The following is a 55,911-nucleotide window of genomic DNA, read 5'->3' as shown; positions in this document are numbered from 1 at the left end:
CCGACATAGAAGGTGTCGCCGATCAGCGCCATGCCGAACGGCTGGCGCAATCCCTCCATGAAGGCCCCGCGGCTTTCGGCGACACCGTCGCCGTCGCGGTCGCGCAGCAGCGTGATGCGGTTGGCGCTGACGCCGAGCGCCGCGGCGCGCCGCATCGTCGCCTGCATCGCATAATGGAAGACGCTGCGCGGGGTGCCCGCGATCTGGGTTGCCTCCGCGATCAGCACGTCGCCATTGGGCAGCACGTTGATCCAGCGCGGGTGATCGAGCCCGGTGGCAAAGGCGTTGACCTTGAGCCCGGGCGCGGCAACCGGCAGCTGCCCCTTGTCCCAGCCGCGCGCGGTCGGCATCTTCAGGGTCGGGATCGCGCCTTGCGATTTCGCCGCCGGAATCTGCGGCGCACTGCCCCAGGCCGGCGCGGGCTGCGCGCCCTGCATCCGCCGCCACGCCACGGCGCCGGCCCCGATCGCCGCGACGACGCGGGCAAAAACTCCAGACGTGCTCATGAACTTCCCCTGTCTTGCGCCATGTGATGGCGCCTTGTCATTGCCTTGCAGGCCGGCCGCGACCTGCCGGGAGCATTGGCATAATGCCGGCCCTGATGACAGTAGTTATACGATCTTCGCAGCTGCCCTCGAATCGAGGAAACTCGCTTTCACGCTCCCTTGTCTGAGCGTTTTCCTCCCTGAGACCTTGCCCGCCCCGGTCGGCGGGCTTCCTTTTACAACACCCTCGGAGCTTTCGAAGCGCCGCAGGCTCGGCCGCGGCCGTCGTTATAGCCGAGAAGGCATAGCGGGCCGCGGGGAAGCATTCTACCGGGCATATCAGCGGCGCCGGCCTGCACGCGCGCAAGCCCTCCTCACCAATTCCTGATCCGACGCTCGCGCAGCTTTGCCTTCGCAGGCTGCATGGCAGGGCTGGAACGCTGGCCCATGCCAGCCGTTGGTCGTGACCCCAGCAAGGAGAGCGTGCAAGGAGAGCATGAATGCAACGGAAGACCAAGATATTGTCCCTGGCCGCGGCATCGCTGATCGCAACGACGGCGGGCGCGTTCGCGCAGGGCTATTATCCGTACGGGAACTCGCGTGCCTATTACGACGGCCCGCGCTATGTCACGGTTCAACCGCGCGTGATGTACCAACCGGCACAGCCGGGCTGGTATGGCGCGATGAACGGCAGCAACCATCCGACGCCGAGCTCGTCGCAGGGCGACGTCGGCCCTGAAGGCAACAACAACGGCACCCTGACCGGCGTCTACCGGCAGTGGTAGCCACGCAATTCAAGGGCCCATCGCTCGGTTCGCGCGATGGGCCCTTTTGCTTGCGCCGCTGCACTCCGCGTTGAACGCGACGGCTATTCTCCGCCCTCGTAAAACAGTTCGAGCGGCAGGCCGACCAGCGCCTTCCCGATCCAGTCGCGCGCGATGACATTGGACGGTCCCATCGCGATCGCCGCGCGCGCGTCGCGATAGGCGCGCTCGATCGGACCACGGTGATAGCCGTAGCCGCCGGTCACCGTCAGCGCCGTCGCCGCGACCTTGTTGGCGACCTCGGCGGCATGCACCTTGAACTCGGTCAGCGGAATCAGGATTTCGCTTTGCGGCTTGCCGGCACGCCAGAGCGCGTCGAGCTTGCCTGCCAGTTCGTTGCGCCACGGCCGCAGCGTCTCAACCAGCACCTTGGCGGCGCCCAATTCCTGGCGGATCGCCTGATAATCGGACAGGCTCTTGTTCCTGTCCTTGTGCACGAAGCTCGTGGTGTGGGCGATTGCGGCGTTCAGCGCACCGCGCGCGACGCCTTCCCAGACCGCACCGAGCCCGATCAGATAGACCGGCGAGACGCCGTCATAGATGATCTCCTTGCCCTGCCCTTCGGCACCGAGCCGGTCGCGCTGTGGAACGAGCACGTTGCTATAGCGGATCGGGCCGGAAGAGTTGGCGCGAACGCCGAGCGCATCCCAGGGCCTGGACTCGATACCCTCGGCGTTGCCGTCGACGATGAAGAAGATGATGTCGGCCTGGTCCTTGGCACCGGGCGTGCGGGTCTGCACCACGTAATAGTCGGCCTGCCCCGAACTCGTCGTGAATGACTTCTCGGCGTTGACGCGATAGTCGTCGCCGTCACGCGAGGCTTCGGACAGATTGTACCACCAGTGACCGCCGGTGGCGCGCTCGCTGGTCGAGTATGTCCCGAGCAGGCCGCCATTGCTGGCCTTCAGCCAGCGTTCCTTCTGATCGGCGTTGCCGAACAGGTTGATGGTCTGGGCAGCCCCGACATGCATGACATAGACGAGGCCGGTCGATGCATCGGCCTGCCCGATCCGGTAGGCCGCTTCGGCGAAGTCGACATGACTGAGGCCAAGCCCGCCGAACTGCGGCTCGTTGAGCACACCGGTCCAGCCGGCCTCCGCCAGCGCGCGAAGGTTCTCGCGCGGGAAACGGCTTTCGCGATCGTTGCGATCGGCATTGACCTTCACCGTCGTGTCGATGGCGGCATCGAGCCTGGCATAAACGTCGTCGTCGATCTTGCGTGCGAGATTGTCGTTGGCCATGGTCAGTTTCTCCGGGTTGCAATCATGCGACAGCCTGGCTCGGCTGCCTCCGGCTCAGATCGTCCTGCGACGACCCGCCGAGATAATGTGTCTTGATGTCCGCGCGCTGCCGCAGTTCGGCCGCCGCGCCCGACAGCACGCTGCGCCCGTTCTCGAGCACGACGGCGTGGTCGGAGAAGCGCAGCGCCACCGTCGAATTCTGCTCCGCGACCAGGATCGACAATCCTTGCTCGCTGTTGAGCTGCTTGAGCGCGCGAAAGATTGCCTCGACGACCAGCGGCGCGAGACCCATCGAGGGCTCATCGAGCACCAAGAGCCGCGGGCGCGACATCAAGGCGCGGCCGATCGCCGTCATCTGTTGCTCGCCGCCCGAGGTCAGGCCGGCCAGCGAGCGGCGATGCTGCTTGAGGCGCGGAAACAATGCGTAGATGCGGTCGAGGTCCACGGCGATCTCGGCCCGCCGCGCATCGCGCCCCATCGCGCCGGTGATCAGATTCTCCTCCACCGTCAACGAGGCAAAGCAGTGCCGTCCCTCGAGCACCGGCACCAGGCCGGCGCGCACCAGCTCCGCCGCCGGCTCGCCGGCGATGTCACGGCCATCGAACGCGATGCGGCCGGCAGTGACCTGGCCGCGGCGGGCGGACAGCAACGCCGAGACCGCCTGCAACGTGGTCGACTTGCCGGCGCCGTTGGCACCGAGCACGGCGACGATCTCGCCCCGCCGCACCGCGAGCGAGACGTCGCTGACCGCGGCGATCGCGTGGTTGTAGGTCGCGGCCAGGCCTTCGACCGAAAGCAGAACGTCGCTCATCGCGTGATCCATTCCGTTGGGGACGCGGGAGCCGGATGGCTCCCGCGATCTCTCGACACCTCAGTTGCTGACCGGGTCGTCACCCGAGGTGCGAACCTTGATGCCGTGCTCCTTGGCGTAGGCGGCCGCGGACTTCTCGATGATCGGGCGCAGGAAGGCCCAGTCCGGTGCGATCCAGCCGGAGACCACCTTCCATCTGCTGCCGTCCCATTGCTGGAAGGTGACGCGGCCGTCGCCTTCGTGATTGTCCCAGGTGACGTTGATCGAATGGAACAGATCCTTGGCGCCGAGCGCTTCGACCCGCGCCGGATCGAGTTGCAGATGCTCGAAGCCCCAACGCACTTCGTCGCCGGTCAAGGTGCGCTTGCCGAACTTCGCCTGTGCGATCCGGATCGCCTCGACATTGAGGATGCCGTTCACGATGCCGAGGTTGTGGTAGACGCTGCCGATCCGCTTCTTGTCGTCGAGATTGCCCTTGCCGGCGCCGTAGACGGTCTTGATCACCTCTTGCAGCACCGGATACTGCTCGCCCGAGGCCTGCGTGGTGATTGCGATATAGCCCTTGGCGGCGTCGCCGGCCGGGATCACGTCTTCCTCGGAGTTGGACCAGACGTTGCCGATGATGTGGTCGGCCGGAAACCCGACCTTCTGCGCGGTCTTCAGCGCCACCGGATTCATCACGCCCCAGCCGCGCAGCACCACGTAGTCAGGCTTGGCGCGCCGGATCGACAGCCACTGCGATTGCTGCTCGTTGCCGGGATGCGGCACCTCGATCTGCTCCAGGCTGAACTGATACTTGTCGGCCAAGAGCTTGTAGATCGGGATGGTCTCCTTGCCGTAGGGCGAGCCGTGATAGAGCACGACGAGTTTCTTGCCCTTCAGCTTGTCGATGCCGCCCTCGCGGCCCGCGATATAATTCACGATGCCGGAGGTCTCGCTGTAGGGATTGAGCAGCAGCGGGAAGACGTAGGGGAACACCCGGCCGTCGGTCGAATCGGTGCGGCCGTGATTGATGGTGATGAGCGGCACCTTGTCCTTGGTGATGCGGTCGATCATGGCGTAGGCGATGCCGACCGACAGCGGATTCCAGGCCGCGACGCCGGGCCGGCCCTTCAGCCGTTCATAGACCTCGACGCCGCGCTCGACCTCGTACTGGGTCTCACCCTCGTCCCAGGTCAGCTTGACGCCGTTGACGCCGCCATCGCGGATGTTGATCAAATTGAGATAGTCGATGAAGCCGCCGAAGAAGCCGGTGCCGCCGGCCGCATAGGGCCCGACCCGGTAGCTTTGCAGGGGAAAGAACTGCTCGTCGGCGCGTGCCGGTGCCCCGCCGAGCGAGACCACCGCCGCGGCGGCCAGAACGAATTTCAGAACTCGTGATCGTATCATCTTCAGCCTCTCCGTTTTCAAGGAAATCTCACGTCGCCGCCGCGCCGCGTTTGACGATTGCCGCCCACAGCCGGTCCCACAGCGCGATCAGCCCGCGCGGCTCGGCGATCAGGAAGGCGATGATCAGCGCGCCGATCACGATGCGCTGGCTCATCTCGAGCACGCCCGAATCGAACAGCCCGCCGAGCAGCGCCGCGCCGGCGCGCGACAGCAGCAGCGGGAACACCACGATGAAGGCGGCGCCGAGAAACGCGCCGCGCAGCGAGGCGAGCCCGCCGATGATGATGATGAACAGGATCTGGAACGAGCGATCGAGATTGAAGCCGGCCGGCTCGACCGTGCGCAGATAGGCGAATGCCCACAGCACGCCGGCGATGCCGATCAGGAACGACGAGACGCCGAACGCCAGCAGCTTGGTGCGCAGCAGCGGCACACCGATCACCTTGGCGGCGATCTCATGATCGCGCACCGCGATGAAGTTGCGGCCGCTCTGCGCGCGCAGCAGCCGCCAGGTCAGGAAGGTCGCTGTCGTCACGACGATCAGGGAGAACAGATAGCGTCCCGCCGGCGTCGTGAACGAGATGCCGGCGACACGCAGCGCGGGTGCATCGATCACGCCGGACGGATTGTCGTTGGAGAACCAGCCGAACTTGGTCAGCGCCCACTGTACGAAGAATTGCGCCGCGAGCGTCGAGACCGCGAGGTAGAAGCCGCGCAACCGCAGGCTCGGTAGCCCGAACAGGATGCCGATCGCGGCCGCGACCAGGCCGGCCAGCACCAGATCGACCAGCAGCGGCAGTTGCGGCAGCCGGAGGTGGAGATTGTAGGCAGCGTAGGCGCCGACCGCGAGGAACGCGGCGGAGCCAAGCGACACCTGCCCGGCATAGCCGGTGAGCAGATTGAGGCCGACCGCGGCGAGCGCAAGCGCCAGGAACGGCGTCAGCACCGCATCCATCAGATAGTCCGAGCCGAAAAACGGGATCGCGCCAAAGGCGATCACGGCGGCCGCGATGCCCGCGAATGTCGCGAGGCCAGACACGGCGCGTGTCGATGCTGCTGCGGACATCGCCTAGACTCTCTCCACCAGCTTCTGGCCGAACAGCCCCGACGGCCGCACCAGCAGCAGCACCAGCGCCACGACATAGGCGGCCCAGGCCTCGATGCCGCCGCCGAACAGCGGCCCGACATAGACCTCCGCGAGTTTCTCGATCGCGCCGATCAGAAGGCCGCCGATGATCGCGCCCGCGATCGAATCGAAGCCGCCGAGCACCAGCACCGGAAGCGCCTTCAGCACCACGAGCGAGAGCGAGAACTGCACGCCGAGCCGTGCGCCCCACAACAGCCCGGCGACCAGCGCGACGATGCCGGAGGCCGTCCACACGCTGGCCCAGACCCGCGGCAGCCGCAGCCCGACGGCCAGCGCCGCGAACGGATCGTCGGCGACGGCGCGGAACGAGAGCCCGGTCCGGGTGTAGCGGAAGAACAGTGCGAACAGCGCCACCAGGCTGCCCGCGACCGCCGCGGCGAACAGGTCGAAACGGCTGATGAAGACACCGGCGATGTCGAGCGGCACGTCGCTGATGCCGATGTCGAGGCCATGGACCTGGGTGCCCCACAACAGCTGCGCCGCGCCCTCGATCACATAGGACAGGCCGAGCGTCGCCATGAACAACGTGATCGGCGGCTGGTTGACCAGCGGCCGCAGCACCGTGCGCTCGACGGCCACCCCGAGCGCGACCATGATCACGAGCGTGATCAATAGTGCGAACGGGAACGCGATGCCTCGCTCGACCAGGCTGACGAAGGTCAGCGCCGCGAACAGCAGCATCGCGCCCTGCGCGAAGTTGAGCACGCCCGAGGTTTTGTAGATCAGCACGAAGCCGATCGCGACCAGCGAGTACATCACCCCCGACAGCAGGCCGCCGACCAGGACCTCGATGAAGAACTGATAGTCGAACATCAGACCGCGAGCTCCGTCACGTCGTCATGCGCGACGCCGAGATAGGCGTCGATCACGGCCTGGTCGGACCGCACCTCGCCGGGCGTGCCGTCGGCGATCTTTCGGCCGTCGTCGAGCACCGCGATGCGATCGGACAATCCCATCACCACGCCGATGTCGTGCTCGATCAGCACGATGCTGGCGCCATAGCTGTCGCGCGCATTGCGCACATGCTCGGACAGTTCGCGCTTCTCGCCCGCCGTGACGCCCGCGAACGGCTCGTCCAGCAGCAAAAGCCGCGGCCGCGCCACCAGCGCCCGCGCCAGCTCGACCCGCTTCTGCACGCCGTACGGCAACGTTCCCGCGGCGCGGTCGCGGACCTCGGCAAGATGCAGGAAGCCGATGACGTCCTCGGCGGCGGCGCGGTTCTCGGCTTCGATCCGGCGCGCCAGCGGCGAACCGATGATCTGGCGCAGGAAGCCGGTGCGGACGCGATGCGCTAGCCCCATCAGCACGTTGTCGAACACCGACAGGCCCTTGAAGATCGCGAGGTTCTGGAAGGTGCGCGCGACGCCGTGCGCGGCGAGATCCGCCGTCGGTACCTGCGCGAACCCATGCGCGCCGAACCAGACCCGGCCGCGATCGGGTCGGTAGAGCCCGCTGATGACGTTGAGCAGCGAGCTCTTGCCGGCGCCATTGGGGCCGATCACGGCGCGGATTTCCCTCGGCGCGACCTCGATATCGACGCCGCGCAGCGCCGCGACGCCACCGAATGTCAGCGCGATATCGGTGAGCGCCAGCACCGGCCGGTCCGCGCGATCCGTGGCCTTCGCGCGCACCCGATCGCCTGCACCGGCGATCGCCAGCGCGCGCGCCGCGGCCTCCGCCGGAGCGGCCTCGAGCGCAAGGATGCCGGCATTCGTCATCATCGCCGTCACGTCGCTGGGCTCCCCGTCACTCGGCGGCTTCGGCATGCGCGGCGGTCTTCGCCTCCAGCGCACGCACCAGCGGGATGACGCGGCGGCCGAAATATTCGACCTCTTCCTGGAAGTGCAGGAAGCCGAGCAGCACGAGATCGACGCCGACCTCCTTCAGCGCGACGATGCGCTCGGCGATCTGCTCCGGCGTGCCGATCAAATTGGTCTTGAAGCCGTCATTGTACTGGACGAGATCCTCGAAGCTCGATTGCGCCCAATTGCCCTGGCCTTCCGGCGAGGCCTTGCCGGCGTTCTTCACCTCGTGCCCGAAAGCATGGACCGCCTCCGGATCGGCCTTGACGATGATCTCGTCGAGCACGGCGCGCGCCTCGGCCTCGCTGTCGCGCGCGATCGCGAACGCATTGACGCCGATCTTGACCGCATGGTTGTTGGCGCGCGCCTTGGCCCTGATGTCGTCGACCTGCTTCTTGATCTCCGCGACCGAATTGCCGTTGGTGAAGTACCAATCCGACACGCGCGAGGCCATGTCGCGCGCGGCGCGCGAGCTGCCGCCCTGGAAGACCTCCGGCAGCGGCTGGGCCGGCTTCGGCTTCAGCGTGTAATCCGAGAAGCGGTAGAAATCGCCGCGGAAGGTGAAATTGTCCTGGGTCCAGATTCCGCGCAGCGCGCGGATGAATTCCTCCGAGCGGCGATAGCGTTCGTCGTGATCGAGCCAGGGCTCGCCGATCGCGGTGAACTCGCCGCGGAACCAGCCGCTGACGATGTTGACGGCGACACGGCCTTCGGTGAGCTGGCTGATGGTGGCGATCTGCTTGGCCGCCACCGCCGGATTCCACGGTCCGGGCAACAATGCCGCGATCACCTTCAGTTTCGTCGTCGCAGCCAGCAATGCGTGACTGAAGGCGACCGGCTCATGCTGGAATTCGGCGCCGTAGCCGGCGGTGAAGCGGATCTGGCTCAGCGCGTAGTCGAAGCCGGCCGCCTCCGCGATCTGCGCCAGGCGGCGGTTGTAGTCGATGTCCCAACCGGTTCGCTGCTCGATCTTGCTGATGACCAATCCGCCGGAGACGTTGGGCACCCAGTAGGCGAACTTGATCGGATCATGGCTGGTGGTCATCTGGATGTCCTCGTGTCCTCAAGGGTGAATCGGTTGGCAGGCGACGAAAGGCGTGACGGGAAGCAGGCAGCACGATGCGTTCACGCTGCGCGATGTCAGCGAGTCCGGACGCGGCTCTGTTGCCGTCGTCTGTTCGGGATTGTTCGAGAGTGGGGGCGGTCAGCCCTGCTGATCCGCAGGACGCCGCCGATGCGTCAACAGCAGCCGGCGCAACATCGCGCGCGAGGCGCAACGCGGCTTCGAGAGATATCCAGGAGGTCCGTGCAAGTCATCCGCATTCCCCTCGCAAGCGCCATCGGCGAGCAATCAATAGTCTCAGAGAAAATGCGGGCGAGCGAGTCCAAGCCAAACTCTTTTTGGCCGGATCTGGAATAGCGGTATTCTCTTGTTGGCGCGAAACGCGTCGATTGCTGCTGCGCAGCCGAAATATCGCCGGCGATGGAGCGCGCATGTGTCGAGACGTCGGCGACGATGCACAAACGAGCGCTTGCCAGAGAATCCGTTTCTCTGCGACGGCGCTCGCTCTGCGCGCAGGTTCGGCATGAACGCACGATCACGCGTCAGACGTTTCGCTGGATCGATCGATTTTGGATGAAATGCATTTTCGGTTGGGTGCACGGCTGGCTGTCGGGAACCCCGTCGTCCCGACAGCCCATGCGACGCGGCGTTACTTCACCATCGCGCCGTAGACGATGTCCTGTACGTTCTCGCGATAGTATTTGCGCAGCTCGCCCGGTGCCGCGGTTCCCACCACCACGACGAGGCGCTCCTTCGGATCGCAGAAGAACTGCGTGCCATAGGCGCCGTTCCAGGTGAACTCGCCGGGATTGCCCGGCACCGACGACAGGCCTTCGCTGGTCCGCACCGCGACCGCCAGCCCGAAGCCGAAGCCGGCGCGATGCGGCTCGACCGCGGCGACGTTGTTCTTGATCTCGGGCCCGAGATGGTTCGACGTCATGTGATGCACGGTCTTGGGACCGAGGATGCGCTTGCCGTCGAGCTCGCCGCCGTTGAGCAGCATCTGGCCGAAGCGGAGATAGTCGCCGACGGTAGCGAACGAGCAGGCGCCGCCGCAGTCGAACCTGGTCGGTGTATCGAGCAGCTTGATCGATTGCGGCTTGCCGGTGAGCGGGTCGTCGGCGAACGGGCGCGCCAGCCGCGGGCGCTGGGCATCGGTCGGATGGAAGGTCGCGTCCGTCATGCCGAGCGGCGTCCAGACATTGGCCTTGAGATAGTCGCCGAGCCGCTGGCCGGACACCTTCTCGACCACGGCGCCGAGCACGTCGATCGAGAAGCCATATTCGAACTCGGTGCCGGGCTGATGCACCAGGGGCAACTGGGTGATGCGATCGATGAAGGCCTGGGTATCACCCTCGATGGCCGGTGCCGTGCCGTCGGGATAGAGCCGCGCCAGCGCGCTCGAACTGTCGGGCCGGCCGCCATACATCAGGCCGGAGGTGTGGCGATAGAGATCGTGGATGAAGATCGGGCGCGCCTGCGGCTCCATCGTCAGCGAACCGTCGGCCTGCTGCACGCCGACCTTCATGTCGGCGAACGCCGGATAATATTCGGCGACCGGCGCCTGCAACGGCAACTTGCCCTGCTCCATCAGCGTGAGACCGGCGACCGCCGCCATCGGCTTGGTCATCGAGGCCAGCGCGAAGACCGCATCGATCGGCATCGGCGTGCCCTTGACCGGATCGAGCTGGCCATAGGCCTTGTAATGCACCAGCCTGCCGTCGCGGGCGATCGCCACCACCGCGCCGGGCACCCGCTTGGCCGCGATCTCGCGGGCAAAGAAGTCGTCGAGCCGCGCCAGCCCCTGGTCCGAGAAGCCGACCTGGTGCGCGGCGGCTTCCGGGAGCGGCGGCGCAGCGCGAGCGATGTTGAAGGCAAGGCTTGTGGCGGCCGCAGCCGCGACCATGACGATTTTTCTCATTGTTTCCCCACCAGACATCGCGGGCGATTTTTCTTCGGTTCGCGGCCCGCCGCTCACGGGATTAGACCACGCCGACAACAACGACGACAAGACGCGACCGCGCAAGCCATTCCGATGGCCTGCCGGCGGCCGCTGAGGTAGCGTGTCCCCGTCACGTCGGATCGGGTCCAGCATGAACCGCCGCGCCTTCGTCTCGGGACTGGCCATCGCCGCAGCGCTCACGAGCTTTGCCCCGGCGACGGCGGCGGCCGACGGCAAGCGGGTGGCGCTGGTGATCGGCAACGGCGCCTACAGGAGCGTGCCGGCGCTGACCAATCCGCCGAACGACGCCGGCGATGTCGCCGCCGCGCTGCAACGTCTCGGCTTCGCCGTCAGCCTGATCCGGAACGGCGGCTTCGACGACATGCGGCGCGGGCTGATCGCATTCGGCCGCGAGGCCGCGGGCGCTGACATGGCGGCGGTGTACTTCGCCGGCCACGGCATGGAGATCAACGGCGACAACTGGCTGATCCCGGTCGATGCCGAGCTGAAACGGGATACCGACGCCGCCAACGAGGCCATCAACCTGCAAAGCGTCATGCTGCAAGTCTCCAGCACCACGAGTCTCGGCCTCGTCATCCTCGATGCCTGTCGCAACAATCCGTTCGCCGCGAAGATGAACCGGTCGATCGCGATGCGCGCCGCCCCCAGCAACGGGCTCGGCCGGATCGAGCCGGTCGGCAACGTGCTGGTCGCCTATGCCGCGCGCGACGGCACCACCGCGCTCGACGGCGACGGCCGCAACAGCCCGTTCGCCACGGCGCTGTTGCACAACATCGAGGCGCCGGGCGTCGAGGTCACCTTCATGTTCCGCAACGTCCGCGACGACGTGATGGAGGCGACACGCAACGAGCAGCAGCCGTTCGTCTACGGCTCGCTGTCGCGCAAGGCGATCTATCTGGCTGGAGAGCCGGCGGTCGGCGCAACGGCCACGACGCAAGCGAACGCCGCACCGGCGGCGGCTGCTGTATTGCCGCCGCCCGCACCCCCGGCCGGCGCCATCGATCCCGCGCTGGTCGGCACCTGGGAGATCATGGTGGCGAGCGGCCGCGGCCAGTCGCGCTGGATCTGGCAGATCCTGGCCGACGGCACCTACAGATTCCACGCCGAGCCGTTCCGCTCGGCGCGATCGCATGAAGGCACGGTCACCTTCGCCAACGGCCGCTGGACCCTGCACGCGCTGAGGGGATTGCGCAATTACAGCGACGCCGGCTCCTACGAAGTCCATGACGCCACCGCCGTGATCACCGGCAAGCTCGGGACTGGGTATTGGAAGCGGAGCGTGGAGTGAGGCGCATGAGGCGATACAGCGGCGCGTTGAGGTCGAGAAGACCAGTCCGTGAGGCTTGCGAGCGCTGGCAAGATTTCGACAGATGAGAGGGCGATGATATGTACCGGTTACTGGCCATGATCTGCTTCAGCATCGTCACGCTGGCAATGGCGCGTCCCGCCTGCGCGGAAAAGATCTACTATCTTCACGATCCCGGCGGCAACACCGCTGCGCACATCTACACCTACACGCGGGTCAATGCGGAGTATGATCGCGTGGTGATCGATGGTCGCTGCAAATCGTCCTGCACGACGGTGCTCGGAACCGTCCCCCTCAACAAGATCTGCATTACCCCGAACGGCTACTTCATGTTTCACGCCGCGCATCACGGTGACCGCAGCATCAACCCCGGTGAGACTCAGCTGATGATGTCGTCCTATGCGCCCGCGGTGCGCGACTGGGTTCTGAAGCACCATGCGCTCGATCAGGTGGATCCTTACACATACCTGTACGCCAGGAACGTGACGTTCATCCGCCGCTGCAACAAGTAACCCTGCGGGCCACGAACGGGCCGACGCCGCGACCGAGTTCCTCCGTAGACCCGCCACCCGTTGCGGGATTCACCGATACTATACCAAATCTGCGGAAGAACCCCGGACTGTGACCTGGGTCGCTCCAAGGTTGCCGCGCGATATGCTATCGAATTTGCCGTATAATTTGTACGTTGGCTCATTTTTGGCTGGGGACCGATGGCCGCTCGTAGATTGCCGCAAGGGCAGGCCCCCACACGGGTAGCGCGTCGCCGCTGGAATGAGGAACGGTCACTGCGGTGTGCCATCAGGATGGCCCGCATGGGCTATTGGGAATCACACAGCGCGGCCGCGACCGACGTCTGGATATCACCCGAATTCGCCGCCTTCTACGAGTTCGAGACAGTCGACGGCTTCATCCCGATCGCCACGGTGCGCGGGCGTTATTTGCCTGAAAGCCAGAAAGTCCTGGAAACGCATTACGCCGCCTGCTGGGCGGACGGGCAGCCCTACGCCGTGCAAACCAGGCTCCGCAAGTCCGATGGCAGCGTGCTCGACTGCGTGGTCCATGGCGAGCCGGAATTCGACGCCCGCGGTCAGGTCCGGCGCGTCTCCGGTATCGTCCGCGACGTCACGGAGGAAACCTCCGCGCTGCGGCGCTTGGCCGAGAGCGAGCAACGGCTGGCCGATTTTGTCTCCACCGCCTCGGACTGGTGCTGGGAGAGCGCCCCCGACCATCGGCTGCTGCCCTATCCCAGATCGCTTCCCGGCAATGCCGCGTTCCAGACCGTGGCCTCCGGCGGGAAGGCGCGCTGGGAGCTGGCCTATGCGCCCGAAGACGCGGAGGGCATGGCGCAGCACCGGGCCGACATGGAGGCCCATCGCCCTTTTCGCGACTTCATCTATACGTTGATCGGCAAGGACGGGTCGCGCGTCAGCATCTGCACCAGCGGCAAGCCGATCTACGCCGACGATGGCAGCTTTCTCGGCTATCGCGGCACCGCCAGCGACATCACCCAGCTCAGGGCGGCCAAGGCGCTGCTCGACCAGCGCACGCGGGCACTGGAGGAAGCGCACCGGCTCGGCAAGATCGGCACCTGGAGCTACCGGCTCGACACCGGGCGCACGACCTGGGCGTCCGAACTCTACCAGCTGCTCGGCTTCGATCCCGACACGTTCGAGCCGACCGATGAGACCATCAGGCCCCGTTTCCTCGGCGCCGACGCCGACCGCTTCCGCGACGTGCAAAAGCGGGTTCTCCGCACCCGTGCGACCGAAGCCACCGATCTGCGCATCGTGCACGCGGACGGCACTCCCCGCGATCTGGCCGTGATCTGCAAGGCAGAGGTCGCCCACGACAAGGTCATCGGCATCATCGGCACCGTGCAGGACGTCACCGAGCGCAAGGAGGCCGAGCGCCAGCTCGAGCAGCTCGCCTACACCGATCCTTTGACCGGGCTTGCCAATCGCGCGCTGTTCACGCGCCAGCTCGCAACCCTGATCGAAGGTTGCGCCCAGCAAGGCCGCCGCGGCGCGCTGCTGCTGATCGACCTCGATCGCTTCAAGGAGGTCAATGATTCCCTCGGCCATGCCGCCGGCGACAAATTGCTGGTCCAGGTGGCGGCCGCGCTGCGCCAGGAATTGGGGCCGCGCGCCTTCATCGCCCGGCTCGGCGGCGACGAATTCGCCGTGCTGGCAGAGGGATACGGCATGTCCGACGTCGCGCTCACCGAACTCGCCAACCGGCTGATCGTCAAGCTGTCGGTCCCCGTCGATCTCACCGAGGGCGAGGCTTGTGTCGGCGCCACCATCGGCATCGCCCGCCTGCCGGAGCATGGGGCGACGGCGGAGACGGCCGCGCGCAACGCCGACCTCGCGCTCTACATGGCCAAGGAGGCCGGGCGCGGCCGGGCGCAACTGTTCGAGCCGGTCTATGCCCAGGCGGTCGATCAACGGCTCGATCTCGGCCGGCATCTGCGCCACGCCGTGGAAGCTGGCACGCTCGAGGCCCATTACCAGCCGCAGCTCGACCTGAGGACCGGTCGCGTCACCGGCTTCGAGGCGCTGCTGCGCTGGACCCATCCCGAGCGCGGGCCGATCTCGCCGGCGGAGTTCATCCCGATCGCCGAAAGCTCCGGGCTGATCGTCGACCTCGGCCTGTGGGTGCTGCGTGAGGCCTGCCGGCAGGGCCGCATCTGGCTGGATGCCGGATTGCCGCCGCGCGCCGTCTCGGTCAACGTCTCTCCGGCGCAGATCTGGAACGTGGATTTCGAGACCGCGGTCTCGGCCGTGCTGGCGGAGACCGGCTTTCCCGCCAAGCTGCTCTGCCTGGAGCTGACCGAAAACCTGTTCGTGGATCACACCGAGCAGCGGATCAGCCGCACGCTGACCGCGCTCTCCGATCTCGGCGTGCGCTTGGCGCTGGACGATTTCGGCTCGGGCTATTCCTCGCTCGGCTATCTGACGCGCCTGCCGTTCGATTGCCTCAAGGTGGACCGCGCCTTCGTGGATGGCATCTCCACCGCGCCGGAGAAGCGCAAGCTGCTCGGCGGCATCATCGCGCTATCGCACGGGCTCGGCATGACCGTGGTGGCGGAGGGCGCCGAATTGCCGGCTGAAGTGGACGTGCTCGGCGGGCTCGATTGCGACCAGGTGCAGGGCTTCGTGTTTTCCCCGCCCGTCGCAGCCGACAAGGCGACGCAGGTCGCCGCCCGCATCGAGCGCGAGGCATCCCGGATGCAGCCGAAGCAGAAGAGTCTTTGAGCCGTCACCATTCTTGGCAACTTCATTGCCCGCGGCTGAATAAAGTTACATTCGACCCGAGTTCCTGCCTGCGCAACAGGCCGGGGCGCATTTCGAAAATGGATTCAGATATTTAGAGCCTGAAATCCGATCGATTCCGGGCCGAATGACCGCCGCGCGTTCAAATCGCCGTGTGCGCCTTGCGCGCGTCAACCAGAGGGCGCATGTCCTGAGCATCCGATGCCAAGCTCCCTCCGCATCGATCCAGAACAGGCCCATCACGATTCAATCGAACCAGACCGGGCATGAAGCGACAAAACAGCCATCAACAATGAGCTTCCTGCCGGGCTGAAACTCTCAGCAATCATAAAACGATGCGTACACACTGTTGCGACTTCGTTTGGTTAAACGGGCTAATTGCACCTCCCTACGGTTGTGCGACTGAGGAGTCGCATCTAGCTTCCGCGCCGGCCGGAATTTTCATGTGAGTTGCCCAACGACGATTTCCCGCAACGCGGCCTGAACGTCTGCGCTGCACATGCGGCTCCGTTTCGGAGTCGCCCCACCTGGAGACGACTGCAATGTCCACCTCTGCATCCCCCAAACTCGCGGAATCGACCGCCGTCAACGAGGCCATCAAGGCGCGGATGGCGCCGAAGCAGGCGGCGCAGGCCGCGCCCGTCGACATCACCGCCAATCCCGTGGCCAAGATCGTCTTCAATCCCGAAGTCACGCCCGAGGAGCGCAGCCGCCAGATCGGCGCGCTGCTCTCGCCGGATCTTGCCGAGGACTGCAAGGCGTCGGTCAAGCAGCTCGAGGCCTACAAGGAATATCTGGCGCAGCAGCGCACGCTGATGCAGCGCAAGCTGATCGAGCTGTCGTCGACGACCGTCTTCGCCAAGATGAAGCAGACCTTTGCCGACATGAACAAGGGCGTGCTGGATTTCCGCGAGATGATCCACCCGCTGGTCGACAATCTCGATGCGCTCTACACGCTGCGCACCGCCGGCGACAATGTCGTGCTGGATACCTTCGCGGAGATCGAGGACGATCGCAAGCGCGAGGCCGATTGGGACCGCCGGACCTCGGAGGTCGAATCCCAGGCGCGGCAGGCGACCTCCGACAAGGACATGCTCGAGCGCGACATCGCCAAGCTGAAGACGCAGACCGGCCTGTTCGGCGGCATCAAGAAATCCGCGCAGGCCGAAATCGCCGCCAAGGAGCTCCTGATCGCCAAGCAGATCGAGGCGCTGAAGACCTGTCGCGACAAGGCGCAGGCGATCATCACGGAGAAGGCCGAGCACGACGCCAAGCAGGGCAAGTTCAAGGCCGAAAAGGACCAGGTCCGCAAGATGCTCGACATCTCCGGCCCCGAGCACGTCAAGCGCGTCGAGGGCATCATCAAGGCCGCGCTCGACTACATCGACAAGTCGCAGGTCACGGTCTCGGAGCTGCGCGACGAGCTCGGCGGAATCGAGGGCCAGGCCGACAAGCTGGTCAAGATCAACTCGCAGATGATCACGGTGGTCGCGATCCTCGACAAGGGCATCGACCTCGCCTCTACGGCAAACAAGGAGAAGGTGCAGGCGCTGTCGACGCCGAAGGAGGGCGAGGATACGCTTGGCCGCCTCGAGCGCGAGCGCAAGAAGAACGATTTCGAACGCCATGTCACGGCGCTGCTGGACAGCGGGCGCGGCACCAAGAAGACGGTAGCCGATCTCGAAAAGGACGCCGTCGACGCCAACACCTTCCACGACGCCCTCGGCAAGCAGAACGTCAATTTGCGCGAGCTCTCCAGCGACGGTATCGCCAGCGTCGCCACCAGCCTGAACACCACGATCCAGGCGCTCAACAACTCGGCGCTCAACGAGGCCTCGGAGAGCGTGCGGGATTCGATGCGGGCGATGAATGCGGTGACCGACGACGTCGCCAACAAGGAGGTGATCCGCCAGGCACTGCAAGTCGACGAGGCCTCGAAGCGGATCATGGAGAAGGTCGAGTCGATGTCGAACATCGCCGAATCGCTGCAAGCCGCCAACAAGCTGCGCGAAGACGGGCTCTCCAACATCCAGAGCCGGCTCGGCGAGCTCAGCGACGTCACCGCCACGGTGCGCGCGCGCTTGCAGGAGAGCATCGGCATGGATGCCAAGGAGCCCGGCGCTGCGGCCGCTGCGACGGCGCCGAAACCGGTCGACGACAAGGAGATCACGTTCGGGCAGATCTGAGCTTCGCTCCCGGACCGGCACGACCGGTCCGGGCTTCCCTCGCGTGCAGCCTGACCGATGGACATCCCGATGGCCGACAATTTTCTGATCACCGGCAGCGACATGCTCGCCAACCGGAAGAACTTCAAGCTGGTTGGCCGTACGGAGAAGTTCGAGGAACTGTGCACCATCCTGACGCGGATGGAAGCCAACAGCGTGATCGTCTCCGGTCCGAGCGGCGTCGGCATCACCACGCTGGCGCTGGCGCTGCAAGCCCGCAAGGCCGACGCCGACGCGCCGTTCGACATCGTCAACAAGCGGCTGTTCTGGCTCGACACCGATGGCCTGTTCGGCCTCGGCGACAACGATGCCATCGTCAAGCAGTTCAAGGCGATCTTCGCGATCCTGAACCGCACCCCCGACAGCGTCCTGATCGTCGAGGATACGCTCGATCTGATCGACGCGCTGCGCAACAGCGGACTGATGCACATCGTCAACGCGTTGACGGCGATGGTGAAGGCGAAGAAGACCCAGGTCTTCCTCGAGGTGCGCGAGGCCGACCTGACCCAGGTGCTCAAGTGCCATTCCGATTTCCGCGATCATTTCACGCTGATGGATCTGACCGAGCCGGCCGGCGCCGAGCTCGAGGAGATCGCGCTGCACGGCGCGAAAGATCTCGAGGAGAGTTACGAGGTCCGGATCGATCCGCCGGCGGTCAAGGCCGCCATCGACATGACGAGTAAGTATCGTTCGCTCGACACCGGGCTGACCGCGGCGCAGCCCGCACGCACCCGCACCCTGCTCGATCGCGGCATGGCGCGCTATCTGCTGCGGGCGCATTCGACGCCGCCGTTGCTCGCGCAGCTGGAAGCGGAGCTGGCGCGTCTCACCGCCAGCGGCGCCCCCGCCGGCAGCGAACAGAAGGCCGCCGCCGTGCGCGCCGCGATCGCGCGCCACAAGGCCGAGTTCGCCGAATACCAGGCCAGGATCAAGGGCTACTACGCGGCGCAGCGCGAGGGCGAGAAGTCGATCGCGCATATGGAGGCGCAACTGCGCACCCTCGAGGACGAGGAGAAGAAGCGGCACCTCGATGAACCTGCCGGCAAGGCCTCCGCCGGCGATGCCGACTTCGACCTGATCGCCAGGGCGTCCGGCTATGCCACGCCCGAGATTCTCCAGCTGCGCGGCGAGATCGCGCGGACTCAGGCGGCCGTCGACGAGAACCGGGTGAAGTACAAGGCCGTCACCAGGGAGATCAACGACCGCCTGCTGTTCACCGCCGACATGGTGATCGACGAGTTCTCGCTGATCTCCGGCATCGATGCCTCCAAGCTCAAGCAGAACGACGCCGTCAAGCTGCTCAACCTGCACGGATCACTGAAACGGCGGGTGTTCGGCCAGGACGACGTGCTCGATCACGTCGACCGCGCGATCAAGGTCTGGCGGCGCGGACGGCGCACCGACCGGCCGCTGCCGTTCCTGTTCTGCGGCGCCAGCGGCGTCGGCAAGACCGAGGTCGCCAAGGGGCTGGCGGAAGCGCTGTTCGACACCGACAAGGCGTTGAACCGCTACGACATGGGCGAGTTCATGGAGAAGAACGACGTCACCAAGCTGATCGGCGCGCCTCCGGGCTATGACGGCTTTGCGGCCGGCGGCGAGATGACCAACTCGGTGCGGGCCAATCCGTATCAGGTCATGCTGTGGGACGAGATCGAGAAGGCTCACCCCGACATCTTCAACATCTGCCTCAACATCCTCGACGACGGACGCTGCCGCGACAATCTCGGCCGCAAGGTCGAGTTCGGCGACGTGGTGATGCCGATGACCACCAACATCGGCGCGGATCATGCGCTGCGGGTCGGCACCGGTCCCGGCGACCTGAGCCAGGAAGAGGCCTATGAGCTCACCATCCGCGACCTGAAGAAGGCGTTCCGGACCGAATTCCTGAACCGCTTCGAGGGGCGCGAGAACATCATCCTGTTCCACAAGCTCAACATGGACACGATCGAGAAGATCGTGTTCCGCGAAATCTCGCGCATCAACGCCTTCTACCTGGCGCAATCGATCGAGGTGCGCTTCCCCGAAGCACAGCTGCGCGAGTTCTGCGACAAGACCTATTCGCCCGAGATCGGCGCCCGCGGCCTGCCGGGGCGGATCAAACGCATCGAGGCCATGATCGTCGACAAGACGATGGCGGACCCCGCCTTCAGCGGCACGCTCGACATCGGCTTCGATGCGACGAGCCGCAATTTCACGTCGAGCTGGATCCCCCATGACCGAAAAGCCGCATGACGACGCCAACGCGTTGCTGGACGGCATCGACAAGACGCTGTCCGACTTCAAGACCAAGGCCTATGAGGCCAAGAAGTCCTACGACCAGTCCGAGCTCGGGCGCGCCCATCGCGACCTGACCCTGCTCGGCCGGTTCTGGTCGCAATTCGTCCGCTCCTGCGGCTGGATCTACCTGACGCTGATCGCGCCCGTCACCTGGCGGCTCTACCGCTTCGTGCGCTGGCTCTTCGCCGGCTACCGCGCGCTCTGGGCGCGCTGCGTCTACGCCAAGGACGCCTATGGCGACCCGGAGTTCAGCAAGGCGCGCGGCGGCATCATGATCCTGGCGACGATCGCCGTCTGCTACCTCGTCTATGGCGCGATGACGGTCGCGGCGACCTTGCCCTGGTACCTGGCCACGGTGCGGCACGACGAGCAGCTCTATCTGTCGAACTCGCAGAACCTCTCCAGCTCGCAGACCGAAGGCCTCGAGGTCCACGAGGTCTATGGTTGCGAGACGCTGCCCTGCACCGAGCAGAATACCGTGACGTTCCGGGTGCGCTCGACCTGGTTCAACGAGCTCTGGAGCATCCTCCACCACGGCTCGCTGTTCTATCCCGGCTACGTCGCCGCCGCCGTCAGCCCGGTGCTGAACCGCTGCGTCATCACCTCCTACGGCGTCCGCAGAAAATTCCTGGTGCGATCCTGGGAGCTCTATCCCGATCTCGTCCAGGTCGAGTGCATGCCGACCGGCGGTGACAGCGGCAAGGACAGCAAGACGATCGACAACAAGGATTATCGGTAGGAGACGGCTGATGCGCGGCTCCGCCACTCGTAGCCCGCAAGGGTGAAGCGTGGTGCCCAGGGGCGGGATCGAACCATCCGGCTTCGCCCTTCGGGCTACGCCGGGACGAGTGTCCGCGTGGAGCGATTACGGGCTACGGCAGCATTGTGAGGGGGATGGTGCCCAGGGGCGGGATCGAACCACCGACACTGCGATTTTCAGTCGCATGCTCTACCAACTGAGCTACCTGGGCATACCCGCGGGGCCGAAAGGCCGGTGCGAGCGGGCGGTTTATAGAGAGGTCGGGGCGCTGTGTCCACCCGGCTTCGCGAAACGCTTCGCCGGGCGCGGCCCGTCCCGTCATCTTTCCCCAACTTGTTGGGAAAACTCGGCTATTCCGGGTCCTCCGCGTCGTCCTCGCGGCCGGGCACGACATAGGAGCCGGTCAGCCAGCGGTTGAGGTCGACGTCGCGGCAGCGCGGCGAGCAGAACGGACGGAAGGCCTGCGCGACCGGCTTGCCGCAGATCGGGCAGGCGCGTGGGGTGGCCGGAGGGGTTCGGGGTTGGTCGGTCATGGCTCGGACTTAGCCTATACCGTCTGGCAATCAAGCAGGCGGCATCATGTTCCATGTTGCGCAGGGACGGGCTTCCCTTCTCCCCCTGTGGGAGAAGGTGGCGCGGACATCGTCCGCGACGGATGAGGGGTCTCCGTCCGCGGAGACAGACCCCTCACCCAAATCGCATCTGCGATGCGATTTGACCTCTCCCATAAGGGGCCACAAGGGAGAGGTGTACCGGTGATGCCGATACTCCAGAACTGATCTCACACCGCCGCGGTGTTGAGCCAGCCGTAGCGGATCGGGAAGCCTTCGCCGCCGAGCAAGGTCACGGTCTCATAGAGCGGCAGGCCGACCACGTTGGTGTAGGAGCCGACCATCTTGACCACGAAGGAGCCGGCGATGCCCTGCACGGCGTAGCCGCCGGCTTTGCCGCGCCATTCGCCGGAGCCGATATAGGCCTGGATGTCGTCCTCGCTGAGCCGCTTGAAGCGCACGCGGGTCTCGACCAGGCGCTGGCGGAACGCTTCGCGCGGCGTCACCACGCAGATCGCGGTGTAGACCCGGTGATTGCGGCCCGACAGCAGCCGCAGGCATTGCGCGGCCTCGTCGACCAGGTTGGCCTTGGGCAGGATGCGGCGGCCAACCGCGACCACGGTGTCAGCGGCAATGATGAAGGAGCCGCGCAAGTCGTCGTCAAGCTGCACCGATTTCAGCGCGGCGTCGGCCTTGGCACGCGCCAGGCGGTTGGCGCAGGCGCGCGGCAACTCTCCGCGCCGCGGGGTCTCGTCGACATCGGCCGGACGCAGCGCATCGGGTTCGATGCCGGCCTGGTTGAGCAGCGCCAGCCGCCGCGGCGAACCGGAAGCAAGAACGAATTTGGGACGGCCTAGCATGCGGGCTTTGGGGCTGAATCGGGGGGACGGACGCGGGCGGAACCTATCGGATGGGGCATCGATGCACAACCTTGGAACCGGCTGCGAATCGCGCGCCCGCTGGGGGACAAGGCCCCATAAGCACAGCTGTTTGTCAGTCTGGCGACAACGGGCACTCCCACCGATCGGAACACGCGGAACGTCAGCCGCTCGCGGCGCCAGTCTTGGCGAAGCGGCGGCGGATCCGCATCAGGAGGCCGTCGCAGACTTCGCGATAGGCGGCGAGCTTCTGCTCGCGATTGCCGCTGGTGCCGGTCGGATCATGTGTCGGCCAGTATTCGACATCGGCGGCGAGCGTTCGGGTCAGGTCCAATGCCTTGTGATGCGCCTCCGGCGACAGCGTGATGATGAGGTCGAAGTTCAGTCCTTCCCAGTCCTCGAGCTCCTCGAAGGTCTGCGGCTTGTGGCCGGAAATGTCCTGGCCGAACTCGGCCATCACAGAGACCGCGAATGGATCGAGTTCGCCCTTCTTGACGCCGGCGGAGCGGACATAGAGGCCTTGCGGGAACATCTGCTGCAACAGGCTTTCGGCCATCGGCGAGCGCACGGCGTTGTGGCCGCATGCGAACAGCACGGCCTGCGGGTTGCGCGCGCGCGGCGCTTCCATCCGATCAGGCTTTTTTCGACCGGGGTACGCCCCCGTCAATCATCGCGTCGCTGATCATGCGCCTCTCGTTTTGGCGCATTGTCTGATCCGAAAACCGGTACCCACTTTTCGGGATCATGCGCCCTCACCCTTCCAGTGCAGCACAGTGATCAGCGTGAACAGCCGCCGCGCGGTCTCGAAATCGACCCGCACCTTGCCCTTGAGCCGCTCCTGCAACGTGCGCGAGCCCTCGTCATGGATGCCGCGGCGCCCCATGTCGATTGCCTCGATCTTGTCCGGCGTCGCGGTTCGGATGGCCTGATAGTAGCTGTCGCAGATCATGAAGTAGTCCTTCACGACGCGGCGGAACGGGGTCAGCGACAACAGATGCGCGACCACCGGCGCGCCATCTTCTCTCCGGATATCGAACATCAGCCGGTTGCCGGTGATCGCGATATGCAGGGTATAGGGACCCGGCCCGGCGGCGCCCTCGGGCGCGAACAGGTTCTGCTCGACCAGGTCGTAGATCGCGATCGCCCGCTCATGCTCGATGTCGGGCCCGGAACGGCCGATCGATTCCTCGTCGAGCGTCACCGCGACGATGCGATTGTCGGAATCGTCGGCTGGAGGCTGGGTCATGGGAGATTGAGGCGCAATCCGACGGAACGTGAATGGGCATCGAGACCCTCGGCCTGGCCGAGCGTCATCGCGGCGGGCCCGAGCGCACGGAGCTGATCCGGCCCACAGCGCAGGATCGAGGTTCGCTTCATGAAGTCAAGCACCCCGAGGCCGGAAGAGAACCGCGCCGAGCGCGCGGTCGGCAGCACGTGGTTGGAGCCGCCGACATAGTCGCCGATCGCCTCCGGGGTATGCGGCCCCAGGAAGATCGCCCCGGCATTGCGGACCTTGTTCGACAGAGCCTCGGCGTCGGCGGTCATGATCTCGAGATGCTCGGCCGCGATCGCGTTGGCAAGCTCGACCGCGTCGTCCAGCTTTGCCACCTTGATCACGGCGCCAAAATCATTCCACGAGGTGCGGGCGATCTCGGCGCGCGGCAGCGTCACAAGCTGCGCCTCGACCGCGCGCTCGACATCGGCGGCGAGCCGCGCGCTGTCGGTGATCAGGATCGACTGCGCGCTGACGTCATGCTCGGCCTGCGCCAGCAGATCGGCCGCGATCCAGTCGGCATTGCCGGTGTCGTCGGCGATGACCAGCACCTCGGAAGGGCCGGCGATCATGTCGATGCCGACCTTGCCGAACACCAGCCGCTTGGCGGCCGCGACATAGGCGTTGCCGGGACCGACGATCTTCGCCACCGGCGCGATCGTCGCGGTACCATAGGCGAGCGCGGCCACCGCCTGGGCACCACCGACGCGGTAGATCTCGGAAACGCCGCCGAGATGGGCGGCCGCGAGCACCAGCGGGTTGAGCTTGCCGTCCGGCGCCGGCACCACCATCACCACCCGCGGCACCCCGGCGACCCTGGCCGGCACCGCGTTCATCAGCACCGAGGACGGATAGGCCGCGGTGCCGCCGGGCACGTAGAGCCCGACCGCATCGACCGCGCTCCAGCGCCAGCCGAGCTCGACGCCGGCGGCATCGGTGAAGCGCTCGTCCTTCGGCAGCTGGCGGCGATGGAAGGTCTCGATCCGGTCGCGCGCGAAGCTCAGGGCCTCAACGGTCTTGGGGTCGCAGGCCGCGACCGCAGCGTCGATCTCGGCCGGCGTGATGCGCAGGCCGGCGGCGGCGATATCGAGCCGGTCGAACTTCCTGGTCGCCTCGAGCAGCGCCGCGTCGCCGCGGGCGGCCACGTCGTCGACGATGGCGCGGGTGGCACGCTCGACGTCGGCCGAGACCTCGCGCTTGGCCGCCAGGAAATCGCGGAAACGCTGCTCGAAATCGGCGCTCTGTCGGTCCAGGCGAACGGGCATGGCGGCTTTCTGAAGAGAACTCTGGGTCCCTGCTCAATGGCGCGGCGGATAATGGCCGTCAACCCTTGGGACGCGGCGGGCTGAGCGTTACGCCGGCGGCATCCCGAAATCGTCAGCCCCGAGATCGGTCAATTCGCACTCCAGGCACTCGACATCCAGCCGCAGCGCCCCGCCATGGCCGAACATCAGGAGCGCGCTGCCGCTGGGCGGGTTGGAGACATGGAATTCGATCCCGAGCAGTTCCAGGGGGGCGTCCGGGGCCGCCAGGTCGATCTTGCGCGACTTGCAGGCCAGCACCCGGTCGAACCGGAGCGCGGCGACCATCCGCCGCGAGCAGGTGCCGCCCGACAGGGTCTGCTCCCAGTCGAGCCGGTTCAGGCCGACCACCAGGCGCTTCTCGCCCTGGCGCCAGACGATATCGGAGGGCTGGACGCGGGCGTCCTGCACATGGGCGGAGATGACCGCGAGGTCATCGGCATCGAGGGCGATCAGCTTCAGGGGCGCGGGCGGGGACATAACGGTGGTTATAACGCGTTCGGCAGCCAGAGGTACCACGCGGCGCCGAGGAAATGCCGCTCGGGGGAACCGGCCGCGCACGAGCAAAATATCGAAAACAACCCCATGCAAAGGAGCTGACGGCGACGGCGCTCGACAAGGTAACCTGGCACGTCGGGCAAATTCGTCAGGTGAGCACGCTCGTCAGGCTCCCTCCCCCGCAAGGGGGGAGGGAACCCTACCGCTGGTGGCTGCCTCACCTGGTCGCACCGAACTGCGATGGTGTTTGCGCTCGCCTCACCCCTTGATGAACGCCAGCAGGTCCGCGTTGATGGTCTCGGCCTCCGTGGTCGGCATGCCGTGCGGGAAGCCCTTGTAGGTCTTCAGCGTGCCGTTCTTCAGCAGCTTGGCCGAGAGCGGGCCGGAATCCGCGTAGGGCACGATCTGGTCGTCGTCGCCATGCATCACCAGCACCGGCACGTTGATCTTCTTCAGATCCTCGGTGAAGTCGGTCTGCGAGAACGCGACGATGCCGTCGTAATGGGCTTTCGCGCCGCCCATCATGCCCTGCCGCCACCAGTTCTGGATCACCGCTTCCGACGATTTTACGCCGGGCCGGTTGTAGCCATAGAACGGGCCGGCCGGCAGATCGCGATAGAACTGCGATCGGTTGGCCGCGACCTGCGCCTGCAAGCCGTCGAACACCGATTTCGGCAGGCCGCCGGGATTGGCGGGCGTCTGCACCATCAAGGGCGGCACGGCTGCGATGATTGCGGCCTTCGCCACCCGGCTCTCGCCATGGCGAGCGATGTAGTGCACGACCTCGCCGCCGCCGGTGGAATGACCGACATGGACGGCATTCTTCAGGTCGAGATGCGCGGTGACCGCGGCGAGGTCATCGGCATAGTGGTCCATGTCGTGGCCGTCGGCGACCTGGGCGGAGCGGCCGTGGCCGCGGCGGTCATGGGCTATGACGCGAAAGCCGTGATTGAGGAAGAACAGCATCTGGGCGTCCCAGTCGTCCGACGACAGCGGCCAGCCATGGCTGAACACGATCGGCTGACCCGAGCCCCAATCCTTGTAGAAGATCTCGACGCCGTCCTTGGTGGTGATGGTGGGCATTGGATCGCTCCTGTTGTTGCCGATCTGGTGGTCCGGCCACGCCAGGCATGAACCGGCTGTTGGCGACGGCGTGTCCAGACACGCCGCCGCATGTCATGGTCTATGTGCGTCGCCTCGAATTGATGTCATCCGCCCCGGATCAGGCGAACGCAGCCGGCCTGAACCGGCGCCAGGCGCCGATGATCATCACGGCGAAGAACACCAGCACGATGCCCTGCACGGCGGCAAACACCGGCCCTGACGGCGGGTTCGGCGGCACGGCCGGCGCCAGCGCCTGCAACGCGGGGATCTTGAGGAAGCTCTGGATGACCAGCACGAAGACGTTGAGATAGAGCGAGACCAGCGCGGTCACGATATAGATCGGCCGCCAGGCGCCCTTGAGCTGCATCGCATACAGCGCGATGCAGGCGATCGCGAGCAGCACCAGCGAGAGGCCGCCGATGATGTGCGACGGCAGCAGCTTCTCGGTCACGAGCGGCGGGATCAGGAAGCCGGTGGCGTTGGTCAGGATCGTGAGCAGCAGGAAGATCGCGGTCAGCCCGGGTCTCGACTGCGAACCGAGCAGGCCGAACATCACGATCACACCGGAGACGATCGCAATCAGGCTGATGATAACGTGCACAAGCACCAACGTCGTCATGTGGCGCACTCCCCGTTGAGAACCCACACCACGTTACGATGCATCTCCGAGAATTGCTACATGGTTCGATGGCAGGACGACTGACAGCCCATTTCCGCTGCGGTGGCTCGAAAGCGACGCGCCGCGGCGCGTGCACCACGTGAGATGTTGAATCAATAATAACGCGGGATCGGTCCGTTATGCGGCGTCTTGCGCTTCGACAGGTCGAACAGCACCTCGTCGACATAGCACCAGCCCCAGCCCTCCGGCGGATCGTAACCCTCGATCACCGGATGGCCGGTGGCGTGGAAATGCGCGGTCGCATGCCGGTTCGGCGAGTCGTCGCAGCAACCGACATGGCCGCAGGTCCGGCAGATCCGCAGATGCAGCCACGGGCTGCCGCTCTTCAGGCACTCCTCGCAGCCGAGCGCGCTCGGGGTGACGTCCTGGATGCCGGCGATATGGGTGCAGCCTTTTGGCATTTGCGGCCTCCTGCTTGTGAGTCTTTTTTAACCCGTCATCCTGAGGAGCGCGGAACGCGCGTCTCGAAGGATGAATCGGCCACAGGCGGGGCCGTGCATCCTTCGAGGCTCGCTTCGCTCGCACCTCCAGCGACAAAGGCGAAGCCTTTGCGCGGGGATGACGGGAATAGAGCTTCCCCGCCGCATCATCGCTACAATGACGGACTGCCGGCATCGGCGAGATAGCCGTGCAGCGCGGCGACGACCTGGGCGCCTTCGCCGATCGCGCCGCCGACCCGCTTGACCGATCCGGAGCGGACGTCGCCGACCGCGAACACGCCGGGCACCGTGGTCTCGAGCAGCGGCACGGCGGGCGTGCCCTCGCCGTTCTGCACGCCTGTCTTGACGAAGCCGCCGCGATCGACCTCCACGCCGCAGCCTTCGAGCCAGCCGGTCGCCGGATCGGCGCCGACGAACAGGAACAGGTTGCGGATATCCATCGTGAACGCGTCGGGAGCGAGCCGGCTGCGCCAGCGCACCCGCTCCAGCGTCTCCGCGCCGTCGAGCCCGATCACCTCGGTGTTGAACATCAGCTCGATGTTCGGCGTCGCCTCGATGCGCTCGATCAGATAGCGCGACATGCTGGCCCCGAGCCCGCCGCCGCGGATCATCATGTTGACCTTGCGGGCATGCGCAGACAGATAGACCGCCGCCTGCCCGGCGGAGTTGCCGCCGCCGACCAGCACGACGTCCTGGTTGGCGCAGAGCCGCGCCTCGATCGGCGAGGCCCAGTACCAGACGCCGCGGCCTTCATAGGTCTCGAGATTGTCGATCACAGGCCGCCGGTAGCGCGCGCCGCTCGCCACCACCACCGATTTGGCGCGCAGCGTGTGCCCGCATCCGGTTGCGAGCGCGAACGCGCCTGATGTCTTGGAGCAGTCGAGCGATTTGATCGAGACCGGGATCAACATCTCGGCGCCGAATTTCTGCGCCTGGTTGAAGGCCCGCCCGGCCAGCGCCTGGCCGGAGATGCCGGTCGGGAAGCCCAGATAGTTTTCGATCCGCATGCTGGCGCCGGCCTGGCCGCCGAACGCCCGGGAATCGAACACCGCGACCGACAATCCCTCGGACGCGGCATAGACCGCGGTGGCGAGCCCGGCCGGACCGCTGCCGACCACGGCGACATCGTACAGCCTGTCCTGCGTACCGCTGCCGACCATGCCGAGCGCCATCGCCAGCGCGATCTCGGACGGATTGCGCAGCACCGTGCCGTTGGGACAGACCACCAGCGGCAGCTCGGCGCGGGTCGGCGAATAGCGCGCGATAATATCGGCGGCGTCGGTGTCGGCCGCGGGATCGAGCACGTGATGCGGCTGGCCGTTGCGGGCCAGGAAGTTCTGCAACGGCGCCATGTTGCCGACCGACGCCGAGCCGATCAGCACCGGGCCGCCGGCGCCGCCCTGGATCAGGCTGACCCGGCGCAGGATCAGCGCGCGCATGATGCGCTCGCCGAGGTCGGCCTCGGCGACCAGCAGCGCGCGCAGCCGGTCCGGCGGCAGCAGCAATGTCTCGACTGCGCCGTCGGCATGGCCGTCGACCAGCGCGGCGCGGCCGGAGAGCTGGCCGATCTCGGCGAGGAATTGCCCCGGCCCCTGGTCGATGACCGGCGTGACACGGCCGAGGCCGTCGCGCTGGGTGATCGACACGCTGCCCGACAGCACCACGAACATGCCGGGACCCGGCGTGCCGGTCTCGAACAGCGCCTCGCCGTCGTGGTAGGAGCGCGGCTCGCCGAAGCGGCGCATCCGTTCGATCTCATGGGAGGTCAGGGTCGGAAAGGTCTGCTCATGGCGCGGAAAGGCGTGGGCGGTTGCGCTCAGGCGATTGATCGTCGTCTCGTCCACAGCCATCTCGGCGACCTGCTTCTCTTGGAATCACACCTGCCGGATCAATGGCCCGGCTCGTTTCCGCCGGCATCATCCGGCGAGCCGACATCTAGCGGGCCGTCGGCCGGCTCGGAAGCCACATCCTCGCGACCCCGCGCCTGCGATTTCCGCCGCTTCAGGTTTTCGCGCAGCGCGAGCTTGAGGCGATCCTGTCGTGCATCCTTCTGCCCGCCGCCACTGTCCCGATCGCCCGTCATTGCAACACTCTCGAACCGCCCGTCGCCTTGCGCCACGCGAGCATAGACAATGGCCGGGGCCCGCGCACCCTGCCCGGTCGACCAGTTGCGCGCGACGGCATGATTCGGCGGTTGGTGGATCGGGAGCCTTCCGGCACCATCGGGAACCCAATCCGGCCGGAATCGGCCGGATTGGCCGCAATCATCGACGCGGAACGTGATTTCTGCCGATTTGCCCGGCGGGAGGGGCGCTGTTTCGCTTGCGCGAAGGGGAGGCCTGTGGCAAGAACCGCCCGCTTGGACGGGCCCTCTGGGCCGATTCAATTTTTCCCGGGCACGCTGCCGTAGCTCAGTGGTAGAGCACTCCATTGGTAATGGAGAGGTCGACAGTTCAATCCTGTCTGGCAGCACCAGGATCTCTCGAAAACGATGGTCGTCGTCAGCACGCGGTGCGCGGTGCCACGGATCAATGCGCCAGCAGAAGCCCTGCCCCGCCTATCACCAACACCACATAGAGCACGAACACACTGCCGACCCATTTCCAATCGATGTGTCCGTGTTCGGGGCTGAGACTCTCAATGATGCCATGCATGACGGTTTCCTTTAGAAGTCGCATGCGCGGCGTATAGCCCGCGTCTCGAACACGTCATGTGACTCACTTCACATTCTTATCGCGGAGCGGACCCGAGAGTGACCGGCCCTGAACTGAGAAAACTGCGCACCCATCTCGGCGAGGCCCTCGGCCGCGAGCTGACCGCGGCCGACATGGCCAAGCTGTGCGGGCTGCCCGCCGCCGGCGGCGCCGAGAAGCTCCGCAAGTGGGAGGTCAGCGGCCCGACCCCAAAGGTCGCGGGCCTGCTGCGCGTGCTGGCGATGGCGAGCGAGCACTATCCGATCCTGGACAAGTTCGACGTGTTCGATCGCCACGACGTTCCGGTCAAGGATCGCGCCGCGCGCCGCGAAGCGTTCCGCGCGCAGATTCGCGACGACGTGCGCAAGCGGCTCGACGAACCCGCGATCTGATCGGCAGGCGGCTTGGTTAACAACGGATGCGCCGCGCGCGCGCCCGTTAAGCCTTCCTTCATTCCCCCTTAAGCGTCCGTTAGGCACAACAAAACGTTTCGCTGCAAAGGGTGCGACTTAACGCTCCGAGCGGTCTTCCGGTGACAGCATTTTATTCAAATGCGGTCTAACCCGTCGCCATGGATGGCGCCACTGACGCTGCGCCGCATGACTTGTCCGGAGACTGCCCCATGAAGACGTTCCTGCTCGCAACCGCAGCCGCGGCTGTTGCCGTCGCTGCCCTTGGCGCGACCGCTCACGCCGCCGACTTCAACCGCGGCTATTACCAGAAGGCGCCGCCCGCGCCCGTTTACGCCGCGCCGCTCTACAACTGGACCGGCTTCTATCTCGGCGGCCATCTCGGCGGCGTGTTCTCCGACAACAGCACGTTCAACGGCCTCGCGTTGTCCGATTCCAGCTCCCGCTTCATGGGCGGCGTGCAGGGCGGCTACGACTGGCAGCTGTCGCCGATGTGGGTGATCGGCCTCGAAGGCCAGTATTCCTGGGTCGGCGGCCACCAGCTCAACGCGATCTTCCCGGGCGGCTACACCTACAACAACAACCAGCGCGGCATCGCCTCGATCACCGGCCGGGTCGGCTACACCTGGGGCCCCGGGCTGATCTACGTGAAGGGCGGTTACGCCTATTCCGACAACAACGAAACGGTGACCTTGGGCGGCGCGCCGGTCGGCTTCGCGTTGACCGACAACCACAGCAACGGCTGGACCATCGGCGGCGGCGCCGAATACATGTTCGCGCCGAACTGGTCGGCCAAGGTCGAGTACCAGTACTACGACTTCGGCGACAGCCGCTTCACCGCGCCGGGCGCGCTGGTGCAGTATGGCAGCTTCCACAATGACGAGCACACGGTGAAGGCGGGCCTCAACTACCGCTTCAATCTCGGCAATCTCGGCGGTCCGGCCTACGGCCGTTACTGAGAACGATACGCCCACAACCGAAAGTAGAAGGGCCGGCGCAAGCCGGCCTTTTTGCGTCCGATCGCGCGCATCGATTCCGCACAGCGAACCATGACAACGCCGCAAGCCCCGAAAAATCCTGCGGATTGTCGCGATTTTCCCGATTTTGTTAACCCACCGCACCGATACTCCCGCGCCGGGGAAACATCCAAGAGTAGTGGCCACGCGTAGTCGGCCAGGGGGATACGGGGCAATGGCGTTTCGGTTCAAGCTCGGCAAACCAAATCTCAAGCGCATCCGCCTGCCGCAGATGGGCGTCAGGGGCAGCCTGTTCGCGGCATTCGCCGTGATCGCAGGCATGGCGCTGGTGATCAGCGCGGGCGCCGGCATCGTGCTGCATCAGCTCGGCGGCACCATGAGCGATCTCTCCGGCCGCGACATCCCGCGGCTTGCCGCCAGCCTGCAACTCGCCGCCCAGAGCGCCTCGCTCGCCGCCCAGGGACCCGGCCTGCTCGCCGTGCAAAGCGACGATGCGCTGAACGAGCGCACCAAGAAGGTGCAGGAGGTCGCGCAGCAGACCAACGCCAAGCTCGGCGAGATCATCGAGCTCGGCGCCGACAAATCCGTGGTCAGCGCGCTACAGGAGAACGTCAAGAACACCGACGAGGCCACCAAGAGCCTGATTTCGGCGGCGCATGAGCGGCTCGATATCGGCGCGCTGCGCGACAAGCAGTACAATGCGCTGCGCAAGGCGCAGGCCGCGTTCGTCTCGGCCGCCGGTCCGGCGATGCTCGACGCCCAGACCCGGCTCAACGCCATCCTCGGCTCGGCCAACGTCTCGGCCGACGACGCCACCGAGGCGGCGCGCACCGTCGGCCAGATCAGCAACGTGCTCGCCGCCGGCAATCTGATGGCTGCCGACATGACCGCGGCGCTGTCGGCGAACTCCAGCGAGACGATCGACGCGATCGAGGCCGAGTTCAAGAAGGGCCGCGAGCGGATCAAATCCAACCTCGACGATCTGCCGAACAATCCGGCGATCGTCGCCGTGCGTGACACCGCGCAAAAGCTGCTGGTGCTCGGCGAAGGCAAGACGGGCGTGTTCAAGATCCGCCAGAAGGAGCTCGACTCGATCGACTACGGCCAGACCATCCTGGAGGAGACCCGCAAGCTCAATGTCGGGCTCGGCATCAGCGTGCAGCAGCTAGTCGACGCCGTGCAGAAGGAGACCGACGCGTCGACCTTCCAGGCGCGGCAGCAGATCTCGCTGGCGACCACTGTCATGATCGGCCTCGGCGCGCTGACGCTGGTCGGCTCGTTCCTGTTCGTCTGGCTCTATGTCGGGCGCAACATCCTGCGCCGCATCCGCGGCCTGCAACGCTCGATGCAACTGTTGTCCGACGGCGACCTCGACACCGAGATCCCGCAGAGCCGGCAGCGCGACGAGATCGCCGTGATGGCCGATTCGCTACAGGTGTTCCGCGAGAGCATGATCGAGAGCCGCGAACTCACCGCCAACCAGAACAAGGACCGCACCGCCAAGGCGGAGCGCGCCTCGCGGATGGAGACCCAGATCGTCACGTTCGAATCCACCGTGCGCACCGCGCTGGGCAGCCTACAGACCGCGGCGAACTCGATGCAGTCGACCGCGCAGAGCATGTCGGCGACCGCCGACCAGTCCAGCGCGCTGGTCAATGCGGTGGCCTCAGCCGCCGAGGAGACCTCGGTCAACGTGCAGACCGTGTCGGCCGGCACCGAGGAGCTGTCGTCGTCGATTGCCGAGATCGGCCGCCAGGTCGTCACCTCGGCGGAGATCGCCCGCAAGGCCGTCGAGGAAGCCAGCGCCACCGACAGCACCATGCAGGGACTCGCCGATAACGCCGCGCGCATCAGCGTCGTGGTCGATCTGATCCAGACCATCGCCTCGCAGACCAACCTGCTCGCGCTCAACGCCACCATCGAGGCGGCGCGCGCCGGCGAAGCCGGCCGCGGCTTTGCCGTGGTCGCCTCCGAGGTCAAGAACCTCGCGAGCCAGACCGCGAAGGCGACCGAGGAGATCCGCCAGCAGATCGTCAGCATGCAGGAGGTGACGACCACCGCGGTCTCCGCGATCCGCAATATCTCGAGCACGATCGGCGAGATTAACGACGTCACCACCGCGATCGCCGCCGCCGTCGAGGAGCAGGGCGCGGCGACCCGCGAGATCGCCCGCAACATCCAGCACGCCGCCGGCGGCACCAGCGAGGTGTCGAGCAACATCGTCGGCGTCTCCACCGCCTCGGCCGAGGCCGGCGCGGCGGCCGGCGAGGTGCTGAGCGCCTCCGACGCGCTGCGCCGCGAGGCCGACGTGCTGCGCTCGGAAATCGACGGCTTCCTGTCGAACATCCGAGCCGCGTAGCAACGCTACCGTGCGCCCCGTAGCCCGGGTTGATCCGGGCTACGGAATTCCGGGGATTTCCGTCCCTTTCTCCGGACGGCTATCTGATTTTTCGGCTGGCGCAGCGGGCAATGTGCCGCTAAGCCCGTAGCATGGACAAGAAGACCGACAGCCTGCCCTCCTCGGCAGAGGCATTGCGATACCCTTGGGAGAACCATCCCGGCCACGACCAGGTCGTGGAAGTGGCCCCCGGCGTGCTGTGGGCGCGGCTGAAGCTGCCGTTCCGCCTCAACCATGTGAACATCTACCTGCTCGCCGATGGCGACGGCTGGACCATGGTGGATTCCGGCTTCGGCAACGAGGAATCGATCGCGGCCTGGACCACGCTGTTCGAGGGACCGCTGAAGCACGTCAAGGTCACCAGGCTGATCGTGACCCACTCGCACCCCGACCATGTCGGTCTCGCCGGCTGGGTCACCGAGCGCTTCGACTGCCCGCTGTTCATGTCGCAGGTCGAATACCTGCAATCGGTCTATCACCAGAACCGCGGCACCGAGGAACGGCGCAACGCGCAGCGGCTGTTCTTCCGCCGCCACGGCATGGACGAGGACCTGACCGAGAAGCTGCTCGGCCGCGGCCAGGACTACCTGAAGCGGGTGTCGGTGCTGCCGCCGTCCTACCACCGCCTCACCCATGGCGACGAGGTCGTGATCGGCACGCGGCGCTTCAAGGTGATCACCGGCGGCGGTCACGCGCTCGACCAGGTGATGCTGTATTGCGCCGCCGACAAGCTGTTCCTGTCCGCCGACCAGGTGCTGAGCAAGATCTCGCCCAATGTCAGCGTCTGGGCGGTCGAGCCCGAGCAGAACTCGCTCGGCGAGTACCTCGCCTCGCTGGCGAGCCTGACCACCACTCTGCCCTATGACGTGATGGTGCTGCCCGGCCACGGCGTGCCGTTCTACGGGCTGAAGACCCGGATCAAGCAGCTCGCCGACCACCATGAGGAGCGCTGCCGGCTGATCGCCGAGGCCTGCCGCGAGGTGCCGCAGACCTCCAAGGAGCTGGTGCCCGTGGTGTTCCACAAGCACGTGCTGGACGAGCACCAGATGGGCTTCGCCGCCGGCGAACTGGTCGCCCATGTCAATTACATGCTGGTCGAGGGCCGCCTGACGGCCCGGATGCATGACGACGGCATGCTGCGCTTCCGCACCACCTGAGCCCGGCCGGGCGGCGCCCCGTCCGGCGATTTGAGCAAAATCAAACCCAAAACCCCGCGCTAGGGCAATTTGCCCAGCTGCGACGCATGCCGAGCTGTGAGTCATTGCATGGACATTAGAGCTGGAAAAGCTCTAAGAAGAAGCAGCTATTCCGGTCAGGTTCCGCTTTCTGGGTTTGCCGATGGATTACAGCCAGTTTTTCAACACCGCCCTCAACCGCCTGCATGACGAGCGGCGCTACCGGGTGTTCGCCGACCTCGAGCGGATCGCGGGACGTTTCCCGCACGCGACCTGGCATTCGCCGAAGGGCAGCCGCAACGTCGTGATCTGGTGCTCCAACGATTATCTCGGCATGGGCCAGCACCCCAAGGTGGTCGGGGCCATGGTCGAGACCGCGACCCGGGTCGGCACCGGCGCCGGCGGCACCCGCAACATCGCCGGCACCCATCATCCGCTGGTAGCGCTCGAGGCCGAGCTCGCCGACCTGCACGGCAAGGAAGCCTCGCTGCTGTTCACCTCGGGCTATGTCTCGAACCAGACCGGCATCTCGACGCTGGCCAAGCTGATCCCGAACTGCCTGATCCTGTCGGATGCGCTGAACCACAATTCGATGATCGAGGGCGTGCGCCAGGCCGGCTGCGAGCGCCAGATCTTCCGCCACAACGACGTCGCGCATCTCGAACAGCTCTTGATCGCCGCCGGCCGCGACCGGCCGAAGCTGATCGTCTGCGAGAGCCTGTATTCGATGGACGGCGACGTCGCGCCGCTCGGCAAGATCTGCGATCTCGCAGAAAAATACGGCGCCATGACCTATGTCGACGAGGTGCACGCGGTCGGCATGTACGGCCCGCGCGGCGGCGGCATTGCCGAGCGCGACGGCGTGATGCACCGTATCGACGTGCTCGAGGGCACGCTGGCGAAGGCGTTCGGCTGCCTCGGCGGCTACATCGCCGGCCGCGCCGAGATCATCGACGCGGTGCGCTCCTACGCGCCGGGCTTCATCTTCACCACCGCGCTGCCGCCGGCGATCTGCTCGGCTGCGACCGCCGCGATCCGCCATCTGAAGACCTCGAACTGGGAGCGCGAGCGCCACCAGGACCGCGCCGCCCGCACCAAGGCGATCCTGACCGCCGCCGGCCTGCCTGTGATGTCGAGCGACACCCATATCGTGCCGCTGTTCGTCGGCGACCCCGAGAAGTGCAAGCGCGCCTCGGACATGCTGCTCGAGGACCACGGCATCTACATCCAGCCGATCAACTATCCGACGGTGGCCAAGGGCACCGAGCGGCTGCGCATCACGCCCTCGCCCTACCATGACGACGGGCTGGTCGACGCGCTGGCCGAAGCCCTGCTCCAGGTCTGGGACCGGCTCGGCCTGCCGCTGCGCCAGAAGTCGCTGGCCGCCGAGTAACCCTATCGGTTTCCGACCCCGAATTCGGGCCGGCCGTGCATCGCGCGGCCGGCCCTTTGCGTTATAATCCCGAGACCCGGCCCACCCAGCGGCCGGGACGGGAGATGAGCAGCGATGCTGCACGATTGGGGCGTGATCGCCTCGGCGTTCGCCTACATCGGATTGTTGTTCTTCATTGCCAGCCGCGGCGACCGGATGTCGCCGGGCGCGCGCGGCCGCGCCAGCGCCTGGATCTATCCGCTGTCGCTCGCGATCTACTGCACGTCCTGGACCTTCTTCGGCTCGGTCGGCTTCGCCACCCGCACCAGCGTCGACTTCCTGGCGATCTATGTCGGCCCGATCGTGATGATCGGGCTGTGCACGCCGCTGCTGCGCCGCGTGATCGCGCTCGCCAAGTCGCAGAACATCACCTCGATCGCCGACTTCATCGCCGCGCGCTACGGCAAGAGCCAGAAGGTGGCCGCCACCGTGGCGCTGATCGCGATCATCGGCTCGGTGCCCTATATCGCGCTGCAACTGAAGGCGATGGCCTCCTCGCTGGAGACCATCCTGAGCGAGGACCAGGCGTTCTCGAAAATTCCGATCCTCGGCGACATCGCGCTGATGGTGACGCTGGCGATGGCGGTGTTCGCGGTGCTGTTCGGCACCCGCCACAGCGACGCGACCGAACACCAGCACGGCCTGATCCTGGCGATCGCCGCCGAATCCATCGTCAAGCTGGTCGCCTTCATCGCCGCCGGCGCCTTCGTCACCTTCTGGATGTTCTCCCCGGTCGAGCTCTACGAGCGCGCGCTGAAGACGCCGGAGGCGGTGCGCGCGATCGAATACGTGCCGTCGGTCGGCAACTTCCTGATCATGACGCTGCTGTCGTTCTGCGCGATCATGCTGCTGCCGCGCCAGTTCCATGTCAGCGTGGTGGAGAATTCGAACGCCGCCGAGGTCAGCCGGGCGCGCTGGCTGTTCCCGCTCTACCTCGTCGTGATCAACGTCTTCGTGATTCCGATCGCGATCGCCGGCCTGGTGATCTTCCCGTTCGGCGCGGTCGACGCCGACATGTTCGTGCTGGCGCTGCCGATCGAGGGCAATTCGCAATTGCTCAGCCTCGCGGTGTTCGTCGGCGGGCTGTCGGCCGCGACCGCGATGGTGATCGTCGAATGCGTCGCGCTCTCGATCATGGTCTCCAACGACATCGTGCTGCCGCTGGTCTTGCCGCGCAGCGACGACGCCCGGATCGGCCAGAAGGATTTCGGCGATTTCCTGCTGAAGGCGCGCCGCTTCTCGATCTTCGCCATCATGGTGCTGGCGTATTTCTACTATCGCGCACTCGGCAATACCCAGCTGGTCGCGATCGGCCTGCTGTCCTTTGCCGCGATCGCGCAGCTCGCGCCGGCATTCTTCGGCGGCCTGTTCTGGCGCCGCGCCACCGCGCGCGGCGCCATGGCGGGGATGCTGGTCGGCTTCGCGATGTGGCTCTACACGCTGTTCGTGCCGAGCTTCCTGGAGAACTCGACCGCCGGGTTGATGCTGCTGCAACATGGACCATTCGGGATCGAGGCGTTGCGACCGCAGGCGCTGTTCGACGCCGACCTGCCGCCATTGCTGCACGGCGTGCTGTGGAGCCTCGGGCTCAACATCCTCACCTATGTGCTGTTCTCGCTGGCGCGCGCGCCGTCCGCGATCGAGCTGTTGCAGGCCGACGTATTCGTGCCCAGCGCGGCACCGATCGCGCCGAGCTTCCGGCGCTGGCGCACCACGGTGACGGTGCAGGACATCCAGAGCACGGTGACGCAATATCTCGGCCCCGACCGCACCCGCGAGGCCTTCGCCGCATTCGCCGCCGACCGCAACATCGTGCTGCAAACCGCGGCGCCGGCCGATTTCGAGCTGCTGCAACACGCCGAGCGGCTGATCGCCTCCTCGATCGGCGCGGCGTCGTCACGGCTCGTGATGTCGCTGCTGTTGCAGCGGCGCACGGTGTCGGCCAAGGCGGCGCTGAAGCTGCTCGACGATTCCCACGCCGCGCTGCATTTCAACCGCGAGATCCTGCAAACCGCGCTCAACCATGTGCGCCAGGGCATCGCGGTGTTCGACGCCGATTTGCAGCTGATCTGCTCCAACCGGCAGTTCTCCGAACTGCTCGGGCTGCCGCAGCATCTGGTGCAGCTCGGCATCCCCTTGGCCGAGATCCTCGAATTCATGGGCGCGATCAGCCCGCCGGCGACGGGCGACGGCGACAGCCTGCTCGCGCTGCGGCTGCGCGCCTACACCACCGAGGGCGAGCCCTATCTGGAGCGCTTCACCGACCGTCATCTGGTGATCGAAGTGCGCGCCAACCGGATGCCGGGCGGCGGGCTCGTCATCACCTTCTCCGACGTCACCCCGAGCTTCGAGGCCGCCGAGGCGCTGGAGCGCGCCAATGCGACGCTGGAGAAGCGGGTGCGCGACCGCACCGAGGAGCTGACGCGGCTGAACTCGGAGCTCGCGCTCGCCAAGGGGATCGCGGAAGACGCCAACGCCTCCAAGACCCGCTTCCTGGCGGCCGCCAGCCACGACATCCTGCAACCGCTCAACGCGGCGCGGCTCTATGTCACGAGCCTGGTCGAGCGCCAGAACGGCGGTGAGGATTCCCGCCTGGTCGAGAACATCGACGACTCGCTCGAGGCGATCGAGGACATCCTGGGCGCGCTGCTCGACATCTCCAGGCTCGATGCCGGCGCCATGACCCCGGCGATCACGAGCTTCCGGATGGCGGATCTGATGCGCTCGCTGGAGATCGAGTTCATGCCGATCGCCCGCGACAAGGGCCTCGATCTGCGCTTCGTGGCCTGCTCGCTGCCGGTCGAATCCGACCGCTCGCTGCTGCGCCGGCTGTTGCAGAACTTCATCTCCAACGCGATCAAATACACCCCGCGCGGCCGCGTGCTGATCGGCTGCCGCCGCCGCGGCGACGCGCTCCAGATCAGCATCTTCGACACCGGGGTCGGCATCCCGGTGCAGAAGCGCGGCGAGATCTTCAAGGAATTCCACCGCCTCGAACAGGGCGCCCGCATCGCCCGCGGTCTCGGCCTCGGGCTGTCGATCGTCGAACGGCTGGCGCGGGTGCTCAACCATCGCATCGCGATCTCGGCCAATCTCAGCGGCGGCTCGGCGTTCTCGGTCACCGTGCCGGTCGCGGCCGCGGTCAACCACACCGCCGCCGTCACCAGCACCACGCCGCTGTCGAAGACGCCGATGAGCGGCTCATTGATCGTCTGCATCGAGAACGATCCTGCGATCCTCGACGGCATGAAGACGCTATTGACGGCGTGGGACGCCGAGGTGATCGCGGTGCTCGACGCCGACGGCGCGATCAGCGCGATCGAGGCCGCCGGCGGCCGCGTCACCGGCGTGCTGGTCGACTATCACCTCGACCGCGGCAACGGCGTCGCCGCGATCCGCGAAATCCGCCGCCGCTTCGGCGACAACATCCCGGCGATCCTGATCACCGCCGACCGCAGCCCCGCGGTGCGCGCCGCCGCGCGCGAGGAGAACATCGCAGTGCTGAACAAGCCGGTCAAACCGGCCTCGCTGCGTGCCCTGCTCGGACAATGGCGGACGCAGCAGATGGTGGCGGCGGAGTAACCTCCGCGCGGTCCGAAGCGTTCACACGCGCCGGCGCAGGGCGCGCAAGCGCAGCCCCGCGACAAACGCAAGCATGGCCCATGCGACAAAGCTTACCGGCACCCAGAACGCCGCGCGCTGCATCGTCGCGTCAGCGACCGCCGCCGCCAATCCGCTGGCATTGGCGACCAGGCCGGCGATCGCGGCACCAAATGCAAATCCCATCTGCTGAATGGTCGGCACCGACGATGCCGCGACCACCTCGTCGCCCGCCCTGGCGCTGTCCATGATGCGATGCGCGACCAGCGGCCAGCATTGCCCGATGCCGGCGCCCAGCAGCGCGATGGCCGGAATCAGCAGCACGACGGACGCCGTCGCATTCGGGCCAAGCAGCGCGATCGCCATCAGGCTTGCCCCCATCATGACCGGGCCGATCAGCATCAAACGGTCGGCCGAGCGGCCCGAGAGGCCGGCCGTCAGGATCGAGGCCACGCTCCACCCCATCGACGCACAGGCGACGGCGAATCCGGCCGAGAGCGGGTCGAAGCCGTGCAATTGCTGGAGGAACATCGGCACGTAGATCTGGAGCGGGCTGAAGGTGATGCAGAGCAGCAGCGCAACCCAGAGGCCGACGCCGGTTCCGCTGCGCCACGAGAACGCATCGCTCGGCAGCAGCCGCGTCGGCGCCGTGCGGTCCAGCCGCAGCATCGCGACAAACGCCAGGATCGCAGTCACGATCAGCCCGAGCTTCAGCCATGACGACCCCACGGCAGACGTGACTGACGTCGCGGCGATCGCAAGGCAGATCAGCGCGACGCGGCCGAGCGGCACGCGCGCCGCCGACGTCGGCCGCGAGGCGGTCGCGGGCGACAGGACGAAGAAGGCTGCGACCGCGAGCACGACGGCGGTCGCGGCACTCGCGACAAAGGCGCCGCGCCAGCTGGCGAAATGCGCGAACAGTCCGCCGACCAGCGGCCCGATCAGCACCGACATGCTCCAGCTCATCGACATCAGGGCGATGGTTCGCGACCACATGCTCTCGGGAAACGTCGCGCGCACCAGCACATAGGCCACCGCGGCCTCCAGACCGCCGCCAAATCCCTGGATCAGCCGGCCGGCCACGATCCATCCCATCGCCGGGGCGAGCGAACACAGCACGGCACCGAGGCCGAAGATCACGACCCCGGCACAATAGACCCGCCGTGCACCGAAGGTGGTCGACAGCACGCCGACGCAGCTTGCCGCGACGATGGAAGAAGCCAGATAGGCGGTGGTCGGCCAGCTCAACATCGTGACGCCGCCGAGCTCGCCGACGATCGACGGCAACACCGTCGTCAGCATCAGCACGTTCATGGATTGCAGCAGGACGCCACCGAGCAGGATGGCGAGTGTCGGAATCCATTCGCGCTTGAGGAGCGATCGCCACCCCTCCTGAACCACGTCCTGCTTCATGTCGGAAGCCTCCTTCCGGACCGACGCTCCGGCAGTTGCCTGCGACAGCAATCGTGTTATTTTAGGTAGCATCTTGTTTCTAAAATATTTCCGTGAGTCAAGACGACCCCCGTAGCCAGGATCGCATCCTGTTCCAATTGAAGACCCGCGGCCCGCAGACCGCCGCGGAGATCGGCGCGCGCCTCGAGATGACGCCGGCCGGCGCGCGTCAGCACCTCGTCAAGCTCGAAGCGGCCGGCCTCGTCGCAAGCGACCAACAGCGGGAAGGCCGCGGCCGGCCGCGGAAATACTGGCGGCTGACGCCGCGCGGTCACGAGCGCTTCCCCGACCGCCATTCCGATCTCACGCTCGATCTGCTGCGCTCGATGCAGGCGGTGTTTGGCGAGCGCGGCATGGAGACGCTGATCGAGCATCGGGAACGCGCCAGCATCGCCGACTACCGCAAGGCGGTTGGAACGGAGGGCTCGCTACGTCGGCGATTGGCATCACTGGCGCGGCTGCGCAGCCGGGAAGGCTATATGGCGAGTGTGCTCAAGGACGCTAGCGGCTTTCTTCTGGTCGAGAACCACTGTCCGATCTGCGCCGCGGCGGCGGCCTGCCAGGGTCTTTGCCGCTCGGAGCTTGCGGTGTTCCGCGCGGTGCTGGGGCCCGATGTCACGATCGAACGCGTCGATCACATCCTGGCCGGCGCACGACGCTGCGCCTACCGGATCACGGCGGTCCGGTAACGTCAGCTCGACGGCGTGCCCTGGCGCCACTGGCCGCCGGCGATCTTGGCGGCGGCGATCACGGCCTGGGTCCGGCTTTCGACGCCGAGCTTCTGGAGGATGGCCGAGACATGGGCCTTGATGGTCGCTTCGGAGACGCCGAGCTCATAGGCGATCTGCTTGTTGAGCAGCCCCTCGGACAGCATCATCAGTAGCGGTTTGCAACGAAACCGTAGGATGGGTGGAGCGAAGCGATACCCATCATCTCCCAGCTTGTTCAACGCTCGCCGAACTCGCCATCAAGGCCAGAAACGCCCCCTGCCCAATCGTCTGGATAGACGCCGTCGCTCACCATGCGACGAAACGACGAATACGGCCAATCGCTCACCTTGGTGACGAGCCCGTGCTTTACGGGATTGATGTGAACGTAATCGATGTGCCGGGCAAAATCGGTCTCGTCGCGGATCGTGTGCTCCCAGTAGCGGCGCTGCCAAATTCCGCGCTCCCCCTTGCCGGCCCGGCTAGTTGAGATCGGTTCTCCGCCGGCGAGTTGTCGGGAGAAAGAAGTCTTGATCAACCGCCATCGGGTAGAAAAATCCGTCTCTCCGTCCGGCAGGGTCCAGACGGTATGCAGATGGTCAGGCAACACTACGATAGCATCGATCGTGAACGGATGATGCCTCTGAGTCTCCCGAAACGCGGTCCGTAATATTTCGATATTCTCGATCAGCAGCCGGCGTCGCCGATCCGCTAGATTAACGGTGAAGAAGAAACAGCCTCCGGCAACGAAATTGCGGCGGTAACCTGTCATAGTTGCGGGTTCGGACGCTCAAGTGATGGGTATCGCTTCGCTCCACCCATCCTACGAATTCCACGTCAGCTCGACGGCGTGCCCTGGCGCCACTGGCCGCCGGCGATCTTGGCGGCGGCGATCACGGCCTGGGTCCGGCTTTCGACGCCGAGCTTCTGGAGGATGGCCGAGACATGGGCCTTGATGGTCGCCTCGGAGACGCCGAGTTCGTAGGCGATCTGCTTGTTGAGCAACCCCTCGGACAGCATCATCAGCACCCGCACCTGTTGCGGGGTGAGCGTCACCAGACGGTCACGCAGCCGGGTCATGTCGGGATCGCCGGCAGCCGACAGATCGGTATCCGGCGGAACCCAGACGTCGCCCTCCATCACCTTCATGATGGCATCCCGCAGCGTCTCGACGCCGAAGCGCTTGGGGATGAACCCCGAGGCGCCGAAGTCGAGCGAGCGGCGGATGGTTCCGGCGTCGTCGCTGGCGGAGACGATGACCACCGGGATCGCCGGATATTGCGCCCGCAGATAGATCAGCCCGGAAAAGCCGCTGATCCCCGGCATCGACAGGTCGAGCATGATCAGGTCGACCTCGGAGTCCCGTTCCAGCAGCGCGGTCAGGTCCTCGAACGATCCGGCCTCGCTGATCGTGGCCGAGCTCACGACACTGGACACCGCCTGGCGCAACGCATCGCGAAACAGCGGATGGTCGTCGGCGATGACAAGATGAGTATTGGCAGCAGCGTTCATCTCAGTCCCACTTGCAGGCTTTGGCAAACCCGCGCCGTTCGGTTGTCGCCCGCGCGGCAGTACCACGCAAGGGCCCGGTAATACCAGATGCCAAAGCAGTTAACCCGCTTAGCTTGTGCGCCGCAATAGACGCACGCGGGGGCGCTTCGTCCTGGTCTCGCCTCCCAAGATAAGTTCAAGCGTGCAAAAGCCAAAAGTCTTATTGGGGCGGGTTTCACTGCGATGTTACCCTCCAACGCAAGCCGAAGGCTCATTCGAGCCTAACCCGCCAGCCGGGGGCGAGCATCAGCAATAATTTCGGGGGGAGCTATCCAGATGTCCACAATGACTGCAACCTCGGCGCGGCCCGCCGGCATGACGAAGGATGAGCGTTTCGTCATCCTCGCGTCGTCGCTCGGGACCGTGTTCGAGTGGTACGACTTCTATCTCTACGGTTCACTGGCCGGCATCATCGGCGCGCAGTTCTTCTCCGACTATCCGCCGGCAACGCGCGATATCTTCGCGCTGCTGGCGTTCGCGGCAGGCTTCCTGGTGCGTCCGTTCGGCGCCATCGTGTTCGGCCGGGTCGGCGACATCGTCGGCCGCAAATACACCTTCCTCGTCACCATCCTGATCATGGGCCTGTCGACGTTCATCGTCGGCCTGCTGCCCAACGCCAAGACCATCGGCATCGCCGCGCCGATCATCCTAATCTCGCTCCGCCTGCTGCAAGGCCTCGCGCTCGGCGGCGAATATGGTGGTGCCGCGACCTATGTCGCCGAGCATGCACCGCTCGGCAAGCGCGGCTACTACACCTCGTTCATCCAGACCACGGCAACGCTCGGACTGTTCCTGTCGCTGCTGGTGATCCTGTTCACCCGCACCATCACCGGCGAGAAGGACTTCGCCGAATGGGGCTGGCGCATTCCGTTCCTGGTGTCGGTGCTGCTGCTCGGCATCTCGGTCTGGATCCGTCTGCGGCTGAACGAATCGCCGGTGTTCCAGCGCATGAAGGAGGAAGGCAAGACCTCCAAGGCGCCGCTGACCGAAGCCTTCGCGACCTGGAGCAACGCCAAGATCGTGATCCTCGCGCTGTTCGGCCTCACCATGGGCCAGGCGGTGATCTGGTACACCGGCCAGTTCTACGCGCTGTTCTTCCTGCAATCGATCCTGAAGGTCGACGGCTACACCGCCAACCTCCTGATCGCCTGGTCGCTGCTGCTCGGCACCGGCTTCTTCCTGGTGTGGGGCGCGCTGTCGGACAAGATCGGCCGCAAGCCGATCATCCTGGCGGGCTGTCTGATCGGCGCACTGACCCTGTTCCCGATCTTCAAGATGATCACGACCAACGCCAACCCGGCGCTGGAAAAGGCCTATGAGACGGTCAAGGTGCAGGTGGTTGCGGATCCGGCAAGCTGCGGCGACCTGTTCAACCCGGTCGGCACCCGCGTCTTCTCGGCGCCCTGCGACACCGCCCGCGCCTTCCTCGCCCAGTCGTCGGTGAAGTATTCCACCGTGCCTGGCCCGGCCGGCTCGCCGGTGAAGGTCGTGGTCAACGACAAGGACGTGCCCTACACGGACGCCAAGACGTCGAACCCCGCGATCACCGCGGCGGTGCAGGCGGCGGGCTATCCGAAGGCGGGTGACGCCGGCGTCGTGAAGATGTCGCATCCGTTCGACGTCTTCCGTCCGCAGGTGGCTTCGGTCATCGGACTGCTGTTCATCCTGGTGCTCTACGTCACCATGGTTTACGGCCCGATCGCCGCCATGCTGGTCGAACTGTTCCCGACCCGCATCCGCTACACCTCGATGTCGCTGCCCTATCATATCGGCAACGGCTGGTTCGGCGGCCTGCTCCCGGCGACCGCGTTCGCGATCACCGCCTCGACCGGCGATATCTACTCCGGTCTCTGGTATCCGGTCATCTTCGCGGCGATCACCGTCGTGGTCGGCGCGCTGTTCATCCCGGAGACCAAGGACGTCGACATCTCCAAGACCTGATCGGTCGACCACGCAATCAAGATGCATCGGCCGCGGATCGCTCCGCGGCCGATGTCGTTTCAAGCGGCGACACGAAAGCGTCAGCGCGTGGCGCCGATGAATTGCAGCACGATCTCGCGCCGGTGCGGGCGGGCGCGATGCTCGATCAGATAGATGCCCTGCCAGGTGCCCAGTGCCATTGCGCCATCGAGCACCGGAACCTGCAACGAGGTCGCCGTCAGCATCGTCTTGATATGCGCCGGCATGTCGTCAGGACCTTCGGTGTCGTGACGCCAGCCACCGTCCTCGGGCGCGGCGCGGTCGAGCGCCGTCATCAGGTCGACCAGCACCGTCGGATCGGCATTCTCCTGGATCGTCAGCGACGCCGAGGTATGGCGGATGAACAGCGTTACCACGCCCTCGCCGGCACGCACCTCGCGCAGCAATCTTGCGACCTCGCCCGTGATGTCGATGAAGCCCGCGCCCGCTGTCTCGACCAGCAATCGCGACGACGTGATGCTGGTCGCCGCGACGGATGATGGCGCCGAGCGCGAGAATTGCTTCGATGAACTCATGTATCCTCTTGACCGTCGTCCCGGCGAAGGCCCGGGACCCATAACCACCGATATTCATTGGTCAGGCGAGGCGCCAACTCCTAGCCGTCGAAATCGAGAAATCACGGCGTATGGGTCGCGGCCTTCGCCGGGACGACACTGTATGTGTGGCAATCGTCAGATCAGATCTTGCCGCCATTGCTGTCACGCTGGACGCGGTTCGCCATCTCGATCAGCCGCCGCCAGGCCCGCTCCACGAACGACATCATGCGATCCATGTCACGGTCGCTCGGCAGCGGAATCTCGATCTTGCGCTCGCCCTCGGCGGTCTTCGGCTGCTTCAGCTGGTCCGATTTCGGCAACGCTTCGTCGGTCTTGGCCGACGGTGCGCGCGCCGCAAGCTCACCCCTGAGTTTGTCATTGTCGACTTGCAGCCGCCCGATCTCCGCATCCAGCGCCGCACGCTCGTCGGGCACCAGGTAGCAGGCCCAGCCGGCGCTGGAATTGGTGCAGGTCGACACCGCACCGGTGCGCGTGTCGAGCCGCAGGAAGCCGTCGCCGGCCGGAGACAAGGCGTAACGGCCGTTCTCGGTGTCCGGCGTGGTTTGCGCCGTCGCCGCGCCGCATGAGATCAGGACGGCGGCAATTGCGATCGACAGTTTCGACGGCGACATCGCGATGGGCATGGCTTGCTCCGCCTCAACCTGATTTCCTGCCCCTAGACCTCAGAGCTATAGGGCTTGCGGCCCGACTTCAACGCGTCCTCGAGCAATTCGATCCGGTCCTGTCCCCAGAATACCTCGCCATCGAGCACGTAGCCCGGCGAGCCGAATACGTCGGCGGACAATGCATCCTGGCGGTTCTGCTCATAGGCCGCGCTGATCGCCTCGGCGCCTGAGCGCTCGACCAGCTGCTGCCCGGGCATGCCGGCTGCATCGGCGAGACTTACCAGCGTCGCAGGATCGGCAAGGTTGAGCTGTTGCTCCCAGACGGAAGGAAAGGCGCGTTGCAAGAATGGCTCGGGATCGAGGCCCGCCTCGAGCGCCGCGATCACGACGCCATCGGCAAGCCGTCCGTTGAACGGCCAATGCGCCGGTTGCAGATGGAAATTGAGCCCACGCTTGTCGCGCCAGCGCTGCAACTCGATCATCCGGTAGCGCTGCCGCATCGGATGACGCTTGGCGAGCGGCAATCCGCCGGTCTCCGCGAACAAATCGACCAGCAGCACGGGACGGTAATTTACCTTGAGATCGTAAGTGCTTACGAGTCGAACGAAGGGCTTGTGGCCGATATAGGCCCAAGGTGATTGCAAGGAGAAATAGTAGTCGATCTGGCGCGGCATGCGGAACCTTGATTGCACGAGACGATAGCGATTTTGACTGATCCCAGCAGAGCGGCAAAAGCCACGCAACATCGCTCAATGTCACGCAAGCTGCTGCACTGCGATCGCTGCGTCACTCTGCCCTTGAATATCTCCAAATAAATCCAGCAGAATCAAAGCAATAACTGGTTACGACGCAATCTTGACTTGATTAGACGCGGTAAGTATGGTCCGCGCGGCTTTTGACGGGGACGGGCGCAATTTCCATCAACCGCGGCATCGGTTAGTGTTTGCAGCATGGCTGAAAACACCAACGACGGCGCAAGTGGAAGTCGCGATCAATCGCCTCCTGACGAAGCTGCGCTTTCCGCAAGGCTCGGAAGTCTCGATCATCGGTTGTCAGAAATTCGCGACAGCCGCAGGAACAAGACTGATCAATCCGGTACAGAAAGCGGGGACAGTGCCGCCAGAGCTTCGGCGATGGCGCTCGGTTTTCGTCTTTCCTCGGAGCTGATCGCGGGCGTTGCCGTCGGAGCGGCGATTGGCTGGGGGTTCGACCGTTTGCTGTCGACGTCGCCATTCGGCTTCATCGTGTTAACGCTGCTCGGCTTCGTCGCCGGCGTGGTCAACGTGGTGAGGTCCGCGGGCGTGGCCTCGGGCAAGCGCTGAGCGCTGGCGGGAAGTCACGACATTTGAAATTCGATTACCGGCACGATGGCCGGTGGACCAAGAGCCGCGCGGATGAAAATCGACCCGATCCACCAGTTCAATATCGAGCCCCTCTTCACGCTCGGCCACATCGGCAATCACACGATCGCCTTCACCAATTCGTCGCTCTACATGTTCATCGCGGTGCTGCTGATCGCGCTGCTGATGCTGGCGAGCGGCCGCGAGCTGGTTCCGGGACGGCTGCAATCGGTTGCAGAAATCTCCTACGAGTTCGTCGCCACCACGATTCGCAGCACGGCCGGCTCGGAAGGCATGAAGTTCTTCCCGCTGATCTTCTCGCTGTTCATGTTCCTCTGCGTCTCGAATCTGGTCGGCGTCATCCCCTACACCTTCACGATCGCAAGCCACCTGATCGTGACCGCAGCGCTCGCGCTGCTGGTGTTCTTCACCGTCCTGATCTACGGCGTCTACAAGAACGGCCTGAAATTCTTCAGCATCTTCGTCCCCCACGGCGTTCCGATCTACATCCTGCCGCTGGTCATGTTCATCGAGATCCTGTCGTTCTTCCTGCGGCCGGTCTCGCACAGCGTTCGTCTGTTCGCCAACATGCTGGCCGGCCACATCGCGCTGAAGGTGTTCGCGGGCTTCGTCGCCATGCTCGGCTTCTCGCTCGGCGCGCTCGGCTGGTTCGGCGGCGTGCTGCCGCTCGCGCTCACCGTTGCGCTGTACGCGCTCGAGCTGCTGGTCGCGTTCCTGCAAGCCTACGTGTTCGCGATCCTGACCTGCATCTACCTCAACGACGCCATTCATCCGGGACACTAAGCGGTCCGGGGAATCTCCACCCACCAATCTGTCTATCTTTCTCAAGGAGCTACAAATGGAACCGGCAGCAGCAAAACTTATCGGCGCGGGCATCGCGTGCATCGGCATGGGCGGTGCGGGCGTCGGCGTGGGCATCATCTTCGGCAACTACCTCGCCGCTGCGGTGCGTAACCCCTCGGCCGCTCAGGGCCAGTTCGGCAACCTGATCTTCGGCTTCGCCGTGACCGAAGCGCTCGGCATCTTCTCGCTGCTGATCGCGCTGCTCCTGCTGTTCGTTCCGCTCTGAGCGGCACTTCCTTCGCGCCGCCCGGGGTTCGTCCAAGGGCGGCGCGCATGACAGCAACAGGAGAACACCATGGCTGAGAGTCATGGCGAGGCAAAAGGCCAGCAGGCCGGCGCCCACACCGAGGCCGATGGTGGACATCACGGCGGAGCCTTTCCGCCGTTCGATTCCTCCAATTTCGCCTCGCAGCTGGTGTCGCTGGCGATCGCATTTGTCGCGCTCTACCTGATCGTGTCGCGTATCGCACTGCCGCGCGTCGGCGGGACGATCGACGCACGTCAGAACAAGATCGAGGGCGATCTGGCCGAGGCGCAGAAGCTGAAGGACGAGTCCGACGCGGCGCTGAAGGCCTATGAAACCGAACTCGCCAACGCGCGCGCCAACGCGCAGGCGATCGGCAACGAGACCCGCGAGAAGCTGAACGCGGCCTCGGAAGCCGAGCGCAAGACGCTGGAAGAGAAACTGGCGGTGAAGCTCGCCGACGCCGAGAAGCAGATCGCAACGACCCGGACCAGCGCCATGAGCAACGTCCGCGGCATCGCGGCGGATGCGGCCGGCGCCATCGTCCAGCAACTCGCCGGCGTCACGCCGGACGCGAATGCGGTCAACAGCGCCGTCGACGCGTCGCTGAAGGGATAGACGATGTTTTACGAACCGGAAACCTGGGTTGCGATCGCCTTCGTCGTTCTGCTGGTCGTGTTCGGCTATCTCGGCGTCCATCGCACCCTGCTGACGGCGCTCGATCATCGTGCCGAGCGCATCAAGGCCGAGCTGGATGACGCGCGCCGTCTGAAGGACGAGGCCAACAAGCTGCTCGGCGAGTACAAGGCACGCCGCGCCAGCGCGGAGCGCGAGGCCCAGGACATCATCTCCAGCGCCAAGGCCGAAGCCGAGCGGATCGCGGCCGAAGCCAAGACCAAGATGGAAGATTTTGTCGCGCGGCGGACCAAGACCGCCGAGAGCAAGATCGCCCAGGCCGAGGCCCAGGCCGTGGCTGATGTCCGCGCCGCCGCGGCCAACGCCGCGGTGACCGCCGCCTCGACCATCCTGTCGCAGTCGGTCAAGGGCCCGGTTGCCGACGACCTGATCGGCAAGGGCATCGCCGAAGTCCGCTCCAAGCTGAACTGACGCGATCACAACTGGTTACCAAAAAGGCCGGCGCGAGCTGATCGCGCCGGCCTTTTTGTTTGCCTTCAAATGCTCGATCCGCCCACGTTGCGTGGCGCGATCGCCGCGCTACTTCTTCTTGTGCGGGGCGCGTGGCTTGGGCTCCGGCTTCAGGGCCTGCGGATCGAAGCCGATATAGAAGATGTAATTGTCGTTGTCGGCCGGCGACGGCGCCGGATAGACGACATCCTCGGCAACCAGGCTGAACGGCACGCTGCCGCTCTCGTCCATCTGCACCGTGGTGGTGTAGGCCTTGGTCGCGATCGTCTTCTCGCCGACGCCGCCCTGCACCACGGCGACGCGCAGCGGCACCTGAATGGTCGGCGGGGCGCCCTGGGGACCGACGATGATCCGGCCCTGGATCCCGATCTTGGCGGTGATCATGCCGCCGCTCAGATTGCATTGCCGCGCGGTGCGGGTGATCGAGGCCAGGAACTTGACGTCGTTGCCGACCGCTTCCTTGCCGGTCGCCGCCACCGAATAGGTCGAGGCCCCGGAGCGGATCTGCACCGGCGGACAGGACAGTTCGGCATCGGCGTCATTGAGCTGCTGTGGCGCGGCCGGAGCGGCCGGCTTGTCCTGGTCGGACGAACCACCCCCGAACAGGCTCTTGAAGCGGTCGCTCAGCGACTGCGCGGAGGCCCCTGGGGGCAGCAGGGTGGCCCCGAGCCCGATCGACAGCGCCGCTGCGAGCGCGAACCTGATCACCCTGTCACCCATGCGATATCCCCAGAACCTTCAATCCCAGCCTCCGTTTCGCCGGCGTTATAGCAAGGCAATGGCGGCGAACCCAAGGCATCCTTGAGCCCAAGGCAGCCGGAGGCATCGCGGGACGCCGGCCATCAGCCAAAAGACACAAGGGTCAGCCGCCAAAATCCTCGTGCAGCAGGCCGAACAGCAGATGGTCCTGCCAGATCCCGTTGATGCAGAGGTAGCGCCGTGCCAGTCCCTCGCGGGTGAAGCCGCACTTCTCCAGCACGCGGATCGATGGCGCATTGGAGGGAATGCAGGCCGCCTCGATGCGATGCAGATTGAGCTCGCCGAACAGCGACGGCAGCAGCACCCGCAGCGCCGTCGTCATGTAGCCGCGATGCGCGTGCGGCAGGCCCACCCAATAGCCGATCGTGCCGGCCTGCACGATGCCGCGGCGGACATTGGCGAGCGTGATACCGCCGAGCATCACCCCGTCCGATTCGCGGAAGATGATGAACGGATAGGAGCGGTCGGCGGCGATATCCTCGGTGTAGCGGCGCAGCCTGCGCCGGAAGCCTGCGCGGGTGAGGTCGTCGGAGGGCCAGATCGGCTCCCATGGCGTGAGATAGGCGCGGCTGAATTCGCGCAGTTGCGCCCATTGCGGGAAATCCGACATTTGCGGCGCCCGCAGCAACAGCCCGTGACCGCGCGGCATCAATGCAGCCGGTCCACCGGACGGCAAACGAAACAGGGCCATGGCCCAACACTCCCCACGACTTCTCCCTCGCCCCGCTCTTGCGGGGAGAGGGTCGGGGTGAGGGGTCATTCCGCAGACTAGATTTGCGGACAAACCCCTCACCCGAAGCCTCCGGCTTCGACCTCTCCCCGCAAGAGCGGGGCGAGGTAGAGCTAACTTCTAATGCAGCAGCGTCCTTGCCTTCGACTTCGTCAATCCTTCCGCAAAAGATACCGCCGTGTCCAGACCCCTGCCGCTGCCAAGGGCGACGACGGCGGGCCGGCTGCGCGACAGCAGCGCGCGGGCGGCGTTGCGGCTCGATTCGACGCTGACCGCATCGATCCGCGCCACCAGTTCTTCCACCGTCTGCGGCCGGCCATAGGCTAGCACATGGCGCGCCAGCTGTTCGGCCCGGGATGAGCAGCTTTCCAGCGCCATCAACAGCCCGGCCTTCATCTGCGCCTTGGCGCGCGCGACCTCGGCCTCGGTCAAGGTTTCGACGGCGTCATTGATGACGTCGACGATCACCTCCATCATTTCCGGCGCATCGGCGGGATCGGTGCCGGTGTAGAGGCCGAAAAAGCCGGTATCGCTATAGGGTGCGTGGAAAGTGTAGATCGAGTAGCACAGCCCGCGCTTCTCGCGGACCTCCTGGAACAGCCGCGACGACATCCCGCCGCCGAGCGTGTTGGTGAAGACCTGTAGCGAGAACAGCGACAGGTCGGTCTGCGGCACGCCTTCGAGCGCCAGCGTCAGATGCGCCTGCTCGAGATCGCGATGCACCACCTTCGAGCCGCCCTTGCCGAACATCGCAGGCACCGGCTTCGGCGCCGGCGTGGCGTCGAAGCTCGCAAACTTCTGCGCGACGTCCTCGACGACGCGCTTGTGATCGACCGCGCCGGCGGCGGCAACCACCATGTCGGGCGCGCGGTAATGCGTCGAGAGGTAGGCGCGCAGCATGTCGCGGTTGAAGGTCTTCAGCGTCTTGGCGGTGCCGAGCAGCGAGCGGCCCATCGGCTGGTCCGGATAGCAGAGCTCGTTGAGATGCTCGAACACGACGTCGTCGGGCGTGTCCTGTGCGGCGCCGATCTCCTGCACGATGACGCTCTTCTCGCGCTCCAGCTCGTCCGGCACGAAGGACGGATTGGCGAGGATGTCGGAGAGCACGTCGAGCGCCAGCGGCACGTCAGCCTTCATCACCCGCGCATAATAGGCCGTGGTCTCGGTTGAGGTCCCGGCATTGAGATCGCCGCCGACCGCCTCGATCTCCTCGACGATCTCGCGCGAGGACCGCCGCGTGGTGCCCTTGAAGGCCATGTGCTCCAGGAGATGCGAGATGCCGTGCTCGTTCGGCTTCTCGTCGCGGCCGCCGACCCCGGCCCAGACCCCGAGCGCCGCGGTTTCCAGATGCGGCATGGTGTCGGTGACGACGGTCAGTCCGCTCGGCAGCTTGGTGATTTCAACGGCCATCAGGCCACTCCCTGCTTGGCGGCCCGGCTGACCGACAGCACGAAGCGCTCGACCTCCGTTGAATCATTCTTCATGACCGTCATGTGTTCGGATTTGCTCATCAGGCCGCCGAGCCAGGCCGGCAATTGCGGCCGCACCCCGCAGGCGGCCTCGACCGCGTCGGGAAATTTCGCCGCATGCGCGGTCGACAGCACGATGTTCGGGATCCTGGAGTCCGAGGTGTCGCGGTCGGCGACCGCGAGCGCCACCGCGGTGTGCGGATCGACCAGATCGCCCGCCTCGCGCCAGGCGGCGCGGATCGCAGCCGCGGTCTCGGTCTCGTCGGCGCGGCCGGCGTCGAAATCGCGGCGCACCGCGGCCAGCGTTGCATCCGGCAGCACGAAGCGGCCGGACTGATTCAGCGAGGCCATCAGGCGGCGGACCTGATCGGCATCACGCCCGCTCGCCTCGAACAACAGCCGCTCGAAATTCGAGGACACCTGGATGTCCATCGACGGCGATGCGGTGGCGTGCACCTCGCGCACCTCGTAGATGCCGGTCTTCAGCGTGCGCGGCAGGATGTCGTTGACGTTGGCGGCGATGCGTAAGCACCGGATCGGCAGCCCCATCCGCTTCGCGACATAGCCGGCGAAGATGTCGCCGAAATTGCCGGTCGGCACCGTGAAGTCGACGGTGCGCTGGGGCGATCCAAGCGCCACCGCCGAGGTGAAATAGTAGACCACCTGCGCCACGATGCGCGCCCAGTTGATCGAGTTGACGCCGGACAGCGCGACGCTGTCGCGGAAGCGATGGTTGTTGAACATCGCCTTCACCAGCGCCTGGCAGTCGTCGAACGTGCCTTCGACGGCGAGCGCGTGGACGTTGGCAGCACCCGTCGTCGTCATCATGCGGCGCTGCACCTCTGAGATGCGCCCGTTCGGGAACAGCACCACGAGATCGACATTGTCGAGATTGGCAAAGGCCTCGACCGCGGCGCCGCCGGTATCACCTGACGTCGCGACCACGATGGTGGTGCGCTGCGCGCGCTTGGCGAGCACATGATCCATCAGCCGCGAGATCAGCTGCATCGCGACGTCCTTGAACGCCAGCGTCGGGCCGTGGAACAGCTCGAGCGTGAACTGGTTCGGGCCGACCTGGTCGAGCGGCACCACCGCGGGATGCCGGAACGTAGCGTAGGCCTCGTTGGCCATGCGGCCGAGTTCGGCGTCGGAAATCTCGCCGGCGGCAAACGGCCTGATGATCTCGACCGCGACCTCCCAATAGGGACGGCCGAAAAAGCCGGCGATGGTCTCCGGCGATAGCTGCGGCCAGCTCTCGGGCACGTACAGCCCGCCGTCGCGGGCAAGCCCGGTCAGCATCACATCGCAGAAGCCAAGCACCGGGGCCTCGCCCCTGGTCGAAATATACCGCGTCAAACCGCCCTCCAAAGGCTTCGATCCGAGCCTTAAGCCTTTGATATCATGGATTTATCACGTTCGCGCAACACGCAAACCGAACGGCCACCATAGAAGATCGGGCTGGCAATGGGTAGCCCGTAGCGCGCGTTGCGGGGGCGCGTGGGATGGAGAGTTGGCGACTAGCGCGACTGACCATCCGCCCGCACCGCATTCAGCGCTGTCGTCCTGGCCTTCGCCAGATCCATCGTCATTCCGGGGCTCGCGCAGCGAGAGCCCGGAATCCATCATGCCGCATCATCTGTGGTGAAATGGATTCCGGGCTCGACGCTGCGCGTCGCCCCGGAATGACGATAGAGAGCGCACACGATCCCTACCCTTTCGGCGGCGCCAGCGGCTGCACGATCTCCTGGAACGGCGGCAGTGCCTCGCAGCGCGCCGCATGCGCCCGCAGCGCCGGATAGCGCGCGTCGAACAGATGCGGATGTGCTTCGCCGGTGAACCGCAAGGCGCAGGCCACCGCGATGTCGGCATGACCGATGCGATCGCCCAACCAATAGGGCGTCTCGACCGCCGTCCGCTCCTGCTCCAGCGCCGCGAGCACGCGGGCAATCTGCCCCTCGCAGCGCTCGACCCACAGCTTGAGCTGCTCCTTGCGCAGCACGCGCTCGTAGACCAGGCTGACCGCCTTGTCGGCAAGCCCGGTCGCCAGTGCCATGATGCGCAGATGCCGGCGCCGCTCGATGCCGGAACGCGCAATCATCGCCTTGTCCGGCCCGACCAGTTCGTCGAGATAATCCAGGATCGCCCCGCTCTCGATCAGCGCCTCGCCGTCGTCGAGCACCAGCGTCGGCACCCGCTGCACCGGATTGAACGTCGCAACTTTCTCCGCATCGCCGAAGGTCGACCATGGCCTGTGCTCGAAGCGCAAGCCATAAAGCCGCAGCGCGATCGCGGTGCGGCGGACAAAGGGCGAGTCGTACTGGCCGATCAGGAACATCTGTCATCTCGTCGGTCATGCCGCGGCAGACCGCTGCCGCGAAAGCAGGGCTTTCGAGGTGTGGCGGCCGGGCCGAGGTCAAAGGTTGCGCTTTGTACCATCCTAGATGGGCTGCGCGGCATTGCAACACTGCTGAGTCATTGCAATGAGGCATTGCCAGCACTGAGACGCATATCCAGTGTCGTCCCTGCGAAAGCA

General features: G+C 65.8%; 52 protein-coding genes, 2 tRNA genes and 1 pseudogene (1 of these 55 running past the window's edge). 21 read left to right on the top strand and 34 right to left on the bottom strand.

Going from position 1 to position 55,911, the window contains the following annotated elements:
- Nucleotides 1–506: the 5' end (the start) of a PQQ-dependent sugar dehydrogenase gene (locus tag B2W55_RS03630; RefSeq protein WP_024579046.1), read on the bottom strand. Its footprint begins 796 nt before the window's first position; only the first 506 of its 1,302 coding nucleotides appear in the window; it begins with the start codon at nucleotides 504–506; its stop codon lies beyond the left edge, outside the window.
- A gap of 479 nt (nucleotides 507–985) precedes the next feature.
- Here B2W55_RS03630 and B2W55_RS03625 point away from each other — a divergent pair, with 479 nt between their 5' ends.
- Nucleotides 986–1,270 (top strand): hypothetical protein, encoded by a 285-nt coding sequence (locus tag B2W55_RS03625; protein ID WP_024579045.1) that lies wholly within the window; start codon nucleotides 986–988, stop codon nucleotides 1,268–1,270.
- An 83-nt stretch (nucleotides 1,271–1,353) separates the two neighbouring features.
- Here B2W55_RS03625 and B2W55_RS03620 read toward each other — a convergent pair whose 3' ends face one another.
- From B2W55_RS03620 to B2W55_RS03585, 8 genes are all read right to left on the bottom strand, one after another.
- Nucleotides 1,354–2,550, bottom strand: coding sequence for an acyl-CoA dehydrogenase family protein (locus B2W55_RS03620; RefSeq protein ID WP_024579044.1), 1,197 nt, complete (start codon nucleotides 2,548–2,550; stop codon nucleotides 1,354–1,356).
- A gap of 22 nt (nucleotides 2,551–2,572) precedes the next feature.
- Nucleotides 2,573–3,361 (bottom strand): ABC transporter ATP-binding protein, encoded by a 789-nt coding sequence (locus B2W55_RS03615; RefSeq protein ID WP_024579043.1) that lies wholly within the window; start codon nucleotides 3,359–3,361, stop codon nucleotides 2,573–2,575.
- A 60-nt stretch (nucleotides 3,362–3,421) separates the two neighbouring features.
- Nucleotides 3,422–4,750, bottom strand: a complete 1,329-nt coding sequence (locus tag B2W55_RS03610; protein ID WP_029878792.1) for an ABC transporter substrate-binding protein — start codon at nucleotides 4,748–4,750, stop codon at nucleotides 3,422–3,424.
- Between the two features lie 28 nt (nucleotides 4,751–4,778).
- Complete coding sequence (locus tag B2W55_RS03605; RefSeq protein ID WP_024579041.1) at nucleotides 4,779–5,816, bottom strand: branched-chain amino acid ABC transporter permease; 1,038 nt, start codon at nucleotides 5,814–5,816, stop codon at nucleotides 4,779–4,781.
- 3 nt (nucleotides 5,817–5,819) lie between these two features.
- The gene (locus B2W55_RS03600) at nucleotides 5,820–6,710 is read right to left on the bottom strand and encodes a branched-chain amino acid ABC transporter permease (protein WP_024579040.1); all 891 of its coding nucleotides are present in this window, start codon (nucleotides 6,708–6,710) and stop codon (nucleotides 5,820–5,822) included.
- The gene (locus tag B2W55_RS03595) at nucleotides 6,710–7,618 is read right to left on the bottom strand and encodes an ABC transporter ATP-binding protein (RefSeq protein ID WP_200894402.1); all 909 of its coding nucleotides are present in this window, start codon (nucleotides 7,616–7,618) and stop codon (nucleotides 6,710–6,712) included. Before B2W55_RS03595 ends, B2W55_RS03600 begins: the two co-directional genes overlap by 1 nt.
- A 25-nt stretch (nucleotides 7,619–7,643) precedes the next feature.
- On the bottom strand, nucleotides 7,644–8,744 hold the full coding sequence (gene sfnG / locus B2W55_RS03590; protein WP_024579038.1) for a dimethylsulfone monooxygenase SfnG: 1,101 nt from the start codon (nucleotides 8,742–8,744) through the stop codon (nucleotides 7,644–7,646).
- 667 nt (nucleotides 8,745–9,411) lie between these two features.
- A complete protein-coding gene (locus tag B2W55_RS03585; RefSeq protein ID WP_371412423.1) occupies nucleotides 9,412–10,668 on the bottom strand; it encodes a serine hydrolase domain-containing protein in 1,257 nt (418 codons plus the stop codon).
- Nucleotides 10,669–10,855: 187 nt separating this feature from the next.
- Here B2W55_RS03585 and B2W55_RS03580 point away from each other — a divergent pair, with 187 nt between their 5' ends.
- The 6 genes from B2W55_RS03580 (at nucleotide 10,856) to B2W55_RS03555 (ending at nucleotide 20,544) form a co-directional block, all read left to right on the top strand.
- Nucleotides 10,856–12,013: a caspase family protein gene (locus tag B2W55_RS03580; RefSeq protein ID WP_024579036.1), complete on the top strand. Its 1,158-nt coding sequence runs from the start codon at nucleotides 10,856–10,858 to the stop codon at nucleotides 12,011–12,013.
- A 98-nt stretch (nucleotides 12,014–12,111) separates the two neighbouring features.
- Nucleotides 12,112–12,543 (top strand): hypothetical protein, encoded by a 432-nt coding sequence (locus tag B2W55_RS03575; RefSeq protein ID WP_024579035.1) that lies wholly within the window; start codon nucleotides 12,112–12,114, stop codon nucleotides 12,541–12,543.
- Nucleotides 12,544–12,843: 300 nt separating this feature from the next.
- Complete coding sequence (locus B2W55_RS03570; RefSeq protein WP_100555034.1) at nucleotides 12,844–15,285, top strand: sensor domain-containing protein; 2,442 nt, start codon at nucleotides 12,844–12,846, stop codon at nucleotides 15,283–15,285.
- 560 nt (nucleotides 15,286–15,845) lie between these two features.
- Nucleotides 15,846–17,489 (top strand): hypothetical protein, encoded by a 1,644-nt coding sequence (locus B2W55_RS03565; RefSeq protein ID WP_024579033.1) that lies wholly within the window; start codon nucleotides 15,846–15,848, stop codon nucleotides 17,487–17,489.
- A gap of 69 nt (nucleotides 17,490–17,558) precedes the next feature.
- Complete coding sequence (locus B2W55_RS03560; protein WP_029878788.1) at nucleotides 17,559–19,760, top strand: AAA family ATPase; 2,202 nt, start codon at nucleotides 17,559–17,561, stop codon at nucleotides 19,758–19,760.
- Complete coding sequence (locus B2W55_RS03555; RefSeq protein WP_024579031.1) at nucleotides 19,741–20,544, top strand: hypothetical protein; 804 nt, start codon at nucleotides 19,741–19,743, stop codon at nucleotides 20,542–20,544. Before B2W55_RS03560 ends, B2W55_RS03555 begins: the two co-directional genes overlap by 20 nt.
- 156 nt (nucleotides 20,545–20,700) lie before the next feature.
- Here B2W55_RS03555 and B2W55_RS03550 read toward each other — a convergent pair.
- The 12 genes from B2W55_RS03550 to B2W55_RS03495 all read right to left on the bottom strand — a co-directional run bounded on the left by B2W55_RS03550 (nucleotide 20,701) and on the right by B2W55_RS03495 (nucleotide 29,372).
- Nucleotides 20,701–20,776 (bottom strand) — tRNA-Phe (locus B2W55_RS03550).
- 139 nt (nucleotides 20,777–20,915) lie between these two features.
- On the bottom strand, nucleotides 20,916–21,098 hold the full coding sequence (gene yacG, locus B2W55_RS03545) for a DNA gyrase inhibitor YacG (RefSeq protein WP_024579030.1): 183 nt from the start codon (nucleotides 21,096–21,098) through the stop codon (nucleotides 20,916–20,918).
- Nucleotides 21,099–21,346: 248 nt separating this feature from the next.
- The gene (locus B2W55_RS03540) at nucleotides 21,347–21,976 is read right to left on the bottom strand and encodes a Maf-like protein (RefSeq protein ID WP_024579029.1); all 630 of its coding nucleotides are present in this window, start codon (nucleotides 21,974–21,976) and stop codon (nucleotides 21,347–21,349) included.
- A 181-nt stretch (nucleotides 21,977–22,157) separates the two neighbouring features.
- Nucleotides 22,158–22,622 carry a low molecular weight phosphatase family protein gene (locus tag B2W55_RS03535; protein ID WP_024579028.1) on the bottom strand — a complete coding sequence of 155 codons (465 nt, stop codon included), beginning with the start codon at nucleotides 22,620–22,622 and terminating at the stop codon, nucleotides 22,158–22,160.
- A gap of 114 nt (nucleotides 22,623–22,736) precedes the next feature.
- Nucleotides 22,737–23,240: a UPF0262 family protein gene (locus tag B2W55_RS03530; RefSeq protein WP_024579027.1), complete on the bottom strand. Its 504-nt coding sequence runs from the start codon at nucleotides 23,238–23,240 to the stop codon at nucleotides 22,737–22,739.
- Nucleotides 23,237–24,532: a histidinol dehydrogenase gene (hisD, locus tag B2W55_RS03525; protein ID WP_024579026.1), complete on the bottom strand. Its 1,296-nt coding sequence runs from the start codon at nucleotides 24,530–24,532 to the stop codon at nucleotides 23,237–23,239. Before hisD ends, B2W55_RS03530 begins: the two co-directional genes overlap by 4 nt.
- A gap of 87 nt (nucleotides 24,533–24,619) precedes the next feature.
- A complete protein-coding gene (locus tag B2W55_RS03520; protein WP_024579025.1) occupies nucleotides 24,620–25,048 on the bottom strand; it encodes a DUF2948 family protein in 429 nt (142 codons plus the stop codon).
- A 276-nt stretch (nucleotides 25,049–25,324) separates the two neighbouring features.
- Nucleotides 25,325–26,149: an alpha/beta fold hydrolase gene (locus B2W55_RS03515; RefSeq protein ID WP_024579024.1), complete on the bottom strand. Its 825-nt coding sequence runs from the start codon at nucleotides 26,147–26,149 to the stop codon at nucleotides 25,325–25,327.
- Nucleotides 26,150–26,288: 139 nt separating this feature from the next.
- Nucleotides 26,289–26,789 carry a hypothetical protein gene (locus tag B2W55_RS03510; protein ID WP_029878787.1) on the bottom strand — a complete coding sequence of 167 codons (501 nt, stop codon included), beginning with the start codon at nucleotides 26,787–26,789 and terminating at the stop codon, nucleotides 26,289–26,291.
- 152 nt (nucleotides 26,790–26,941) lie between these two features.
- Complete coding sequence (locus B2W55_RS03505; RefSeq protein ID WP_024579022.1) at nucleotides 26,942–27,250, bottom strand: UBP-type zinc finger domain-containing protein; 309 nt, start codon at nucleotides 27,248–27,250, stop codon at nucleotides 26,942–26,944.
- Nucleotides 27,251–27,441: 191 nt separating this feature from the next.
- Nucleotides 27,442–29,139, bottom strand: coding sequence for an FAD-dependent oxidoreductase (locus B2W55_RS03500; RefSeq protein ID WP_024579021.1), 1,698 nt, complete (start codon nucleotides 29,137–29,139; stop codon nucleotides 27,442–27,444).
- A gap of 38 nt (nucleotides 29,140–29,177) precedes the next feature.
- Complete coding sequence (locus B2W55_RS03495) at nucleotides 29,178–29,372, bottom strand: hypothetical protein (RefSeq protein WP_024579020.1); 195 nt, start codon at nucleotides 29,370–29,372, stop codon at nucleotides 29,178–29,180.
- Nucleotides 29,373–29,689: 317 nt separating this feature from the next.
- On the opposite strand from B2W55_RS03495, the gene B2W55_RS03490 reads away from it, so the two are divergent.
- A tRNA-Thr gene (locus tag B2W55_RS03490) sits at nucleotides 29,690–29,764 on the top strand.
- Between the two features lie 53 nt (nucleotides 29,765–29,817).
- On the opposite strand, the gene B2W55_RS03485 is transcribed toward B2W55_RS03490, so the two are convergent.
- Nucleotides 29,818–29,943 (bottom strand): hypothetical protein, encoded by a 126-nt coding sequence (locus B2W55_RS03485; protein WP_256372047.1) that lies wholly within the window; start codon nucleotides 29,941–29,943, stop codon nucleotides 29,818–29,820.
- Nucleotides 29,944–30,041: 98 nt separating this feature from the next.
- Between B2W55_RS03485 and B2W55_RS03480 the strand changes: the two genes are divergently transcribed.
- From B2W55_RS03480 to B2W55_RS03455, 6 genes are all read left to right on the top strand, one after another.
- A complete protein-coding gene (locus B2W55_RS03480; RefSeq protein WP_024579019.1) occupies nucleotides 30,042–30,374 on the top strand; it encodes a hypothetical protein in 333 nt (110 codons plus the stop codon).
- A gap of 230 nt (nucleotides 30,375–30,604) precedes the next feature.
- On the top strand, nucleotides 30,605–31,351 hold the full coding sequence (locus B2W55_RS03475; protein ID WP_024579018.1) for an outer membrane protein: 747 nt from the start codon (nucleotides 30,605–30,607) through the stop codon (nucleotides 31,349–31,351).
- 232 nt (nucleotides 31,352–31,583) lie between these two features.
- A complete protein-coding gene (locus B2W55_RS03470; RefSeq protein WP_024579017.1) occupies nucleotides 31,584–33,728 on the top strand; it encodes a methyl-accepting chemotaxis protein in 2,145 nt (714 codons plus the stop codon).
- Between the two features lie 131 nt (nucleotides 33,729–33,859).
- Nucleotides 33,860–34,924: an MBL fold metallo-hydrolase gene (locus B2W55_RS03465; RefSeq protein WP_024579016.1), complete on the top strand. Its 1,065-nt coding sequence runs from the start codon at nucleotides 33,860–33,862 to the stop codon at nucleotides 34,922–34,924.
- A 181-nt stretch (nucleotides 34,925–35,105) separates the two neighbouring features.
- Nucleotides 35,106–36,335, top strand: a complete 1,230-nt coding sequence (gene hemA, locus B2W55_RS03460) for a 5-aminolevulinate synthase (protein WP_024579015.1) — start codon at nucleotides 35,106–35,108, stop codon at nucleotides 36,333–36,335.
- A 114-nt stretch (nucleotides 36,336–36,449) separates the two neighbouring features.
- Nucleotides 36,450–39,956, top strand: coding sequence for a PAS domain-containing hybrid sensor histidine kinase/response regulator (locus B2W55_RS03455; protein WP_024579014.1), 3,507 nt, complete (start codon nucleotides 36,450–36,452; stop codon nucleotides 39,954–39,956).
- Nucleotides 39,957–39,977: 21 nt separating this feature from the next.
- Here the strand turns inward: B2W55_RS03455 and B2W55_RS03450 are convergent, their stop codons facing one another.
- Complete coding sequence (locus B2W55_RS03450; protein WP_160306694.1) at nucleotides 39,978–41,387, bottom strand: MFS transporter; 1,410 nt, start codon at nucleotides 41,385–41,387, stop codon at nucleotides 39,978–39,980.
- Nucleotides 41,388–41,479: 92 nt separating this feature from the next.
- On the opposite strand from B2W55_RS03450, the gene B2W55_RS03445 reads away from it, so the two are divergent.
- Nucleotides 41,480–42,115, top strand: coding sequence for a helix-turn-helix transcriptional regulator (locus tag B2W55_RS03445; RefSeq protein ID WP_024579012.1), 636 nt, complete (start codon nucleotides 41,480–41,482; stop codon nucleotides 42,113–42,115).
- A 2-nt stretch (nucleotides 42,116–42,117) separates the two neighbouring features.
- Here the strand turns inward: B2W55_RS03445 and B2W55_RS03440 are convergent.
- From B2W55_RS03440 to B2W55_RS03430, 3 genes and pseudogenes are all read right to left on the bottom strand, one after another.
- Nucleotides 42,118–42,309: pseudogene (locus tag B2W55_RS03440) on the bottom strand (response regulator transcription factor); the annotation flags it as partial.
- 62 nt (nucleotides 42,310–42,371) lie between these two features.
- Nucleotides 42,372–42,905: an REP-associated tyrosine transposase gene (locus B2W55_RS03435; protein ID WP_024579010.1), complete on the bottom strand. Its 534-nt coding sequence runs from the start codon at nucleotides 42,903–42,905 to the stop codon at nucleotides 42,372–42,374.
- A 65-nt stretch (nucleotides 42,906–42,970) separates the two neighbouring features.
- A complete protein-coding gene (locus B2W55_RS03430; RefSeq protein WP_024579009.1) occupies nucleotides 42,971–43,645 on the bottom strand; it encodes a response regulator in 675 nt (224 codons plus the stop codon).
- Nucleotides 43,646–43,999: 354 nt separating this feature from the next.
- Here B2W55_RS03430 and B2W55_RS03425 point away from each other — a divergent pair, with 354 nt between their 5' ends.
- Nucleotides 44,000–45,625, top strand: a complete 1,626-nt coding sequence (locus tag B2W55_RS03425) for an MFS transporter (RefSeq protein WP_024579008.1) — start codon at nucleotides 44,000–44,002, stop codon at nucleotides 45,623–45,625.
- A gap of 80 nt (nucleotides 45,626–45,705) precedes the next feature.
- Here B2W55_RS03425 and B2W55_RS03420 read toward each other — a convergent pair whose 3' ends face one another.
- The 3 genes from B2W55_RS03420 to B2W55_RS03410 all read right to left on the bottom strand — a co-directional run bounded on the left by B2W55_RS03420 (nucleotide 45,706) and on the right by B2W55_RS03410 (nucleotide 47,500).
- On the bottom strand, nucleotides 45,706–46,179 hold the full coding sequence (locus B2W55_RS03420; RefSeq protein WP_024579007.1) for a secondary thiamine-phosphate synthase enzyme YjbQ: 474 nt from the start codon (nucleotides 46,177–46,179) through the stop codon (nucleotides 45,706–45,708).
- 161 nt (nucleotides 46,180–46,340) lie between these two features.
- Nucleotides 46,341–46,844 (bottom strand): hypothetical protein, encoded by a 504-nt coding sequence (locus B2W55_RS03415; RefSeq protein WP_024579006.1) that lies wholly within the window; start codon nucleotides 46,842–46,844, stop codon nucleotides 46,341–46,343.
- A 32-nt stretch (nucleotides 46,845–46,876) separates the two neighbouring features.
- Entirely contained in the window at nucleotides 46,877–47,500 is a 624-nt protein-coding gene (locus B2W55_RS03410) for a 2-hydroxychromene-2-carboxylate isomerase (RefSeq protein WP_024579005.1), read from the bottom strand.
- A 276-nt stretch (nucleotides 47,501–47,776) separates the two neighbouring features.
- On the opposite strand from B2W55_RS03410, the gene B2W55_RS03405 reads away from it, so the two are divergent.
- The 5 genes from B2W55_RS03405 to B2W55_RS03385 all read left to right on the top strand — a co-directional run bounded on the left by B2W55_RS03405 (nucleotide 47,777) and on the right by B2W55_RS03385 (nucleotide 50,381).
- On the top strand, nucleotides 47,777–48,148 hold the full coding sequence (locus tag B2W55_RS03405; RefSeq protein ID WP_024579004.1) for an AtpZ/AtpI family protein: 372 nt from the start codon (nucleotides 47,777–47,779) through the stop codon (nucleotides 48,146–48,148).
- Between the two features lie 72 nt (nucleotides 48,149–48,220).
- Nucleotides 48,221–48,970: a F0F1 ATP synthase subunit A gene (locus B2W55_RS03400; RefSeq protein WP_024579003.1), complete on the top strand. Its 750-nt coding sequence runs from the start codon at nucleotides 48,221–48,223 to the stop codon at nucleotides 48,968–48,970.
- Nucleotides 48,971–49,025: 55 nt separating this feature from the next.
- Nucleotides 49,026–49,256, top strand: coding sequence for a F0F1 ATP synthase subunit C (locus B2W55_RS03395; RefSeq protein WP_016847054.1), 231 nt, complete (start codon nucleotides 49,026–49,028; stop codon nucleotides 49,254–49,256).
- Between the two features lie 69 nt (nucleotides 49,257–49,325).
- On the top strand, nucleotides 49,326–49,892 hold the full coding sequence (locus B2W55_RS03390; protein WP_024579002.1) for a F0F1 ATP synthase subunit B: 567 nt from the start codon (nucleotides 49,326–49,328) through the stop codon (nucleotides 49,890–49,892).
- Between the two features lie 3 nt (nucleotides 49,893–49,895).
- A complete protein-coding gene (locus B2W55_RS03385; RefSeq protein WP_024579001.1) occupies nucleotides 49,896–50,381 on the top strand; it encodes an ATP F0F1 synthase subunit B in 486 nt (161 codons plus the stop codon).
- A 108-nt stretch (nucleotides 50,382–50,489) separates the two neighbouring features.
- On the opposite strand, the gene B2W55_RS03380 is transcribed toward B2W55_RS03385, so the two are convergent.
- The 5 genes from B2W55_RS03380 to B2W55_RS03360 all read right to left on the bottom strand — a co-directional run bounded on the left by B2W55_RS03380 (nucleotide 50,490) and on the right by B2W55_RS03360 (nucleotide 55,713).
- The gene (locus B2W55_RS03380; protein ID WP_024579000.1) at nucleotides 50,490–51,140 is read right to left on the bottom strand and encodes a hypothetical protein; all 651 of its coding nucleotides are present in this window, start codon (nucleotides 51,138–51,140) and stop codon (nucleotides 50,490–50,492) included.
- Between the two features lie 142 nt (nucleotides 51,141–51,282).
- Nucleotides 51,283–51,870: a GNAT family N-acetyltransferase gene (locus B2W55_RS03375; protein ID WP_024578999.1), complete on the bottom strand. Its 588-nt coding sequence runs from the start codon at nucleotides 51,868–51,870 to the stop codon at nucleotides 51,283–51,285.
- Nucleotides 51,871–52,029: 159 nt separating this feature from the next.
- Nucleotides 52,030–53,319 (bottom strand): M16 family metallopeptidase, encoded by a 1,290-nt coding sequence (locus B2W55_RS03370; RefSeq protein WP_024578998.1) that lies wholly within the window; start codon nucleotides 53,317–53,319, stop codon nucleotides 52,030–52,032.
- A complete protein-coding gene (gene thrC, locus B2W55_RS03365) occupies nucleotides 53,319–54,734 on the bottom strand; it encodes a threonine synthase (protein WP_024578997.1) in 1,416 nt (471 codons plus the stop codon). The genes B2W55_RS03370 and thrC overlap by 1 nt, the downstream gene beginning before the upstream one ends.
- Nucleotides 54,735–55,086: 352 nt before the next feature.
- Complete coding sequence (locus tag B2W55_RS03360) at nucleotides 55,087–55,713, bottom strand: glutathione S-transferase family protein (RefSeq protein ID WP_024578996.1); 627 nt, start codon at nucleotides 55,711–55,713, stop codon at nucleotides 55,087–55,089.
- Nucleotides 55,714–55,911 lie beyond the last annotated feature (198 nt).

It is taken from the genome of Bradyrhizobium sp. UBA2491 (genome assembly GCF_002341725.1).
GTDB lineage: Bacteria > Pseudomonadota > Alphaproteobacteria > Rhizobiales > Xanthobacteraceae > Bradyrhizobium.
The sequence above is the reverse complement of the archived record's forward strand: the minus strand, read 5'-3'. Positions and strand labels throughout refer to the sequence as shown.

Excerpts from the sequence above, each read along its gene's own strand:
- B2W55_RS03430 (WP_024579009.1), bottom strand. The coding sequence starts at position 43,645 with ATGAACGCTGCTGCCAATACTCATCTTGTCATCGCCGACGACCATCCG.
- B2W55_RS03405 (WP_024579004.1), top strand. The coding sequence starts at position 47,777 with ATGGCTGAAAACACCAACGACGGCGCAAGTGGAAGTCGCGATCAATCG.
- B2W55_RS03390 (WP_024579002.1), top strand. The coding sequence starts at position 49,326 with ATGGCTGAGAGTCATGGCGAGGCAAAAGGCCAGCAGGCCGGCGCCCAC.
- B2W55_RS03500 (WP_024579021.1), bottom strand. The coding sequence starts at position 29,139 with ATGGCTGTGGACGAGACGACGATCAATCGCCTGAGCGCAACCGCCCAC.
- B2W55_RS03495 (WP_024579020.1), bottom strand. The coding sequence starts at position 29,372 with ATGACGGGCGATCGGGACAGTGGCGGCGGGCAGAAGGATGCACGACAG.
- B2W55_RS03585 (WP_371412423.1), bottom strand. The coding sequence starts at position 10,668 with ATGGTCGCGGCTGCGGCCGCCACAAGCCTTGCCTTCAACATCGCTCGC.
- B2W55_RS03610 (WP_029878792.1), bottom strand. The coding sequence starts at position 4,750 with ATGATACGATCACGAGTTCTGAAATTCGTTCTGGCCGCCGCGGCGGTG.
- B2W55_RS03425 (WP_024579008.1), top strand. The coding sequence starts at position 44,000 with ATGACGAAGGATGAGCGTTTCGTCATCCTCGCGTCGTCGCTCGGGACC.
- B2W55_RS03535 (WP_024579028.1), bottom strand. The coding sequence starts at position 22,622 with ATGGAAGCGCCGCGCGCGCGCAACCCGCAGGCCGTGCTGTTCGCATGC.
- B2W55_RS03375 (WP_024578999.1), bottom strand. The coding sequence starts at position 51,870 with ATGGCCCTGTTTCGTTTGCCGTCCGGTGGACCGGCTGCATTGATGCCG.
- B2W55_RS03450 (WP_160306694.1), bottom strand. The coding sequence starts at position 41,387 with ATGAAGCAGGACGTGGTTCAGGAGGGGTGGCGATCGCTCCTCAAGCGC.
- B2W55_RS03400 (WP_024579003.1), top strand. The coding sequence starts at position 48,221 with ATGAAAATCGACCCGATCCACCAGTTCAATATCGAGCCCCTCTTCACG.
- B2W55_RS03540 (WP_024579029.1), bottom strand. The coding sequence starts at position 21,976 with ATGCTAGGCCGTCCCAAATTCGTTCTTGCTTCCGGTTCGCCGCGGCGG.
- B2W55_RS03615 (WP_024579043.1), bottom strand. The coding sequence starts at position 3,361 with ATGAGCGACGTTCTGCTTTCGGTCGAAGGCCTGGCCGCGACCTACAAC.
- B2W55_RS03555 (WP_024579031.1), top strand. The coding sequence starts at position 19,741 with ATGACCGAAAAGCCGCATGACGACGCCAACGCGTTGCTGGACGGCATC.
- B2W55_RS03530 (WP_024579027.1), bottom strand. The coding sequence starts at position 23,240 with ATGACCCAGCCTCCAGCCGACGATTCCGACAATCGCATCGTCGCGGTG.
- B2W55_RS03575 (WP_024579035.1), top strand. The coding sequence starts at position 12,112 with ATGTACCGGTTACTGGCCATGATCTGCTTCAGCATCGTCACGCTGGCA.
- B2W55_RS03475 (WP_024579018.1), top strand. The coding sequence starts at position 30,605 with ATGAAGACGTTCCTGCTCGCAACCGCAGCCGCGGCTGTTGCCGTCGCT.
- sfnG (WP_024579038.1), bottom strand. The coding sequence starts at position 8,744 with ATGACCACCAGCCATGATCCGATCAAGTTCGCCTACTGGGTGCCCAAC.
- B2W55_RS03380 (WP_024579000.1), bottom strand. The coding sequence starts at position 51,140 with ATGGGTGACAGGGTGATCAGGTTCGCGCTCGCAGCGGCGCTGTCGATC.
- B2W55_RS03470 (WP_024579017.1), top strand. The coding sequence starts at position 31,584 with ATGGCGTTTCGGTTCAAGCTCGGCAAACCAAATCTCAAGCGCATCCGC.
- B2W55_RS03605 (WP_024579041.1), bottom strand. The coding sequence starts at position 5,816 with ATGTCCGCAGCAGCATCGACACGCGCCGTGTCTGGCCTCGCGACATTC.
- B2W55_RS03595 (WP_200894402.1), bottom strand. The coding sequence starts at position 7,618 with ATGATGACGAATGCCGGCATCCTTGCGCTCGAGGCCGCTCCGGCGGAG.
- B2W55_RS03560 (WP_029878788.1), top strand. The coding sequence starts at position 17,559 with ATGGCCGACAATTTTCTGATCACCGGCAGCGACATGCTCGCCAACCGG.
- B2W55_RS03435 (WP_024579010.1), bottom strand. The coding sequence starts at position 42,905 with ATGACAGGTTACCGCCGCAATTTCGTTGCCGGAGGCTGTTTCTTCTTC.
- B2W55_RS03395 (WP_016847054.1), top strand. The coding sequence starts at position 49,026 with ATGGAACCGGCAGCAGCAAAACTTATCGGCGCGGGCATCGCGTGCATC.
- B2W55_RS03515 (WP_024579024.1), bottom strand. The coding sequence starts at position 26,149 with ATGCCCACCATCACCACCAAGGACGGCGTCGAGATCTTCTACAAGGAT.
- B2W55_RS03410 (WP_024579005.1), bottom strand. The coding sequence starts at position 47,500 with ATGCCGCGCCAGATCGACTACTATTTCTCCTTGCAATCACCTTGGGCC.
- B2W55_RS03455 (WP_024579014.1), top strand. The coding sequence starts at position 36,450 with ATGCTGCACGATTGGGGCGTGATCGCCTCGGCGTTCGCCTACATCGGA.
- B2W55_RS03510 (WP_029878787.1), bottom strand. The coding sequence starts at position 26,789 with ATGACGACGTTGGTGCTTGTGCACGTTATCATCAGCCTGATTGCGATC.
- B2W55_RS03420 (WP_024579007.1), bottom strand. The coding sequence starts at position 46,179 with ATGAGTTCATCGAAGCAATTCTCGCGCTCGGCGCCATCATCCGTCGCG.
- B2W55_RS03415 (WP_024579006.1), bottom strand. The coding sequence starts at position 46,844 with ATGCCCATCGCGATGTCGCCGTCGAAACTGTCGATCGCAATTGCCGCC.
- B2W55_RS03570 (WP_100555034.1), top strand. The coding sequence starts at position 12,844 with ATGGGCTATTGGGAATCACACAGCGCGGCCGCGACCGACGTCTGGATA.
- B2W55_RS03385 (WP_024579001.1), top strand. The coding sequence starts at position 49,896 with ATGTTTTACGAACCGGAAACCTGGGTTGCGATCGCCTTCGTCGTTCTG.
- hisD (WP_024579026.1), bottom strand. The coding sequence starts at position 24,532 with ATGCCCGTTCGCCTGGACCGACAGAGCGCCGATTTCGAGCAGCGTTTC.
- B2W55_RS03620 (WP_024579044.1), bottom strand. The coding sequence starts at position 2,550 with ATGGCCAACGACAATCTCGCACGCAAGATCGACGACGACGTTTATGCC.
- B2W55_RS03505 (WP_024579022.1), bottom strand. The coding sequence starts at position 27,250 with ATGCCAAAAGGCTGCACCCATATCGCCGGCATCCAGGACGTCACCCCG.
- yacG (WP_024579030.1), bottom strand. The coding sequence starts at position 21,098 with ATGACCGACCAACCCCGAACCCCTCCGGCCACCCCACGCGCCTGCCCG.
- B2W55_RS03625 (WP_024579045.1), top strand. The coding sequence starts at position 986 with ATGCAACGGAAGACCAAGATATTGTCCCTGGCCGCGGCATCGCTGATC.
- B2W55_RS03600 (WP_024579040.1), bottom strand. The coding sequence starts at position 6,710 with ATGTTCGACTATCAGTTCTTCATCGAGGTCCTGGTCGGCGGCCTGCTG.
- B2W55_RS03565 (WP_024579033.1), top strand. The coding sequence starts at position 15,846 with ATGTCCACCTCTGCATCCCCCAAACTCGCGGAATCGACCGCCGTCAAC.
- B2W55_RS03580 (WP_024579036.1), top strand. The coding sequence starts at position 10,856 with ATGAACCGCCGCGCCTTCGTCTCGGGACTGGCCATCGCCGCAGCGCTC.
- B2W55_RS03465 (WP_024579016.1), top strand. The coding sequence starts at position 33,860 with ATGGACAAGAAGACCGACAGCCTGCCCTCCTCGGCAGAGGCATTGCGA.
- B2W55_RS03370 (WP_024578998.1), bottom strand. The coding sequence starts at position 53,319 with ATGGCCGTTGAAATCACCAAGCTGCCGAGCGGACTGACCGTCGTCACC.
- B2W55_RS03360 (WP_024578996.1), bottom strand. The coding sequence starts at position 55,713 with ATGTTCCTGATCGGCCAGTACGACTCGCCCTTTGTCCGCCGCACCGCG.
- B2W55_RS03520 (WP_024579025.1), bottom strand. The coding sequence starts at position 25,048 with ATGTCCCCGCCCGCGCCCCTGAAGCTGATCGCCCTCGATGCCGATGAC.
- B2W55_RS03485 (WP_256372047.1), bottom strand. The coding sequence starts at position 29,943 with ATGCATGGCATCATTGAGAGTCTCAGCCCCGAACACGGACACATCGAT.
- hemA (WP_024579015.1), top strand. The coding sequence starts at position 35,106 with ATGGATTACAGCCAGTTTTTCAACACCGCCCTCAACCGCCTGCATGAC.